Annotated in this window: 53 protein-coding genes and 1 tRNA gene (1 of these 54 running past the window's edge); 34 read left to right on the top strand and 20 right to left on the bottom strand. The window is 37.8% G+C overall.

All coding sequences use genetic code 11. From position 1 onward, the window contains the following. A protein-coding gene (locus DDF69_RS15365; protein ID WP_114821544.1) for a reprolysin-like metallopeptidase crosses the window boundary here: on the top strand, positions 1–1,217 show its 3' portion. Its footprint begins 1,786 nt before the window's first position; 1,217 of the gene's 3,003 nt are visible here — the last part of the coding sequence; its start codon lies beyond the left edge, outside the window; it ends in the stop codon at positions 1,215–1,217. Between the two features lie 102 nt (positions 1,218–1,319). Here DDF69_RS15365 and DDF69_RS15360 read toward each other — a convergent pair whose 3' ends face one another. After that, positions 1,320–2,483: an FAD-dependent oxidoreductase gene (locus DDF69_RS15360; protein ID WP_114821543.1), complete on the bottom strand. Its 1,164-nt coding sequence runs from the start codon at positions 2,481–2,483 to the stop codon at positions 1,320–1,322. Positions 2,484–2,510: 27 nt separating this feature from the next. Further along, the gene (locus DDF69_RS15355; RefSeq protein ID WP_114821542.1) at positions 2,511–3,266 is read right to left on the bottom strand and encodes a helix-turn-helix domain-containing protein; all 756 of its coding nucleotides are present in this window, start codon (positions 3,264–3,266) and stop codon (positions 2,511–2,513) included. A gap of 193 nt (positions 3,267–3,459) precedes the next feature. On the opposite strand from DDF69_RS15355, the gene DDF69_RS15350 reads away from it, so the two are divergent. From DDF69_RS15350 to DDF69_RS15335, 4 genes are all read left to right on the top strand, one after another. After that, positions 3,460–5,121 carry a DUF4041 domain-containing protein gene (locus tag DDF69_RS15350; protein ID WP_114821541.1) on the top strand — a complete coding sequence of 554 codons (1,662 nt, stop codon included), beginning with the start codon at positions 3,460–3,462 and terminating at the stop codon, positions 5,119–5,121. Between the two features lie 204 nt (positions 5,122–5,325). Then, a complete protein-coding gene (locus DDF69_RS15345) occupies positions 5,326–6,120 on the top strand; it encodes a class I SAM-dependent methyltransferase (protein WP_114821623.1) in 795 nt (264 codons plus the stop codon). A gap of 190 nt (positions 6,121–6,310) precedes the next feature. Next, on the top strand, positions 6,311–6,892 hold the full coding sequence (locus DDF69_RS15340) for a Crp/Fnr family transcriptional regulator (RefSeq protein WP_114821540.1): 582 nt from the start codon (positions 6,311–6,313) through the stop codon (positions 6,890–6,892). A 64-nt stretch (positions 6,893–6,956) separates the two neighbouring features. Beyond that, entirely contained in the window at positions 6,957–7,892 is a 936-nt protein-coding gene (locus DDF69_RS15335) for a ketopantoate reductase family protein (RefSeq protein ID WP_114821539.1), read from the top strand. 123 nt (positions 7,893–8,015) lie between these two features. Here the strand turns inward: DDF69_RS15335 and DDF69_RS15330 are convergent, their stop codons facing one another. The 6 genes from DDF69_RS15330 to DDF69_RS15305 all read right to left on the bottom strand — a co-directional run bounded on the left by DDF69_RS15330 (position 8,016) and on the right by DDF69_RS15305 (position 11,618). Further along, positions 8,016–8,366: a 4Fe-4S dicluster domain-containing protein gene (locus DDF69_RS15330; RefSeq protein WP_114821538.1), complete on the bottom strand. Its 351-nt coding sequence runs from the start codon at positions 8,364–8,366 to the stop codon at positions 8,016–8,018. A gap of 144 nt (positions 8,367–8,510) precedes the next feature. Beyond that, entirely contained in the window at positions 8,511–8,834 is a 324-nt protein-coding gene (locus tag DDF69_RS15325) for a 2Fe-2S iron-sulfur cluster-binding protein (RefSeq protein ID WP_114821537.1), read from the bottom strand. A 5-nt stretch (positions 8,835–8,839) separates the two neighbouring features. After that, positions 8,840–9,892, bottom strand: a complete 1,053-nt coding sequence (locus DDF69_RS15320) for an NAD(P)/FAD-dependent oxidoreductase (protein ID WP_114821536.1) — start codon at positions 9,890–9,892, stop codon at positions 8,840–8,842. A 1-nt stretch (position 9,893) separates the two neighbouring features. Then, a complete protein-coding gene (locus DDF69_RS15315) occupies positions 9,894–10,463 on the bottom strand; it encodes an NADPH-dependent FMN reductase (protein WP_114821535.1) in 570 nt (189 codons plus the stop codon). A 4-nt stretch (positions 10,464–10,467) separates the two neighbouring features. Further along, the gene (locus DDF69_RS15310) at positions 10,468–10,968 is read right to left on the bottom strand and encodes a DUF2480 family protein (RefSeq protein WP_114821534.1); all 501 of its coding nucleotides are present in this window, start codon (positions 10,966–10,968) and stop codon (positions 10,468–10,470) included. A 23-nt stretch (positions 10,969–10,991) separates the two neighbouring features. Further along, complete coding sequence (locus DDF69_RS15305) at positions 10,992–11,618, bottom strand: superoxide dismutase (protein WP_114821533.1); 627 nt, start codon at positions 11,616–11,618, stop codon at positions 10,992–10,994. A 195-nt stretch (positions 11,619–11,813) separates the two neighbouring features. Between DDF69_RS15305 and DDF69_RS15300 the strand changes: the two genes are divergently transcribed. Together DDF69_RS15300 and hxpB are read left to right on the top strand one after the other, a co-directional pair. Then, on the top strand, positions 11,814–12,434 hold the full coding sequence (locus DDF69_RS15300) for a helix-turn-helix transcriptional regulator (protein ID WP_114821532.1): 621 nt from the start codon (positions 11,814–11,816) through the stop codon (positions 12,432–12,434). A 21-nt stretch (positions 12,435–12,455) separates the two neighbouring features. Beyond that, on the top strand, positions 12,456–13,103 hold the full coding sequence (gene hxpB, locus DDF69_RS15295; RefSeq protein ID WP_114821531.1) for a hexitol phosphatase HxpB: 648 nt from the start codon (positions 12,456–12,458) through the stop codon (positions 13,101–13,103). Positions 13,104–13,210: 107 nt separating this feature from the next. Here hxpB and DDF69_RS15290 read toward each other — a convergent pair whose 3' ends face one another. Further along, a complete protein-coding gene (locus DDF69_RS15290) occupies positions 13,211–13,837 on the bottom strand; it encodes an RNA polymerase sigma factor (protein WP_114821530.1) in 627 nt (208 codons plus the stop codon). Positions 13,838–14,077: 240 nt separating this feature from the next. Between DDF69_RS15290 and DDF69_RS15285 the strand changes: the two genes are divergently transcribed. The 8 genes from DDF69_RS15285 (at position 14,078) to DDF69_RS15250 (ending at position 24,418) form a co-directional block, all read left to right on the top strand. Beyond that, the gene (locus DDF69_RS15285; RefSeq protein WP_228412013.1) at positions 14,078–15,034 is read left to right on the top strand and encodes a FecR family protein; all 957 of its coding nucleotides are present in this window, start codon (positions 14,078–14,080) and stop codon (positions 15,032–15,034) included. A gap of 52 nt (positions 15,035–15,086) precedes the next feature. Further along, entirely contained in the window at positions 15,087–18,389 is a 3,303-nt protein-coding gene (locus DDF69_RS15280) for a TonB-dependent receptor (RefSeq protein ID WP_114821528.1), read from the top strand. A gap of 313 nt (positions 18,390–18,702) precedes the next feature. Then, on the top strand, positions 18,703–19,995 hold the full coding sequence (locus tag DDF69_RS15275) for a hypothetical protein (protein WP_114821527.1): 1,293 nt from the start codon (positions 18,703–18,705) through the stop codon (positions 19,993–19,995). A 76-nt stretch (positions 19,996–20,071) separates the two neighbouring features. Next, positions 20,072–20,995 carry a T9SS-dependent choice-of-anchor J family protein gene (locus DDF69_RS15270; protein WP_114821526.1) on the top strand — a complete coding sequence of 308 codons (924 nt, stop codon included), beginning with the start codon at positions 20,072–20,074 and terminating at the stop codon, positions 20,993–20,995. 179 nt (positions 20,996–21,174) lie between these two features. Continuing rightward, entirely contained in the window at positions 21,175–21,918 is a 744-nt protein-coding gene (locus tag DDF69_RS15265) for a hypothetical protein (RefSeq protein ID WP_228412012.1), read from the top strand. Between the two features lie 6 nt (positions 21,919–21,924). After that, positions 21,925–23,265, top strand: a complete 1,341-nt coding sequence (locus DDF69_RS15260) for a S41 family peptidase (protein ID WP_114821525.1) — start codon at positions 21,925–21,927, stop codon at positions 23,263–23,265. Positions 23,266–23,345: 80 nt separating this feature from the next. Next, the gene (locus tag DDF69_RS15255; RefSeq protein WP_114821524.1) at positions 23,346–23,615 is read left to right on the top strand and encodes a hypothetical protein; all 270 of its coding nucleotides are present in this window, start codon (positions 23,346–23,348) and stop codon (positions 23,613–23,615) included. A 50-nt stretch (positions 23,616–23,665) separates the two neighbouring features. After that, positions 23,666–24,418: a sterol desaturase family protein gene (locus DDF69_RS15250; RefSeq protein WP_228412011.1), complete on the top strand. Its 753-nt coding sequence runs from the start codon at positions 23,666–23,668 to the stop codon at positions 24,416–24,418. 9 nt (positions 24,419–24,427) lie between these two features. Here DDF69_RS15250 and DDF69_RS15245 read toward each other — a convergent pair whose 3' ends face one another. Next, positions 24,428–24,850, bottom strand: a complete 423-nt coding sequence (locus tag DDF69_RS15245) for a MarR family winged helix-turn-helix transcriptional regulator (protein ID WP_114821523.1) — start codon at positions 24,848–24,850, stop codon at positions 24,428–24,430. Between the two features lie 51 nt (positions 24,851–24,901). Here DDF69_RS15245 and DDF69_RS15240 point away from each other — a divergent pair, with 51 nt between their 5' ends. Continuing rightward, positions 24,902–27,151 (top strand): ATP-binding cassette domain-containing protein, encoded by a 2,250-nt coding sequence (locus DDF69_RS15240; protein WP_114821522.1) that lies wholly within the window; start codon positions 24,902–24,904, stop codon positions 27,149–27,151. Positions 27,152–27,448: 297 nt separating this feature from the next. Here DDF69_RS15240 and DDF69_RS15235 read toward each other — a convergent pair whose 3' ends face one another. From DDF69_RS15235 to DDF69_RS15215, 5 genes are all read right to left on the bottom strand, one after another. After that, positions 27,449–28,489, bottom strand: a complete 1,041-nt coding sequence (locus tag DDF69_RS15235) for a phytase (protein ID WP_114821521.1) — start codon at positions 28,487–28,489, stop codon at positions 27,449–27,451. Between the two features lie 7 nt (positions 28,490–28,496). Next, entirely contained in the window at positions 28,497–31,307 is a 2,811-nt protein-coding gene (locus DDF69_RS15230; protein ID WP_114821520.1) for a TonB-dependent receptor, read from the bottom strand. Positions 31,308–31,538: 231 nt separating this feature from the next. After that, entirely contained in the window at positions 31,539–32,075 is a 537-nt protein-coding gene (locus DDF69_RS15225; RefSeq protein ID WP_114821519.1) for a TetR/AcrR family transcriptional regulator, read from the bottom strand. 56 nt (positions 32,076–32,131) lie between these two features. After that, positions 32,132–32,845: a hypothetical protein gene (locus tag DDF69_RS15220; RefSeq protein WP_114821518.1), complete on the bottom strand. Its 714-nt coding sequence runs from the start codon at positions 32,843–32,845 to the stop codon at positions 32,132–32,134. A gap of 128 nt (positions 32,846–32,973) precedes the next feature. After that, positions 32,974–33,855: a cupin-like domain-containing protein gene (locus DDF69_RS15215; protein ID WP_114821517.1), complete on the bottom strand. Its 882-nt coding sequence runs from the start codon at positions 33,853–33,855 to the stop codon at positions 32,974–32,976. A gap of 190 nt (positions 33,856–34,045) precedes the next feature. Here DDF69_RS15215 and DDF69_RS15210 point away from each other — a divergent pair, with 190 nt between their 5' ends. The 7 genes from DDF69_RS15210 to DDF69_RS15180 all read left to right on the top strand — a co-directional run bounded on the left by DDF69_RS15210 (position 34,046) and on the right by DDF69_RS15180 (position 40,072). Further along, on the top strand, positions 34,046–34,300 hold the full coding sequence (locus DDF69_RS15210; protein WP_162800944.1) for a hypothetical protein: 255 nt from the start codon (positions 34,046–34,048) through the stop codon (positions 34,298–34,300). A 208-nt stretch (positions 34,301–34,508) separates the two neighbouring features. Continuing rightward, on the top strand, positions 34,509–36,005 hold the full coding sequence (putP, locus tag DDF69_RS15205; protein ID WP_114821515.1) for a sodium/proline symporter PutP: 1,497 nt from the start codon (positions 34,509–34,511) through the stop codon (positions 36,003–36,005). Positions 36,006–36,172: 167 nt separating this feature from the next. Further along, entirely contained in the window at positions 36,173–37,084 is a 912-nt protein-coding gene (locus tag DDF69_RS15200; RefSeq protein ID WP_114821514.1) for a hypothetical protein, read from the top strand. Next, positions 37,071–37,706, top strand: a complete 636-nt coding sequence (locus tag DDF69_RS15195) for an ATP-binding cassette domain-containing protein (RefSeq protein ID WP_114821513.1) — start codon at positions 37,071–37,073, stop codon at positions 37,704–37,706. The genes DDF69_RS15200 and DDF69_RS15195 overlap by 14 nt, the downstream gene beginning before the upstream one ends. Before the next feature lie 151 nt (positions 37,707–37,857). Continuing rightward, positions 37,858–38,853 (top strand): MsnO8 family LLM class oxidoreductase, encoded by a 996-nt coding sequence (locus DDF69_RS15190; RefSeq protein ID WP_114821512.1) that lies wholly within the window; start codon positions 37,858–37,860, stop codon positions 38,851–38,853. Positions 38,854–38,914: 61 nt separating this feature from the next. Continuing rightward, complete coding sequence (locus DDF69_RS15185; protein ID WP_114821511.1) at positions 38,915–39,466, top strand: AAA family ATPase; 552 nt, start codon at positions 38,915–38,917, stop codon at positions 39,464–39,466. Positions 39,467–39,508: 42 nt separating this feature from the next. Beyond that, the gene (locus DDF69_RS15180; protein WP_114821510.1) at positions 39,509–40,072 is read left to right on the top strand and encodes a DUF6624 domain-containing protein; all 564 of its coding nucleotides are present in this window, start codon (positions 39,509–39,511) and stop codon (positions 40,070–40,072) included. Here DDF69_RS15180 and DDF69_RS15175 read toward each other — a convergent pair. Together DDF69_RS15175 and DDF69_RS15170 are read right to left on the bottom strand one after the other, a co-directional pair. Further along, the gene (locus tag DDF69_RS15175) at positions 40,069–40,407 is read right to left on the bottom strand and encodes a nuclear transport factor 2 family protein (protein ID WP_114821509.1); all 339 of its coding nucleotides are present in this window, start codon (positions 40,405–40,407) and stop codon (positions 40,069–40,071) included. The two genes, DDF69_RS15180 and DDF69_RS15175, sit on opposite strands and share 4 nt — an antisense overlap. A gap of 93 nt (positions 40,408–40,500) precedes the next feature. Continuing rightward, the gene (locus DDF69_RS15170; RefSeq protein WP_114821508.1) at positions 40,501–41,637 is read right to left on the bottom strand and encodes a tetratricopeptide repeat protein; all 1,137 of its coding nucleotides are present in this window, start codon (positions 41,635–41,637) and stop codon (positions 40,501–40,503) included. Positions 41,638–41,795: 158 nt separating this feature from the next. Here DDF69_RS15170 and DDF69_RS15165 point away from each other — a divergent pair, with 158 nt between their 5' ends. The 8 genes from DDF69_RS15165 to DDF69_RS15130 all read left to right on the top strand — a co-directional run bounded on the left by DDF69_RS15165 (position 41,796) and on the right by DDF69_RS15130 (position 54,547). Continuing rightward, complete coding sequence (locus DDF69_RS15165; protein WP_114821507.1) at positions 41,796–42,299, top strand: DinB family protein; 504 nt, start codon at positions 41,796–41,798, stop codon at positions 42,297–42,299. 75 nt (positions 42,300–42,374) lie between these two features. Then, positions 42,375–44,138 carry a S41 family peptidase gene (locus tag DDF69_RS15160; RefSeq protein WP_114821506.1) on the top strand — a complete coding sequence of 588 codons (1,764 nt, stop codon included), beginning with the start codon at positions 42,375–42,377 and terminating at the stop codon, positions 44,136–44,138. Positions 44,139–44,690: 552 nt separating this feature from the next. Beyond that, positions 44,691–46,853, top strand: coding sequence for a type VI secretion system Vgr family protein (locus DDF69_RS15155; RefSeq protein WP_114821505.1), 2,163 nt, complete (start codon positions 44,691–44,693; stop codon positions 46,851–46,853). Next, positions 46,853–48,112, top strand: a complete 1,260-nt coding sequence (locus tag DDF69_RS15150; RefSeq protein ID WP_114821504.1) for a tetratricopeptide repeat protein — start codon at positions 46,853–46,855, stop codon at positions 48,110–48,112. Before DDF69_RS15155 ends, DDF69_RS15150 begins: the two co-directional genes overlap by 1 nt. Before the next feature lie 18 nt (positions 48,113–48,130). Then, a complete protein-coding gene (locus DDF69_RS15145; RefSeq protein ID WP_228412010.1) occupies positions 48,131–52,864 on the top strand; it encodes an RHS repeat-associated core domain-containing protein in 4,734 nt (1,577 codons plus the stop codon). A gap of 10 nt (positions 52,865–52,874) precedes the next feature. Beyond that, positions 52,875–53,465: an SMI1/KNR4 family protein gene (locus tag DDF69_RS15140; protein ID WP_162800943.1), complete on the top strand. Its 591-nt coding sequence runs from the start codon at positions 52,875–52,877 to the stop codon at positions 53,463–53,465. 286 nt (positions 53,466–53,751) lie between these two features. Continuing rightward, complete coding sequence (locus tag DDF69_RS15135) at positions 53,752–54,246, top strand: hypothetical protein (RefSeq protein ID WP_114821502.1); 495 nt, start codon at positions 53,752–53,754, stop codon at positions 54,244–54,246. 216 nt (positions 54,247–54,462) lie between these two features. Then, a tRNA-Ser gene (locus DDF69_RS15130) sits at positions 54,463–54,547 on the top strand. Between the two features lie 152 nt (positions 54,548–54,699). Here the strand turns inward: DDF69_RS15130 and DDF69_RS22210 are convergent. Continuing rightward, a complete protein-coding gene (locus DDF69_RS22210) occupies positions 54,700–54,846 on the bottom strand; it encodes a bacteriocin-like protein (RefSeq protein ID WP_165835290.1) in 147 nt (48 codons plus the stop codon). A 26-nt stretch (positions 54,847–54,872) separates the two neighbouring features. Next, positions 54,873–55,016, bottom strand: coding sequence for a bacteriocin-like protein (locus tag DDF69_RS22100; protein ID WP_002980068.1), 144 nt, complete (start codon positions 55,014–55,016; stop codon positions 54,873–54,875). A gap of 273 nt (positions 55,017–55,289) precedes the next feature. Between DDF69_RS22100 and DDF69_RS15125 the strand changes: the two genes are divergently transcribed. The 3 genes from DDF69_RS15125 (at position 55,290) to DDF69_RS15115 (ending at position 57,140) form a co-directional block, all read left to right on the top strand. Further along, positions 55,290–56,150, top strand: a complete 861-nt coding sequence (locus DDF69_RS15125; RefSeq protein ID WP_114821501.1) for an alpha/beta fold hydrolase — start codon at positions 55,290–55,292, stop codon at positions 56,148–56,150. Positions 56,151–56,157: 7 nt separating this feature from the next. Then, positions 56,158–56,526 carry a VOC family protein gene (locus DDF69_RS15120; protein ID WP_114821500.1) on the top strand — a complete coding sequence of 123 codons (369 nt, stop codon included), beginning with the start codon at positions 56,158–56,160 and terminating at the stop codon, positions 56,524–56,526. 71 nt (positions 56,527–56,597) lie between these two features. Continuing rightward, a complete protein-coding gene (locus DDF69_RS15115; RefSeq protein ID WP_114821499.1) occupies positions 56,598–57,140 on the top strand; it encodes a hypothetical protein in 543 nt (180 codons plus the stop codon). 66 nt (positions 57,141–57,206) lie between these two features. Here the strand turns inward: DDF69_RS15115 and DDF69_RS15110 are convergent. After that, a partial coding sequence (locus DDF69_RS15110) for an IS3 family transposase (RefSeq protein WP_114820850.1) occupies positions 57,207–57,671 on the bottom strand: 465 nt, incomplete at its 5' end.

Genomic DNA, 57,671 nt, shown 5'->3' with positions numbered 1-57,671 from the left:
ATAACACAGCGAGTGTGAAAATAGATTATACTACAGATAATGGCACAACCTGGACCAACCTTGTTGCTGCAACACCAAATACCGGAAGCTATAGCGCACAAATGCCAGGAAATATAAATGGAGCTGTAAAACTAAGAGTTTCAGCTGTAGGAAATATCTTCTATGCTGTTTCTCCTGCTATCAACGTGGGCAGTGCACCTACATCTCCTACATCAGCACCTACAGGCATTTCTACAATAGATACTGAGATTTTCAAAACAACAGCAAGAGTATCCTGGAATAGTGTTCCGGGAGCGACTTACTCTGTTAACTACAGAAAAACAGGAACAGGAAACTGGTCTAATGCTGTAAGTCAGGCAAATTCTGTAGTTCTGAATAATTTAGAAGATGAAACGAGTTATGAAGTACAGGTAGCGGCTGTAGTTAATTCTGTTTCCGGGACTTTCTCTAATACTTATACATTCAAAACAAAAGGATTAAAGACCGGAGTTGATTACTGCCTTTTAAATTCAGGTTCACCTTATGTAGGATCCATCTTAAAAGTTACTGTTGCAAATCTTGATTATAGTGATCTTACAGCAAGGTCCTATAAAGATTTAAGCGAAGATCTTACTAAGGTTGTTAATTTGACACAAGGCAGCACCTATACACTTACGCCTAGAATAGGGAATCTTTTGCAAAACGGAATGCCGGTAAATGTATCTGCCTGGATTGATTACAATAGAAACGGAGTATTTGAAGCTACAGAAAGGGTAGGGCAGACTTCAGCGACAACAAATGCAGGTAATATAGGCTTACCAGGTTTTAACTTCACTGTTCCTGCTACCACTTACTCGGGAGATAAGGTGTTAAGAATGAGAGTGGTTGGTAAATTTGCAACGAGTGCCTTAAATAGCGTATGTGGTGAGCTGGAAAGCCAGGCCGGAGGTATTGTGGACCTTCCTGTGAAAATTACTGCGAGCACGCTTGCTGTGAGAGAAACAGTAGACACAAAATCGTCAGAGGTATCTGTTTATCCTAATCCTGCAGATACATTTGTAGAAGTGAAGAATCTTAAAGGTAAAGGGGATTACAAAATTTACAGTGCAGATGGAAGACTTGTTCAGGAAGGTAAGATTGATGGAAAAATGAATGTTGCTTCTCTGATCAAAGGAATGTATGTGATCACCATAAAAGATGAGAAAAACACTTATAACACCAAATTAATCAAAAAATAAACGGCACGAATGAATCTCCGTATCAGGATCTAAAAGCGGAGAGAAAAAGAGTTTATTAAACTTAAAAAGGCTGTCTCGGGATGAGGCAGCCTTTTGTTTTACTTATGAAGCCAGATGACCGTTAAAAAAATCAAGCATAGTGGTTAATGAGGTTTCAGAATGCATCCGTTCTCCGTTCTCAAGAGATTCCTGTGTGGCAATTGCAGCTCTTTTCTGCATTGCTGTTTCATAGCCGGAAATGGCTTCCTGTAAGGTGTTGTATTTGTCACTGGTAATATATTCACTCAGTTCCAGGGCGTCCAGCATGGCCATATTAGCACCTTCTCCCGCAAATGGCGGCATTACGTGGGCTGCATCCCCAATCAATGTGAGGTTGGGAAGAGTTTCCCATGTTTGATCTAAAGGCATAGAGTAAATCAAACGTGGAATAAAAGGAGTTGCAGCATTTTCAAACAATTCTTCCCATATAGAATCCCATTCCGGGTATTCTGTTTTGAACCATTTTAGCATCTGTGCATTATCAGAAAAATCAAGGCCGCTGGTGGCAGGCCAGTTTTCATCAGCTTTAAAGCTTGCATAGAATCCGAGATCTCCATTGCCTTTTTGTCCCAGTAAAATATTTTGAGAATTTCCGAATGCCATAATTTTTCCCCCTTTGATCAAAGCATCAATCTGAGGCGCATTTTCTTTTGAAATATTTCCTTCCAGCATAATGATTCCTGAATAAACAGGTTTATGATCAGTAAGATAAGGTCGGATTTTAGAATTGGCACCATCTGAAGCAATGACAAGATCAGCGTACACCGAATTTCCATTTTTAAAATGCAGCAGCCAGCCTTCATTCTGACGTTCCATAGAGAGAAAATGACTGTCCCAGACAACGGTTTCAGGATCTAGAGATTCCAGCAGCATATTTCTTAATGGACCACGGTCTATTTCAGGACGGAAATGTTCATGGCCGAAATCTTCTTCAGGCTTTGTTTCATGATCGTTAAAAAATATTTCTGCCTTTTCATTCATGATCAGAGTTCTGTCTGCACCCGGACGGAAAGCCTTTTTAAACTCTTCCAGAAGTTCTGCTTTGCGTATGGCAGCCAAACCTGAATCTTCATGCATATCAAGAGGAGAGCCCTGTACACGGGCATTTTTATTAAAATCTCTTTCATATACTTTTACATCTGCCCCTTTCAGTTGTAAAAGTCTTGCCAGTGTAAGTCCTGCAGGACCACCACCAACGATTGCTATTGATTTATTGTCTGTCAGCATTGTTGATTTAAATTTTACAATGCAAATTTATTTTCCTTTCAATACAGATAATAGTACAAATCGGTCGTTTTTATTTTTGGATAATTCTTTAGGAGCAACTCCTGAAAATTTCTTTACTTCTTTGATGAAATGATTCTGATCGGTATAATTGAGTTCCGGGAAAAGTCTTCCCTGGGCAATATGTTCCAATGATGCTCTGAATCGCAAAATAGTAGCGTAGGCTTTCAATGACAAACCCAGTTGTTTGGTAAAGTACCGGTTGATCTGTCTGCTGCCCCATCCTGTTTTCTCAGAAAGTTCCTGTACGCTCATTTCCCCTTTTGAAGCATACACCAATTCAAAAAGTTTGATTTTTCTTTCATCTGCTTTTTGAGGAAGCAATTCTTTTATTTTTTGAGTGGCTTTTGTACAGCAATGGCTAAAATCCTTTATATCGTCAGCTTTAAAATTCCAGAAATCAGAAGAAAGTTCTTTTGCGGTATTCAATAAATCAGCGATGGAAGTATTTAAAATATATTCCACAGCAAGAGGTTTGAAGCTAACGATAAATGCAGTGGTATGAGGATTTATATACCTTTGTTCAGGATAGGTTTCCAGTCCGAGAAGGGTAATATGGAAAGGTTCTGAAGCCGACTGTGAGAAAAATAAATCAATTCTTCCATCAGGAATGATCACTACTTCCTTAGCTTCATCTGAAAGGTTATGAAAAGTTCCCAGATTTTCAACAAAATCTGCGATTTCTTTGTCAGGTTCGATGAAGGTATAAGTGAAATCATTGTCCATAATGATGATCTGCGCAGGTTGCTTTTGAAGAAGAAAATTACAAAATTTGTGATAAATTACAAAGCTATTGATACATTCACTATAATCCGGGAATTAATATTCTTAAATATAAAAGGTGGCTTTTTTTAAGTTACGGTTTACCGTAAGTTGTAACGTTTTTTTTTATTTAATATTGCCGGATAAAATCTCAACCATGGCAATTTTATTGATTATTGTTTTGTTTATATTAATGCTCTACGCATTCAGTACATCAGGAAAGTTTAAAAAAGAATCTCTTCACAAAGATACTCAAATTACAAATCTAAAAGGAGAGAATAACCATTTGAAAATGGAGGTTTCTAAATTACAGATTGATAAAAGTAATTTAAGCAGAAAAGTAGCTGAATTATCACAACATAATGATGCATTGAGAAAGTATCAGGACATTATTGATATTAAAGTTGAATGCGATTACCTTCTTAAAAAGGCAGAAAGAGATAGCTTGAGATTAAGAGACAGGGCCGGACAAGAGCTTGCCAACGCACAGCTTGAAGCCCGTGAACTTCGTAGGAATGTAAAGGAAACTACCGAGAAAAAAAGACGAGAGATTGAATTACTGTACGAAAATGCAGTAAACGAAGCTAAGCGTATTCTTGATAATGCTGAAGCGAGGGCAGAATCAATAGGTGGGGATGCTTATCGAAGTTTAAGAGAATCAGATCAGATTGCAGATAGAATAAAAGCAATGAAAAATGTTATTGAAGGGTATGGTAATGAATATTTGGTCCCTACTTATACTTTATTGGATGAATTAGCGGAAGACTTCGGGCATAAGGAGGCTGGTGAAAATCTTAAAAAACTTCGACATAACAATAAGCTTATGATTGTTAGCAGACAAGCTGGTATTTGTAATTATATGGATGAATCAAGAAGAAATACAGCTATTGATTTTGTTATTGATGCTTACAATGGAAAGGTAGATTCTATTTTAGCATCAGTAAAGAAAGATAACTTTGGTATTCTGAAACAAAAGATGGATGATGCATTCCAGTTGGTAAACTTCAACGGACAGGCTTTTAGAAATGCCAGAATATCTGAGGTTTATCACAGTGCAAGAATTGAAGAACTAAAATGGGCAGTTGTTGCTCAGGAACTGAAATGGCAAGAACAAGAAGAGCAGAGACAAATTCGTGAGCAGATTCGAGAAGAAGAAAGAGCCCGCAAGGAATATGAAAAGGCTATTAAAGATGCTGAAAAAGAAGAACAAACCTTAAAAAGACTTATAGAGAAGGCGGAATCGCAAGTAGCAAGGGCCAATGAAGAACAAAAGATACTTTTCCAGCAACAGCTTGAAGAGCTACAACAAAAGCTTACTCAGGCAGAAGAAAAAAATCAAAGAGCGATATCTATGGCACAGCAGACCAGAACAGGGAATGTTTATATTATTTCAAACATTGGCTCATTTGGGGAGAATGTTTATAAAATTGGTATGACAAGACGTCTTGATCCTCTTGATCGTGTTCGTGAGCTGGGTGATGCAAGTGTTCCTTTTGAATTTGATGTTCATGCTATGATTTATGCTGAAGATGCTCCGGCTTTGGAGAAACAGCTTCATAAGAAGTTTTTAAGAAGCCAACTGAATAAAATTAATCCAAGAAAAGAGTTTTTTAAAGTAAATATCCACGATATCAGAAATTACATTGATTCAATGGGGATTGGCTGTAAATGGACGCTGGTAGCAGAGGCAAAACAATACCGTGAAACATTAAAGCTCGAAGAAGATATGAAAACCAATAAACAGCTTGAAGCAGAGTGGGAACAATATCAGGAGGTTACTGACCCTGTTACTTATGATGAAGTTATGTCTGAAGAATAATTGGTATTATTATCTCGGTGATGGAATAGGAAACCATTAAACTCAAAAGTTTAATGGTTTTGTTTTTTTTAATAAAAAATATTCATGGAATTTGATTTTTTTGAAAAAAATAGAGTTCTAATCTACTATTGTCATCTTTAAAGTCTCTATATTTGAATTATATAAAGCATTGTAAATAAGAGATGCAATATGAAAACGAATACTATGCAAGATAAGGAATTTAATTTTTTACAACACAATGAAGCTGCCTGGAACAAACAGGCATTAGCCCAGAATGAGTGGTCAAAAGCGGTAAGCTCAGAATTGATCAATGATGCAAAAGGAGGAAAATGGGATGTTCATCTGACCCCAAAACCACTGAATAAAGAATGGCTGGGAGAGGTTAAAGGAAAGAAAATTCTGTGTCTGGCATCGGCAGGAGGGCAGCAGGCTCCGGTTTTGGCTGCAGCAGGAGCTTCTGTTATAGTTTTTGATATTTCCGGAGAACAGTTGAAGCAGGATGAAAAGGTGGCAGAACGTGATGGATTGTCATTGCAAACAGTTCAGGGCGATATGAGAGATTTAAGTTCATTTGAAGACGAAACCTTTGATATTGTATTCCATCCGATTTCCAATCATTATGTAGAAGATGTGAATCCGGTTTGGAGAGAAGCTTATAGAGTCTTGAAAAAAGGAGGAGCATTGCTGGCAAGCTTTTTTAATCCTGTAGTGTTCGTAGCAGACCGGAATCCTCAGGATATAAAAGAGGGAATTATCAGACCGAAATATACACTTCCTTATGCTGATATAAAAGATTTGGATCAGGATCAGATCAACAGAAAACTGGAGAATAATGAAGCTTTGGTTTTCGGACATACCCTTGCAGATCTTATCGGAGGACAGTTGAAGGCAGGTTTTATGATTGCAGATTTTACTGAAGAAATGCAACCCAATCCACGTTTTTTAATTGATCAGTACCTTCCTACTTTCATAGCAACAAAAGCCGTGAAATTGAAATAAAATAAGTCATGTAAGTCTCAACGGTTTTAGGTGTACCATTTCTAATGATGAGAAAAATTCCCCTCCTTTGGAGGGGTGGCGAAAATTCAAAGAATTTTTGACGGGGTGGTTTTAAAGCATCTGATTAACCAGACTTCCACGAATTATCGCTACTTTAGATGGCTCAAAGTATATTTATGAGGACATTTTAATGGACAAATCATCACTTAATACCTATTTTCATTCCTTATTCAGTATCCAGGCTGAGGTAGTTGAAAAAATTACTGAAAAATTCAGTCATTTTAAGTTAAAAGCGAATACTGTTTTATTGGATAAGGATGCCATCAGTACCAAAACCTATTTTCTGGAAAGAGGGTATGTCCGTTCATTTATATTGAATGAAGATAATGAGGAGATCACGACCAATATTTATACAGCTCCCTGTTTTGTAAATGATTTTCTGTCCTTTTTCAGGCAGCAGCCTACCAAAGAAATATATCAGACTGTAACCGATTGTGTTTTCTGGGAAACAGGATTGGAAAATGTACAGCATAATTTCCATAACATTCCTGAGTTCAGAGAATTCAGCAGGCTTCTTTTTGTTCTTAATTATTATAATATTCATGACAGATTGATTGAAATGGCGAGTCAGAAGGCTTCCACAAGATATTTTAACCTGATGAAGAAAGATCCTGATATTTTTCAGCATGTCCCTTTGAAAGTGATTGCCTCTTATCTTGGAATTAAAGACAGTTCCCTGAGCCGGATCAGAAGAGATATTCATAAACTGTAATTTCTTTTCATTTGTCAAGTGATATTTTAGATGTCATCGCTGATCTTTGCTTAAAAATAATTTCATGAACAAAAAACATATTGTAGTAGTAGGATTGGGTGGTGTAGGCGGTTATTTTGGTTTTAAAATCAATCAGACCAATGAGACTACAGGAAAATATACCGTTTCATTTGTCGCCCGCGGAGAAACTTTTGATAAAGTAAAAGAAAACGGATTGACGTTGTTATCTCCGGAGCATTCCAATTCACAGACCCATCCTAATGATATCGTACAGAACATCAGTGAGATCAAAAATCCTGATCTGGTGTTGATCTGTGTAAAAGAATATGATCTTGAAAATGTCTGTAAACAATTACTGCCGGTTATTAATAAGGATACTGTCCTTCTTCCGATGATGAACGGAGCAGATATCTATGACAGAATACGTACTATTATTCCTGATCATACTGTTCTTCCAACCTGTGTGTATGTAGCTTCTCATATTAAGGAAAGAGGAACTGTAGAACATAAAGGTAATGCGGGGAAAATCATTGTGGGAAGAGATCCTGAGCATTTTTCTGCCCCTATAGAATGGATTACAGAGCTATTGAGTGAAAGTAAAATTGACTTTGATTTTAAAGATAATTCATTAAAAGATATCTGGACGAAATTCATATTCATAGCAAGCTTTGGATTGGTCACAGCGAAACATAACTCATCCATAGGAGCCGTATGTACCAATGAACAGCAAAAGAATGAAGCAACCGGAATTATGAAAGAAATACAACAGATTGCTGCTAAAAAAGGAATAGATCTTCAGGAAGATATTATTGATGCTACTTTTAAGAAAGCTTCCACATTTCCTTTTGAAACTCCAACTTCCTTACAACTTGATATCAATTCCGGAAAGAAGGATAACGAATTGGAATTATTTGCAGGAGCAGTGTTAAAATATGGTTCTGAAGTAGGTGTTGAAACTCCTTTTACTGAAAGAATATACACTGAGATTAAAGCAAAATAAGATTTCGGAGAAGAAAAAATATAAAAGGCGCATTAAAACCTAGTCATGGTCGGAATTTTCTTCCGACCATGACTAGATTAAAACCCGCCTTTGTTGAAATTAAATATAAAAGATAGAAGTTGACTAAGCACTGTGCATGAATTTTTGTCTGTCCAATAGTACTTCTTCCGTTTCCCTGTGATCAGGATCATCTACACAACAGTCTACAGGGCATACCGCCTTACATTGAGGCTCTTCATGAAAGCCTTTACATTCCGTACATTTTCCGGAAACGATATAATACACTTCATCTGAGACAGCCGGATGGTAAGCATCGGCATCATCTTCCGTACCGTCGGGGAATGTAATATGTCCTGAAAGTTTGGTTTTGTCTTTCCAGCGCCAGTCGATAGCGCCTTCGTAAATGGCTGAGTTGGGGCATTCAGGTTCGCAGGCTCCACAGTTGATACAGGCATCTGTTATTTTTATAGCCATATGGTTTGAATTTAAAGGGTTTAAAAAAGGGATTTCTTCAACGTTGAATAGTTGGGAAATCCCCGCTAAACTTAATTACAGCAGTTCAACACTGTTCTTTGAAAATAAGCAGCATAAAGTGTGCTAATTTTTATTTTTAACTCATTAATCTGCAGCAATTTCTACCGACAGCCCATCCATTTGAGCTGTAAGATGAATCTGGCAGGCTAATCTGCTTGTAGTCCTGGAGGTAAATAGTTCTGATAACAAGGCTTCTTCAATATCATTTTTTTCAGGAAGAGGAATGGGTTCACTTAAAACAAAGCAATGGCAGGTAGCACACATAGCCATGCCTCCACACATTGCTTCCATAGGCAATTCATAGGCTTTGCAGATATCTTTAAGGGTAAGTCCCATTTCTAAAGGGCATAGCAAAGTATGTGTAGTACCGCTTTGGTCGATAACCGTAATTGTAATTTCATTCTCCATACTACTTAGTCAATAGTTGCGACTACCTGTTTTTCTGCCTGTTTTTTTGTTCCGTCAAAACCTTCAATTCCACTTACCGTAGTATATTTTAAAACAAATTTCTTATTCGGATTAAGACGCTGATAAATACTTTGGCAGGCAATGGCTGCTTCATGGAATCCGCATAGAATCAGTTTCATTTTATAAGGATACGTATTAATATCACCTACGGCATAAACTCCTGAAATATTGGTTTGGAAATCGGTGCTGTTTTCTACTTTTATGGCATTCTTTTCCAGCTCCAGTCCCCATTCTACTAGTGGTCCCAGCTTGGGAACCAATCCGAAAAGAGGAATAAAGTAATCCGTTTCAATGGACTGAATTGTGCCTTCTTTTTCAACCAGAATTTCCTTTAAACAATCCTCACCATTTACTCCTATCACTTCTGCAGGAGTAATCAGGTTGATTTTCCCTTCCAGTTTTAATCTTTTCACCTTTTCAACAGAATCCAGTGCGCCACGGAATTCATTTCTTCTGTGAATGAGAGTAAGAGATGAAGCTATTTCAGCAAGATGAATGGTCCAGTCCAGCGCTGAATCTCCACCTCCGGCAATTACCACATGTTTTCCGGCATAGTCTTCCGGATTTTTGATGAAATAATTAATTCCACGTTCTTCAAAAGCTGAAATATTTTCAATAGGTGGTTTTTTAGGTTCAAAACTTCCCAGTCCTCCGGCAATAATCACGGCTTTCGCTCGGTGTTTGGTCCCTTTATCGGTAATGACTTCAAAAAGATTTTCTTCCAGTTTGAGAAGGTGAATGGCTGTTTCATTAAAGGTAAAGCCTGGTTCAAACTGTTTGATCTGTTCATAAAGATTATCGATGAGTTCTCCGGCAAGGACACTTGGAAATCCGGGAATGTCAAAAATGGGTTTCTTGGGATATAACTCTGATAACTGGCCTCCCATCTGTGGCAATGCATCGATAATATGGCATCGCATTTTGAGAAGGCCGGCTTCAAATACCGTAAATAACCCTGCAGGGCCGGCACCAATGATCAGTATATCTGTTTCTATCATGTTATGAATGATTTATAGTCGTTTTTTCTATTTTTTTAGAGGTGGCAATGCTGATAAGCTTATCAAACTTACCGGAATAGAGCTCTGAAATTTGCGTAGATTGTTCAGCTGCGAATAGTGACGATCTTACAATGGGAACGCTGAATGGTAATGGCCATGCACGCAATGATTTGGCAATAGAATCCATGGCGTTGATTCCCTGCATAGCCTGCAGCCCATCTGCCCAGCATACCAATCCCACAGTTTTATCCGTAAGATAAGGTTCGTATCTGTTGGCAGTTACTTCAAGCCAGTCCAGGCAGTTTTTCATCACTCCCGGAATGCTTCCGTGGTAAAGAGGAGCCAGCCAGATATGTAGATCGGCATCAGTAAACATCTGAGTCATGCGCTCTACAGCCAAAGGAGTCTTGGTAAGGGTAACATCAAATAGAGGAATACCGGAATCCGCAAGGGTAAAAATATCAGTCTGAATTCCCAGCGTTTTCAGATGTTCTGAGAAATAATCCGAAATCAGTCCGGAAGTAGATAAAGCTCTTCTTTCCCGGGATCCGTTGAATATAATTGCTTTCATTTTTTTATTGTTTAAAAATTACTTTAGGTAATCCTATCTCGCCGTACATCAGTGTTTTTACCAGAGGTTTTAATAATCCTGCTGCTAATAAATACAGAGCAGGATCATGATTTGTACTTGCCCGGACCACCACTTTCTGATTTTTATACTGTTTAAGGTCAGCGTAAATGAGACGGCGTTTCCAGAGATCGAGTAATATTGTTTCTGCGTTGTTTAAATCTACATAAGAAGCATAAGGAGACAGTTTTTCCATAATGAGCATGTAAGCCCACGGAGGAATGATGGCATCCGTAGAGCAGATAATTCCTACTGCTTTTTCATTGTATATAGAAAAATCCACCACAGCAATTGATTCCTTAAATTCTTTCTCCTTCACAATCATTCCCATAAAAAGATGATCTTTGATATCCAGTTCTACAATTTCCGTAGTGGGTTTGTATTCTGAAAGGTCAAGGGCAATAATGCCTGAAGCCTTTGCTTTATTGATAAAATTTCCCTCAGTCATAGTTTGTTTACTTTCAGTGTTATTTATCTTACTTTTGACAAAGCTTCTTCATATTTTCTTTCAACGGCAGACCAATCCAGTACAGACCAGAAAGCATCAAGGTAGTCAGCACGTTTATTCTGATAATTCAAGTAATAGGCATGTTCCCAAACATCTATTCCAAGAATCGGAAAACCTCTGTTTGTAGGAAGAATATCCATCATCGGATTGTCCTGATTAGGAGTAGAACTGATAGCCAGAGATCCGTTGAACTTTACAAATAACCATACCCATCCGGAACCGAACTGTGATAAACCTGTTTTTTTCATTTCTGCTTTTAGATTGTCAAGACTTCCGAAAGTAGCTGTGATATCATCATGAAGCATCCCCTCAGGATGAAGCTTAGGTTGAGCGGAAAGAATTTCCCAGAATAAAGAATGGTTATAGTGGCCACCACCATTATTTCTTATAGCAGGACTGTATTCACTGATTCTTTGTAATAAAGAATCCAGATCAGGATTCGTTTCGTTGGTTTGTGCCAGAGCATTATTCAGATTGTCTACATAAGCCTGATGATGCTTTTGATGGTGAATCGTCATTGTTTCTTTATCTATAAAAGGAGCCAAAGCATCATAAGCATAAGGTAACTGTGGTAATGTAAATGGGTTCATCGTATTTATTTTTTTTAATTGTTGTGTCACAAAGGTAGAAATATATTTTAATAAAACAACTTTTAGGTTGTTTTATCAATTTTGTGATTTGAATGAATAAGATATTGTAAATCTTTGTTTTAGCTCTGATTTTTTGAAATTATAGAAAATGACTATATTTGTTGTTGAAAAATAAAACAACTAAAATATTGTCAAATGAAAAAGCCGGCAGCAGATCGCATTCTGATGTTTCTCAAGATGAGAGGGGAGGCTACATCACTTCTTATTGCTGAAGAATTGTCGATCACTAAAGAAGGCGCAAGAAAACACTTGCTCAACCTTGCTCAGGAAGGATTGATCCGGTCTTCGGTGAAAAGCGAAGGAGTGGGCCGTCCTTCTACTTATTATACGCTTACAGAGAAAGGATTGTCTCAATTTCCGGATACGCATGCAGATGTCACGGTTCAGATTTTGAAATCAGTAAAAAATCTTTTGGGTGAAAATGCTTTGGAATTATTGATCAGTGACCGGGAAAAAAATACCCATGAACGGTATGAAAAAGTGCTTTCTAAGACAAAATCTCTGGAACAGCGCCTTGAATCCCTTGCAAAAGTCCGTAGTGATGAAGGTTACATGGCAGAATGGAAAAAAGAAGGGGAAGAATATTATCTGATTGAAAACCATTGTCCGATATGTGCTGCTGCTACCGAATGCCAGGGCTTCTGCCGTGCTGAATTATCCAATTTCCAATCGTTGATAGGAAAGGAGTACAACGTGGAAAGAGTAGATCACATCATTTCCGGCGGACAGCGCTGTGTGTATAAAATCAGCCAATAATTCATCATTTATCATTTAAAAATGGCTTTAAAAGCAGTAATATTTGACATGGACGGTGTTCTGATAGACTCAGAAAAATTCTGGACTCAGGCAGAACTGGATGTCTTTTCATCCTATGGCGTGCAGGTTTCGGATGACCTGGCGGCACAAACCAAATATATGACCACTCAGGAGGTCACAGAATTCTGGTATGAAAGATTTCCGTGGGAAAATTTTGATTCCTCTGATCTCGAAAATAAAGTAGTGACGAGAGTAATTGAAATGATTCAAGGCCAGGACTGTACAATGTCTGGTGTACAGGAATTTATTAAAAATCTTAAGAATAAAGAATATAAAATAGGGCTGGCTACCAATGCTCCTTTGCGTGTAGCTCATGTGGTTCTTGAAAAACTTCAGGTTCGTGATCTGTTTGATACCATTCACTCATCAGAGTTTGAAACTCAGGGAAAACCTCATCCGGCCGTGTATCTTACTTCTGCAAAAAATCTGGGAGTCTCTCCGGAGCACTGTATTGCCATTGAAGACAGTCAGTCAGGGCTTAAGGCAGCAAAAGAAGCAGGAATGCAGACTATCATTTTTACCAATAATGATGAAAGCATTCATTCAAACCTTGCCGATTTTAAAATCCTGGACTTTAATACTGGTTTTCTACCGATCTTTAGTGAATAGTGAAAGGTGAATCCGCTGCGCTGTGAATTTTGATAATAGGCGCAAAAAATTGACGATTGACGAAACTCCGTATCTCGAAACCCGTATCCCGTACCCGTACCTCACACTCAATACCTCGTCAAAACCTCCATCAACAACAGAATAGAAACCAGCTTTTTAGAAGACTTATACTCCGGATTCAGCTGTTCACGGATTTCTCCCAAAGCTTTGCTTAGTTTATTGCTCACGGTTTTGTTGCTGATTCCCAGTGCTTCTGCGGTTTCATTCACAGACATATTTTTTCTGATTCTCATATCGTAGACCTGCTGCTCTGTTGAGGGAAGTTGGGCAACCACCTCATCAATCATGGATAACAAAGCAGAAATTTCATTTTCCTCAAGAATTTCAAAATAATCTGAATCTGCCATTTCAATTTCATTCGGAATATCAAACTCATCAATACTCAGCGTAGGAGGAGCTTTTTTATAGCTGTTATAAAAATCAATAATCCGGTAATGAAGATGGCGGAGGAGGTAGCCTTTGGCGCTTTCCGTTTCATCGGTTTGTATCACGTCTGTATTTTCAAGAATCTTCATCCATAGATTCTGAAGAATTTCCTCAGAGACTTCTTTATCCCGTGTCCGTACAAAAACAAAGCGATATAGACTATCCCAGTATCGGTCATACAGCAGCATAAATGCAGGACGGTCGCCTGATTTTATTTTCTTTAATAATGTATAGTCTGTTGGGCTCATATTGTGATACAAAATTACCTAAAGGAAAATTAACTTTTTGTGAACTTTGGGTATGATAAGATTAAATATTTCTGAAAAACAGGGCTCAAATGTGACGTTAATGTTGAGTAAATGTGAAAAAGGATGAAAATTATTAACAATTTGGTTGTAATGTGAATATAACGTTAAGGATGCCCTGGGGAAGTTTTTCATTTTCACTGTCTTATAGATAGAAGTATCTGTGAATACATGAAAGACCTTATGAAAAAACGTTTACCATATAAAAATATTGAAGCCTTTGTTTTCAGACTTTGGGAACGGGAAGTTTCGGAAGACTCAATCTCTGAAAAAGAAAATGAACTTTTAAAGCAATGGAGAACTCAGACAGAAAAAAATCTGGATGCTACTCATATGAAAGAATCCAAAGAAAGAATATTGTCCGGACTGGAGTATTATTTTCCTCAAACAGAAAGTATTTCTATTTCATCTGTAAAAAGCTTTACAACGCATCTCTATAAAATGGCTGCAGTTATTATTCTGCTGTTGTCATTGGGTGGAATATTTACCTACACCATGTTCATTAAGCCTGATGTATATCTTGCAAAATCCGGGAACCGTATTGTTCAGCTTGAAGACGGATCTGTAGTTACTCTTTTACCAGGCGCTGTACTGACTGTAGAAAAATCTTTTCCTGCGTCTACCAGAGTAGTGGATTTAAAAGGAGATGCCATATTCTCTGTCGCAAAATCTAAAACACATCCTTTTATCGTTCGTGCAGATGGCTTCAGTACCAAAGTATTGGGAACGGTATTTAAGATTTCACAGTCAGGCAAGAAAAAAGCTGTTGATCTTTATGAAGGGAAGGTTGCTGTTTCTTCTCCTGGCGTTCCGGTTTCTTTCCTTGCGCCGAATCAGAAATGGACCAACTTTGGAATTGCGCATACTACAGCCATTATTGCATTGAAACCTGTGAAAAACTCAGCAAAAACAGTTCCTGCGATATTGTCTTTGAGCTTTAACGATGTTCCTTTAAAAGAAGTAGTAGCAGTCCTGGAAAGCAATTACAGTACAACGGTTATGTATCCTAAAGAATCTGAAAATAAAAAGATTACTGCCGATTTCACAGGCGGTACCGTTGGCGAAAATATTGAATCCCTGGCCTTCATTCTGGGGTTGGAAGTACAGAAAAAAGAAAACACCTATATCCTTAAGAAATAAATCATTATTCAAAAAAAATTAAATAATCATAATCAAGAGAACACTATTAAGTATGAAAAGTTTGAAATGTGGGATTACCATAGCAGCCTTATTTTTTACTGTAGCCGCAGAAGCTCAGGAGCTGGTTCAGAAAGTGACATTTTCTGTACCTGCCAACAGACCGTTGATTGAAGTTTTGGAAGAATTTGCCGGAAAAACGGGAATGAGACTGGCGTATTCCAAGGTAGACATTAAAGAGCTGAAGGTAAAAGGAGTGAAATGCGAAAATACTTCTGTCAACAACTGTCTGAAGGATATTACGAACGGACTTCCTATTATTTACCGACTGCATGGTGATCTTATTTCGATAAAATATGAAAGCTCTGCTATTTCCGCATTGGGAAACGGACGAATTTCCGGTAAAATAGTGGATGAAGTAGGAAATCCCATTACCGTAGCAGAAGTTACTGTAGCTCAGAAAACAGTGGTCACTGATAATAACGGTGACTTTACGATAGATCTTCCCTCGGGAACTTATAATCTGACCATAAAAGCACCTAAATATAATACGCTGAGAGTTGAAAAATTATCTGTTACGAATAAAGAAACCAATGCTGTTTCATTTGCTTTAAACAAGGCCTCAGATAAAATTACAGACATCAAAGAAGTGGTCATTACGGCAGCCCGTAAAGCAGATACTCAGGCAGGACTTCTTGCCCAGCAGAAGAAAGCAGCGCAGATGAGTGATGGTATTTCTGCAGAACAAATTTCCAAAACACCGGACAGCGATGTAGGAGGAACTTTGAAAAGAGTAACAGGAATCACTACTATTGATAATAAATATGTGGTAGTACGATCGATGGGAGAACGCTGGAACACTGCTGCCATGGACGGAATCAACCTGCCAAGTACGGAAGCTTATAACCAGAACTTTTCATTTGATATCATTCCTACGGCAATGGTAGAAAGTGTGGTGGTAAGCAAATCGGCCACCCCGGATATGAATGCCAGTTTTGCAGGAGGTTATGTAGAAGTGCGAACAAAAGATATTCCCAATGAAAATTTTACAACCGTAACGTTGGGAACTTCGTATAATGATCAGTCGGCCTTCAAAGAATTTCTGACCCGTAAGCGTGGAAAGTATGATTATTTCGGATATGATGACGGGACAAGAGATTTTCCCAAAGGACTGGAGCCGATGAACTGGACAGATCCAAGGTTTTTTGAACAATCCAGGCAGTTTACCAATGACAATTTCAGCACCTATAAAACCAGAGGTGACATGGGATCTAATATACAGCTGGCACTGGGAAGAACCTACGCGCTAAAAAACAATAATAAATGGGGATTTGCCGGAGCATTTGTCATCAGAAATGAGCAGAATAAACTGGATATTGACCATACAGGAAGAGGAAACTGGCTGGATACCACAGGACCTTATGTCGCCGATTGGGAAACAAAGGGAGTCGCTCCGATACCATTTTATAATTTCAAAAATAAAGGAGCTTCCTATAATTACAACTCTACGGTAGCGGGGATGCTTAATTTTGGGCTTCAGCTAGGGAAAAACAGAATCTCATTCCGTAATTCATATACTCATATTTTTGATAATACACTGACAAGAGTTACCGGATGGAATGAATATACCACTGGTAGTTCCATGGCTTCCAACGCGGAATTAGCCTATAATTATTTTTATAACGGTATCATCCCCAATAATGATCCTGCTCAGATTAAAAACTTAGACAGGCCTTATACTGATAACACCAATTACCCTATTTTTCAGATGCTTCTACAAAATAAACTGGAAGGAAATCATAAAATAGGAAATGCAGAAGTCAACTGGTTTGCAGCAAGAACAGGGATAACATCTGATACGAAAGATTATACACAATATCTGACACTTTATGATTTTATCGGGAGTGAAATTCTGACCTATCATAAAATTTATAATACCGGAGGAAATTTTTACAGAGGATATATCGCCAATAAAGAAACAGATTACAATTATGGAGCTTCGGTTAAATGGGATCTGGATCTGGGAAATTTAAAAAATACGGTTAAGACAGGATATGCAGGTACATTGAAGAATAATACCAATCAACAACAGAAGTTCTTTCTGCGAGTGGATGAGAACAGAAATGTTCCGAATAGTGAGAAAAATTATTTGACGATGTATGGAGCTCTGGCAGATTGGTTCAATGGATCTCAATATGTACCGGGAGGTATCGGATGGGAAACCAAAGCATTGTATAAAAATGACAAGTATGAAGGAGAGGTGAGTCAGCATGCGGTTTTTGTGATGTTTGATAACCGTTGGAAGAAATTAAGGTTAGTTTGGGGACTTCGTGCAGAATACTTTAAATATGATCTTATCTCACAGCAATTAGACCCAAGTGATACAAAGAATGTAGAAAGAGCGGCTATTGAGGATAAGCCATGGCAATGGATGCCCTCTGCAAACTTTACCTACAGCCCTACCAATAAAATTAATCTAAGGCTTGCTTACAACAGATCTGTGATCCGTCCTCAGTTCAATGAAAGAACAGGACTTCCTTATTTCGATCCGATAGCTAATGGTTTAATCTATAATACCGAAATGACATCTTCTGTCATTAATAATTATGATTTCAAATTTGAATGGTTTCCCGGATTGGGAGAAATATTTTCTGCAGGGCTCTATTATAAAAATATAGACCGGCCGATAGAACGTGAGGGGCATATTTCCAGCGAAGGAAATTTATATCTCTATAATGGTAATTCGAAAAATGCAAAATTATTGGGAGTGGAAGCTGAAGTAAGAAAGAATTTAGGATTTATTGCAGACGGAACCTTTCTGGAAAAGCTTTTCATCAGTGGAAACTTTACCTATAATCATACGAAAGTGGTAGCTTTTAAAGACCTTTATAAAACAGGTGACAATGATGACACCTATGAAGTAAAACGTCCGCTCTATGGACAGACTCCTTATGCCTATAATCTTGGATTGACATATGATGGTGATCGTTTGGGACTGAGCTTTTTATACAATGCTAAAGGAGATCAGTATATCACTGTCGGATATGCTTACAAAGGTGAAGAAATACAGCGCCCTTACGCTGTGGCAGACGCGCAGATCTCCTATAAATTTCTTCGGAATAAAAACCTTGAATTAAAATTAAATGCCAGAAACTTATTCAACAGGGTGAAGGAATACTATAATAATTATAATTCCTATGCGATACCTCTGGGATTGGGGAGTGCCATCGGAACTGAGCGGGAAGCCTGGGGACTTTTACCCGGTGCAACAGACAGATATGATAAAAATATTGATAAGATTATGTTTCGGGCCTACAGCGGAAGAATGTTCAGCCTAAGTGTGAACTATATGTTCTAAAACACGAATATCAAAAACAACAATAGAGAAAGATATCTTAAATATAGCAGCGTACAGGTTTCGGGAACCTGATCAAAACTGAAAATTACTGATGATGCGCACAGCAGTACAGTTCTGAAAAAACCGGACGTTAACAGCTTTTCCCAGGCATTAACGATTCTTATGGGAACGCCCGCAATGCAGTTCCTCCTGCAGCGATGGGATGAACACCAAAAAAACAAATCGAAGGAATAGAGAGGAAGATATTCCTGAATATTAAAAAACTGATCTGGTATAAAAATAACACAGCCGGATTGTACTAAAAATTATAACAATGAAAAGACTAACTCTAATTGCAGTGGCAGCATTATCTCTTACAGCTTGTCAAAATGATCAACTGGCAGATTCATCTTCTCCATTCGAAATGAAATCTACTTCTGCTGAGTACCTTACAGCTTCTGCGCTGCCGGTAACCAGTGTAAGTGGTGATATTACTTCAAATACTACATGGAGTGGTGTAGTTGAACTAAATGGAATTGTAACTGTAAAAAATGGGGCTACATTGACAATCCAGCCGGGTACATTCATTAAGGCTAAACCAAACACAAACAATACAGCTACAGGAGTTTTGGTAATTTCTAAAACAGGAAAAATCAACGCAGCAGGTACTGAAGCTCAGCCAATCATTTTCACAAGCTACAAATTGTTAGATGGAAACGAAGATACAACTGCCGCTCCTGGTGACTTCGGAGGGGTTATTATCTTAGGAGATGCTCCTACAAACACGCCTTTCACAAAAACAATTGAAGGATTATCTGGTCCTGATTTCTATTATGGAGGTACTAATGCTTCTCATAATGGGGGAACATTGAAGTATGTACGTATCGAATTTGCAGGATATGATCTTTTAGCGCCAAACTCAGGAAACGAAATCAACGGTCTTACTTTAGGAGGGGTTGGAAACGGAACTACTTTGGATCATATTCAGGTATCTTTCGGAAAAGATGACTCTTTCGAATTCTTCGGTGGTACTGTAAACGCTTCAAACCTTGTTTCTTTTGCTGCAGATGATGATAACTTCGATTTCGATAACGGATATACAGGAACTATTACTTGTGCATTAGCTTTGGCAGATTACAACTCTACACACAGTCTTAGCGGATCAAGCCCTGATTCTAACGGTATCGAGCTTGATAACAACGCAGAAGGTTCTTCTACAACATTGTTAACTCACCCGGTGATCAACAACCTTACTATCGTTGGTTCTAAGAACTCTACTAAAGGTGCTTTGTATGAAAACGGTATCCACATCAGAAGACATGGAAGATTAACATTAAATAACGCTGTCGTTACAGGATATCCTGTTGGAATCAAAGTAGAAGGTACAGGTTCTGAACTTTCTTCAGCTTCAGCTTACAGCACAATCCAGGTTCACGGATTTACTACTTCCGTTACAGGTACAGGAACAGCGGGAATCCCTGCAGCCAATCTGTTAACTGGAACTCCTGCATCTCTATGGGGTATGAGCCAGCCGTTCTTCAACGAAGGTGGTTGGAATGTATCTCCAAGAAACTGTGGAAACTTCCAGGGACTTTGGACAAAATACAATTTCTCTGTTGTAGAATAATAAAAAACTTTAAAAAGCAGGGAACAGCTTATGCTGCTTCCTTGCTTTTACTTCAAAAACATTAATCATCAGCATTATGAAAAAAATAATTTTATCATCTGCTCTGTTTTTATCCCACCTGGCTGCAGCACAGTCTCTGGTATGGGGAAATTCTTTTGATACTCCTGCCGATCTTCAGGGCTGGACATTTCATGACCTGAACAGCAATGGCAACGGTTGGGTACAGGGGGAAAACATCTATCACAACGGAACTACCTTGGCCTATGGAACTGCAGGTGTTCTCCGCCATTCTATCAATTTGGTTCCAAATGGAAATGCTAACGGATTTACCACAGAAAATGACTGGATTATTTCTCCTCAGATTGATCTTACCAATATTGCAGGAACCATTACGCTGGCCGCTTATATCGGGAGACAGAGATCTACTCATACGATTGTTGCCAGAGAACTTTTTATCTATGTAAGCACACCGCAGAAAGAAGTTCCTACGTTGTCGGACTTTCAGGCGATGACAGTAGATGCAGGTGGAAATGATGTTCAGAGTATTTATAAAATACAGGTAGGTGACTCAGCCAATCCTTTTCCGGCTGATCTTACCCAGTTTGTAGAATCCCTTGTAGATCTTTCTGCTTTTGCAGGAAAAAAGATCTATATCGGAATGTGGTCAAACAGAAAAACAAGCGGAAATAATGTACAGAACATTAATATTGATGAAATAGGAATTTTTAATACTCCATTTTTGGGAACTAAGGATGTAAAAGGAAACAAAACACTTACACAAATAGCAGAAAATCCGGTAAGAGAATCTTTACAGCTGCAGCTTAACCCGGCATTGAAAGAAAACACAACTGTAGTCAATATTTACAATGCAGCAGGACAAAAAGTATTAACCACTCCATATGCTAAAACGATAAATATGTCTGGTATTATAGCAGGAGCGTATATCGCTGAAATTACGGATGGAAAAACTACGGAAAGACTGAAGTTTATTAAAAAATAATCATTCTATCCCCTGGAATCTGATTTTTAGCAGCACTATGAAATTTTATATAAAATAATGGGTAGCCTTCGCAAAAAGGTTATCCAGAACATATCCAACTAGTTTTTTTATAATTATATATTGCCCGGCTCATGGGCCGGGCAATATTTTTTAAGTTTTACAAGAAATAATTGAAAAAGATGAATAAAATCTTTGCATTACTACTGTTTTTTACTGCACTTTTTTCATGTACAGACAGCAATACGATGGAGCTGTATGATAAAGTACAGAAACCCGGAGAGGTTAATATCAAAGGATTTTCCAAACCTGATGTTCTTCAGTTGAGGTTGAACGGACAGCCTGTATCCATTGACGGAAAAACGTCCTATACAAATAAAATTGAAACCCAGCTTCAGTTTGTTCTGGATCAGGAAGAAACTAATAAATTGTCTGTCTACAATAATGAAACAGGCGCTGAAATTGCAAAATACAATATTACATATGACAATATAAATGATTATAAAGACCTCTATTTCTTTAATCTTCCCGGAATTTATCTGCAGACCTATGCGGTAAAACCTCAGGTGAATCTTGGAAAAGTAGGTTTTGAATTTATTTTTCCCAATCTGGGAGAATTTTCCGGAAGCTCTTTGAAAGAGGTGAAAGGAATTTTGAAAAGAGAAAACGGAGTCGTGCTTGCCGAGTTTGATAATATAGGAAAAGACAACTTTACCGCAGTGAAAATCTATAGCTTCTTCAGCTCGACAGCTCCCATATATCTGGAATTGTACAAACCGGGAACTACAGAGCCTTACGCAGGATCTAAAATGATTCAGGTGAAATTAAAACAACACACGGGCGCCAATATGATTGTCCTTCAGGAAAAAATGGAAAATGGAGAATGGGTGGTAAAAGGAGATATTGACGTAGCAGAATATCTGTAATTGTATATGAAAAACTTTTTAAAACTTCAATATATTGCCATCGCAGTCTTTCTCATTTCGTGTACCAATAATAATGACGAAAGCGCATCCGTTTTTCCTGAGGGAAGTACAGAATCTGTGAATCTGTGGGTTCAGGACAGTATGAAACGGTATTATTATTGGGCAGATGAGATGCCTGCAAAGCCGGATTATCAGCTTCCTGTAAAAGATTTTTTCAAAAGTCTGCTGTCTTCCAAAGATCGGTTTTCCTTCATGGTGAATACCGAAGATTCCTCTTCGTATCCACGTTCTATAAGAAATATGTACGGCTTTGATTATACCATTGTTCAGCTTGCCAGTAATCAGGTGGTTACAGTCGTTAAGCTGGTGCTCCAAAATTCGCCTGCGTTCAATGCAGGACTGGAAAGAGGAATGATCATTACCAAAGTGAATGGAAAAGTAATGACTGCTGCGAATGCCGAAGCAATGGCTTCATCCATTAAAGACCAGACGGTTGTAGAGCTTACCGTTGGGAAATGGCAAAACGGAGGTGTTACGGATGAAAAAAACATCACCGTGTACTATGGCTTCTCTTTTGAACAGCCTGTTTTATCCAAAGTTTTTGAGAAAAACGGTAAAAAAGTAGGTTATCTGTACATCTATGATTTCCCTGACGGAATGACTCAAACGCTATATCAAAAGTTTGGGGAATTAAAAGCCGCCGGAGTGAAGGAATTAATTCTGGATCTTCGATATAATTATGGAGGTTCGGTATCATCTGCCGCAGCACTTTGTTCCCTGATTCCTTCAGGATTATCATCCGGTTCACCGTTCATCATTTTTAAAGGAAATAAAAACGGAGGTGAAGTCAAAAGAACATTTGCCCAACAGATTGCTTATGATCCCAAAGCTTTGGACTTTACAACTTTGCGTGCGAATGCATTGGGATTGCAGAAAGTTTTTATCCTCACATCCAATAGTACAGCTTCTGCGGCCGAAATTGTGGTGAATAACCTGAAACCTTATATGCAGGTCGTTCAGCTGGGAGATACTACGCTGGGGAAAGATATGGCAGGATTTGTCGTGGAAGACAAGCGTAAACCAAGAAAAATTTCCTTGCAGATTCACCCGGTGATCTATAAAGTATTTAATGCCAACGGAGGGGGAGAATACAGCAATGGAATTTCACCACAAGTGATCGTCAATGAATTTGCAGGACTTTCATTATTACCTTTGGGTGATCCTGATGAAACCCTTATTTCTTCTGCTCTTAACGGTGGTTATTTCAAATCAGCAGCTCACGAAAAGAATGGAAATATCAAAATTTTATTTCAGAGTGACGTACCTCCGGTTATGATGGAGAAATAAGCTGGATCCAAAAACAAAAAATAATATAAAAAATATCTTTATCCTTTACCAATTCACAAAATAACTAAAATGATAAAATCATGCAGGGAATAGAACCAAAACTTCACATGAACCTGACCAGCCGTATTGAATATTACCGTCTGCTGATAGAAGCTGCGGAAGATCCCGAAAGCCAGCCTTCAGAGGTTATTACTCAGATTTCAGAACTGGGTCATTTGTATGAGGAGTATCTGCTCAACAAGAAAAATCTGGAGAACAGTATTAAAAACTACCGGGAATATCATAACAATTTAAGAAAGAAACTGACATCAAGACTGCGGGAGTTGAGAAGAAAAGCAAGACAGAAATAAGATCTGAAATATACTTTATCAGTTGATTTTGCGGTGAAATTCATACCTTTATGACAATCAAGCTGAAGGATGAAAAACTTATGAATTTTAACCCAACAGAACTTTCCGGTTATTTACAGATATTTTGGCAGTTTTCCTGGCCACAATGGATTATATTCAGTCTGATCACTAATATTTTCCTATATCTGTTTTCTATAGGTTTATATATTTTTATCGAAAAGACCTGCCGTAAAAGTCAGTTACAGGAAAAAAATCATCCTGTTACCAGATCCGACTTTTATCTTAGTCTGCTTACCATAGTCTGTAACAGCTTTGTAATGCTTCTGGGAGCCTTTTTATGGAAAAACGGATGGATCATGTTGGGACAAACAGAATCTGTAATTGGAATAATAGCGGAAGTAGCTGCTTTACTTCTCTTAATGGATTTTCTGATGTATTTATTTCATTGTGCAGCACATTTACCTTTTATCTATAAAGTTTTGCATGGAAAACACCATGAACATGTCAGTACCAATTTTTTGAGCCTTTTTGTTCTGCATCCTTTGGAAACCATAGGATTCGGGCTGATGATGCTGGTTTTACTTATAGGCTATGATTTTTCTGTGATCTCCATTTCAGTTTATCTCTTACTTAATCTTATCTGGGGAACGATAGGGCATTTGAACAGAGAGTTTTTTCCTGCTTCTTTTGACCGTTTCTTTGTGGGAACAACAAGGTTTCACAATCAGCACCATTTGGATGAAAGCAAGAATTTCGGATTTTATACTTCGGTCTGGGACAGAGTATTCGGAACCTATAGGTAAATCTTGGTATTAAAGTTTCAAATGATTCAGTACTTTGTCCAGCAGATAATTAAAGTTTTTTAATTCTTCAGAGGTAAGTATAGAAGCCGTCTGATGTGTCATAGCCTTACGGAAAGTTTCAGAATTATCTACAATGAACCTTCCTTTATCCGTTACTGAAAGATTGAATTTCCTGTGGTCTGCTTTCTCCTGTTCCCGGACAATCAAATCTTGACCAATCAGAAATTTCAGCTGTTTTGAAATGGCTGCCTGGCTTATGTTAAAGGCCAGTGATATTTCCCTTCCTGTTGTTGTTCCTTTCCTCATAATAAATTCAATAATATTATAATGAGCAGCAGTTACTCCGTTAATGTTGCCCCGGTTCATATGAGCCAGAATAAGGCATTGGAAATCAGTAAATGTGTTAAAAAATTCTTTTTCAATGGGTTTCATGAGAATTATACTTAACTTAGTTAATTATTAACAAAGTTAAACATTTTGATCATGGAAAATATAGAAATTACCAATGCCCGGCAGAATAATCTCAAAAATATTTCCATAAAAATTCCAAAGTACAGGATTGTGGTTTTTACGGGAATATCAGGATCCGGAAAATCATCTTTGGTTTTTGAAACCATTGGGGCAGAAGCACAAAGACAGATTAATGAAACCCAGAACAGTTTTATCAGAAACCGCCTGCAGCATTATGGGGTGCCTGATGTAGATAAAATTGAAAATTTGAATGTTCCAATCATTATCAATCAAAAACGGTTGGGTGGAAATGCCAGATCTACGGTGGGGACAGCAGCAGATGTGTCTGCATCGCTGAGGCTGCTGTTTTCGAGAATGGGAGAGCCGTTTGTAGGATATTCCAATGTATTTTCATTTAATCATCCACAGGGAATGTGCCCTGAATGTGAAGGATTAGGTTTTGTTCAGACATTAAATGTCAATGTTTTAATTGATCGTGATAAATCTTTACACGAAGGTGCAGTCCGTTTCCCGACTTTTCAGCCTGGAGGATGGCGTTTAACAAGATATACCTTGTCGGGTTATTTCGATAATGATAAAAAACTAAAGAATTTCACCGATAAAGAATGGGAAACCCTGCTGTATGCGCCGGAACACAAACCTAAGCATCCTCATAAAGAATGGGGAAAAACGGTAAAATATGAAGGAATTGTTCCAAGGATTGAAAAAGCATTTCTGAAAAAAGATTCAAAAGAAAACATTACAAGAAAAGACGCCCTGAACCATGTTGTTATTACCAAAACATGTCCGTTATGCAACGGAAAACGGTTGAATGAAAAAATACTGTCCTGTAAAATCGAAGGTAAAAGTATTGCAGATTGTATGGCCCTTTCAGTGGATGAACTGCTTGAGTTTATTACCTCACTGGATTCAAAAGCATATGAAGTCGTCATCAAAGAGCTTTCCGCAAAGCTGCAGAATATCATTACGATCGGATTGCAGTATCTGACTCTGGACAGAAGTACCAATACGCTTTCCGGAGGAGAATCTCAGCGTATAAAAATGGTTAGGAGCCTGGGAAACAGCCTGATAGATCTGTTGTATATTTTTGATGAACCCAGTATTGGACTTCATCCGAAGGATCTGCAGAATATCATCACTATTATTCAGCAGATCAGAGACAAAGGAAACTCTGTTTTAATCGTAGAACATGATCCGGATCTCATAAAAATGGCAGACCGTGTGATTGATATAGGCCCGGGTTCAGGAAGGAATGGAGGAGAAGTGGTGTATAACGGAACATTTAAAAATCTAAAAAATTCGGCAGGTAAAACAGGTTCTTATTTCGCAACGAAACCTTCCATCAAACAAGAATTCAGAAAACCTGATGGCTATCTTGAAATTAAAAATGCCAACAGGTATAATCTTAAAAACGTAACCGTACAGATTCCAACGGGAGTAATGACAGTGGTAACAGGAGTGGCGGGATCTGGAAAAAGTACTCTGATTAATCGTATTCTGCCGGAAATTTATCCGGAGGTGACCATTATTGATCAATCGCTCTTTGCAGCAAGCGCCCGTTCCAATTTGCTTACTTATCTCGGAATATCAGATATTGTACGTAAGCTTTTTGCACAATCCAACCATGTTTCAGATAAACTCTTCAGCAGGAATAGTGACGGAGCCTGCAAAAACTGTAAAGGATTGGGAATAGAAAAAATTGACCTTGCTTTTATGGATGATATTGAGCAGCCCTGTGAAGTTTGTGGAGGATCTGGATTTGATCCGGATGTATTGCAATATACCTATAACGGAAAAACAATTGTGGAAGTGATGAACATGACGGTTTCTGAGGCTGCTGATTTTTTTAAGGAAGAATTTGTTCTTAAAAATTTTGATCTGCTGATACAATTAGGTCTTGATTATCTTACATTAGGACAAAGGCTGGACAGCTTTTCCGGAGGCGAAAGACAGCGTCTGAAACTCACAAGAGAACTGAAAAACACCAATCAGATCATTATTCTTGATGAACCGAGTACCGGACTGCATCCAAGTGATACCCAAAAGCTGCTTACGTTCTTTAACGGGCTTGTAGACCAGAATAATACATTGATTGTTATAGAACACAATCTTGATATTATTTCGAAAGCAGACTGGATTATTGATATGGGGCCTGGTGCAGGGAAACTTGGTGGTAAAGTATTGTTTGAAGGAACTCCACCGGAGCTATTGAAAAATAAAATATCATATACCGCGGAGTTTCTGAGAAAACATGTGGAATAGAAAAGTAGTGTTAAAAACGCAAAATAAAGCTGCAGAGCTGCTTACGACGCTTAAGAATAAAACTTTTGCTTCATCAGTCGATTGAAAATCGACTCTTTCTTTGCACCCTTAAAATATTAGATCATTTAAAATAACCTTTGCGTTGAAAAACTTTAAGATCATAAACCATTAAGAAGAATGAAAAAATGAAGAGTATTAAGATGAGCAACCTGTCATTGCGAACCAAAGGTGAAGCAATCTCATTAATGTCACTCAACTTAATACTCTTAAAACCTTATCAACCTTAATGGTTAAAGATTATTTTTTATTACCATTTTTTCTAGCTGACTTTATTGCTTTTTCAACCATTCTCCAGTCGTAAAGGTGGAATATCCTACCATTACTCATGGCAACAAAAACGCCTTTAGGGAATTTCGGACCTAAGTTAACGTTTGTCACTTCAGATCCATCACTTTCCAGTGTAGAAACCGGAATTTCTGCTATTCTTCCTTTTGATTGGTCTTCTCTTAAATACACATTGAAGGTGTCATTCTGCTGATTTGAAACCAGAATATATCCTTTCCCTTTAGCAGTAGGATAGATCGAAATTCCTTCCACATCAGATTTAAAATCTCCTTTCCCGAATACCGATAACTCTTCATTGCCTTTTCCAGGATCAGCATAATATTTATGAACCCCAAACTGCTCATCAGAATAATAGATATAGCCCATTTCGTCGTCTACAGCGATGCTTTCAATCTCTTTCAAACCGCTGTATTTCCCAAACTTACGGACAACTTCTCCTGTGACAGATCCGTTTTTCTCCATTAGTTTATACTGCCAAAGGTAGCCGTCAGCCGGACCGGATTTTCTTCCTGCAATCACAAATATATCCCCGGTTTCCGGATTTTTATACATTGAAACTCCCATCGGACCACGTTCTGTTTCTCCTTCAAATACAGAGATTTCTCCCACTTCTTTTAGTTCAGGAAGCGAGTATAATTTTACTTTGTTGGTTTCCCTTTCAGTTACCGCTGCGATATCTGTTTTTTGTCCATTTAAAATAAAACCATATTCAAGATCAACATTGTTGGGACGCTTCAATCCTAACACTTTATTGATGATTTTCCCGTTAAGATCAAAAGCATATAATCCGCCATCAGTATCTTTATCTGTTCCGATGATAATACTTTTGGAAGCATCCTGAGGATTAATCCATATGGCAGGATCGTCCGTATCATGAACCACTGTTTCTGTAATAACGGTAGGTTTTAATTTTTCTATAACTTCTTTCTGCCCTGTACAGTTGATCACAAAAGGAAGAACTGAAAGAGCCAGTAGATAATGTATGTTTTTCATGTGTATTTTAAAAATCAAATTTCACTCCCATCGTAAACCTCGGTCTGTAATATTCAGCCTGAGCGGTTCTGCTCTGGATTCCCTGGTAGTATCTTAACGGCTGGTTCGTCAGATTATTGGCTTCTGCAAAAATTCTCAGCTGGCTGGTAATCTTGTAAGAAGCATTGGCATCAAGGAAGAACTGTTTATCGTAATAACGGTCATCAAATGCTTTGCCGCCAAGCTCGTCAATATAATGAGAAGCATAGTTCATGGAAACTCTCGCCGAAAAACGTTTGTTTTCCCATGAAAGAGATCCGTTGAACATGTGAGGAGCAGCTCCCGGAAGTCCTACATCCGTTCTTTCCACCCCATCTTCATTGGTAATTCCCTTTGCCTTAGATTTGGTGTACGTATAGTTCACATAGACTCCAAGTCCCTTCCAGAAAGCTCCGGGAATGAAATCAAGCTGTCTTTGTAAAGCGACTTCAAAACCATAAATATCTACATTGTCACCGTTACGCTGCTGGGTAAATTTCCAGTTATTTTCTCCGGCAGGAATAGGGTTGGTTTGTCCTGCAAAATCATTCGCGAAGTCATTCGCAGTATAATTTCTCTTTGAATAAGTATAAATAAAGTCGTTCAGGTTTTTATAAAAAACACCTCCTGAAAGAATTCCGACAGATTTGAAGTATTTTTCTGCCATGAAATCAAAATTGTAGGCATAGGTTGCTTTCAGATTCGGATTTCCTGCTGCAACAATTTCATCTTCTGAAATAACATTCAGGTAAGGAACCAGCGAGTAGTAATTCGGGCGGGCAAGAGCCGTAGTAAATGCTGCACGAAGGACAAGATCCTGCATCGGAACATATTTAAAGGAGATATTCGGAAGTACGTTGGTGTAGGTGTTGGTATTATTGATTTGTCCTACCAGATCCTTCTCATTCATCACATAATTTCCGGTGTAATCAATCTGGGTTGTTTCAATACGTGCTCCAACGATCATCGATAGTTTATCATTAAAATCCTGATCCCATCGGATATAGCCTGCATAAATCTGCTCCTTTGCATTGTAATTGCTGGAAAGATATTTTTCAGGTTTAAGTTTGCCGTTAAATAAAGTTGGATTGAACAAATCCAGCCCTCCAAGGAAAGATGGATCAACAAAAGTTCCCGGAACATAATTTCCAGGCTGGAAGTTCTCACCATTAAGATTGATGGTGGGTACAGATAAGAGGCTTCCCATACTGTTGACCGGAGTAAAAGCGTAGAAATCATTCTCTCTTTCCTTTTTCTTCAAACGCATACGGAAACCGGTACGAAGACGTCCTTTCTGTCCGTCAATCACGGAAAACGGAAAACGTATATTCACTTTTGCGCCCAATTCTTTTTCCTGGGTAAAGTTATTGGCATCCGAAAGATCACTCAGTTTATAGCTGCCCAGATTGTCTGCTGCCAGAAGATTGAACATTGGTTTTTCAGGATTGCTAAGATCCGGAGAAAAGTTCATCTTGCTGTTTTCAAATTCTATATAACGCTGATGAGGTTTGTCTTCACTGGCGATGGCATAGTTTACAGACCAGTCAAGATCCACTTTAGATCCTAATAAATGTTCCCCTCTTAAGGCATAGTTCTGCACTTTCTGCTTTTCCAGACGGGTGTTGTCATTATCGGCATCACCTCCTTTATTCTGTCTGGTGATACTTCCTTTCCAGTCTGTAATCTCAGTTTCATCGGCATTGTAAACAGGCTTTATTTTATATCCTAATGCCATTCTGGTTTCCTTATCATTCCGGAAGTTGTACATCGCAGAAGCGTAGATCTTGTTTTTGGAATTGAATTCATAATCCATATTAAGATCAAAACTATGTCTGATACGATGTTCATTATAATAACGTACTCCCATTTTGCTTACATAAACCGTTTGGGCAAGATCATTAGCCTGGCTCCATACAGGTTCTATATTATCAGAACCAAAATTGTTGTTGTTATAGGAAAAGCTGAATACAGCGCCTAGTTTTTTATCCAAAAACCTGTTTCCATAGACAAATCCGGCGGTATAATTTCCTTTTTCACGGATGGGGTTGTATCCTCCGGCAACGGTGGCAGAGATTCTCTGACCATTCGGGGAAGCTCTGGTGATAAGGTTTACAGAACCTCCGATGGCATCGGCATCCATATCCGGAGTTAAAGTCTTATTAACTTCGATGGTGGAAATCATATCAGACGGAATCAAATCCATCTGGACATTACGGTTGTCTCCTTCAGCAGATGGAATTCGGTCTCCATTCAGGGTAACTGAGTTAAGATTGGGAGCAAGTCCTCTGATGATAAGGTTTCTGGCTTCACCCTGATCATTCTGTATGGTGATTCCCGGAACACGCTTCAAAGCGTCCCCAATATTGGCATCAGGAAAACGCCCGATCTGATCGGAAGAAATCACATTGGTTATATTGGCATTGTTTTTCTGTTTGTTTAAGGCTCTTGCCTGATTTTTCAGAGTTGCTCCTGAAACGACAATGGCAGCAATGGAGGTTTCTTTTTTGTCGAAAATAATATTCTGACGGGTGTTTTTCTCAGCTTCTACCGTTACAGTATACTCATGCACACCATAACCAAGGTAATCAATCTTCATGGTATAACTTCCCGGAGGAACATTGAGAAATACAAAGTTTCCATGTTCATCAGAGGTAGTATATATATTTCCCGGGCTTAGAGAAATCTTGGCCCCAGGCAGGGCTATCTTTGAGTCATCATTGATGTTTCCGGACAAAGAACCGGTTTGTGCATAGAAAAAAATAGAGGCACAAAATAAAACAGACGTAAAAATTTTCTTCACTTTTAATATTTTAGATAAAAATCAAAACAAAATTAAACGTCTGTTTGGAAAAGGAGTTGAAGAGAAAATTAAGGTTTTCTTAAGAATTGTTAATATGGAAAGATAAAAGATAAAAGATAAAAGATAAAAGATAAAAGATCTTGTTGTTAAAATTCAATAGGGGTGGGCTTTAGCCCGCCTTACAAATTGTAAATAATTCTATTGGCTTTAGCCCAAACATAGAATTTTCGTTTAGTGAGAAGTACTCAATAGATCCTGTACGATTATTTTAGATTTTTCTATCAGTTCATTGGACCTGTAAAGCTGGCTGGTGAGGATAGAGCTTTCAAAAAGAAGATAGATGTGTGCTGAAACCATATCGTTTTGAATGTCTTCATTGAAACATGCTCTCAATTTATTTTTATGATGACGGATTACGTTGTGAATTTCTTCTTTATCTGCAGGAATTTCCGACAAAATATTCAGAAAACTGCATCCTCTGAAATCTTCTCTTTCATTCATATCAATCAGAAAATCAAAGGATTTCTGAAACTTTTCCTGCAATGTTTCCGCCTTCGATGTAAATTTTTCAAGTTCGGATACCCAGTAATCATACCTTTTATTGAGAAATTCAATACAAAGGTCATCTTTAGATTTAAAATGCTGGTAAAAACTTGCTTTGGATACATCAGCTTCATCAATGATCTGATTGATGCCCGTATTGTTGTAACCCTGTCTATGGAAGAGAACCATAGCAGTGCTTATTATTCTTTCGCGGGGTTTGGGCATAATGTAAAATTTTTACAAATGTAATTAAAATATGAACAGACCGGTACGTGTGGTTTCTAAATAAAACCTCTGGCATAATAGAGCTGAATAACGAAGAAAAGTACGGTGAAAAACCATACGATGTAAGGATGATAGCTGAAGTTATTTTTCAGAATATAATGCAACGCTTTGAAAAGCTTGAAAATTCCGATAATTCCAATGATAATAAAAACCAGAAAGACCAGAAGGAATATATATTCTCTTGTACCATAGTTGCTTATCTTGCCCAGGCTTTCTATATAAGCATCTACATTCATAGTTTGTCCCAGAAACATAGCCGAGCTGATTAATATAAAAAAAGGAGTTGAGGTGTATACGGTTGTATAAATAAAAGAAAATAATAAGGTCCGGAAGGTGACGGTATTTACTTTTTCTTTTTTGTACCATAACAAAGCAACAGTGAATATGACTGCAGTAATATTATTCATCAAAAAAATAAAGAGCGCTTTTTCTACCATGCTTAGCCCCTTGATCTTCGAAATAATATTGTGCTCACCACCATAATCCATTAAAATTACGGAGATAATCACAGAGGTGTACACAGACAATTTGATAGGGGAGAGGTAGTCGTGAAAACGTTCAGCCTCTTCTTTTTCCATCTCATGAACAGACAGGTCATAACATCGGCGCGGGTCCTGAAATAACTTGAAGATAGTTACCGGAACCAATAATATTTCAATAATAATCTGCAGGCACAGCTTCTCAAAGCTATCGATTAATTTTTCAAACATATATGTGTATTTGTATTAGGGGGAACGTTTTGCAATTTAATTATTTTTTGCCACACATCTCAAAAGTGAATAAAAAAGAATGGATGATTCTGAGTGAATCATCCATTTTTTTATCTAAAAGGAATATTTTATTTCGGAAGCCCTTTTTTTAATGCAATATGGGCTCTTTCTACCGCTTTTCTTTCTTTCCAGTCCATATACCTTTTTTTGTATCTGGCTTTCATAAAGTTATCGAAATTACGCTGAACAGCAAGATTCCAGAGAGAATGTGCTTTTACAGCCCAGCTTTTATCCCATGCACGCAGTGAAATAGAGAAAGACCCATCCAGATATTTCATCCAGTGCCACCAGCCTGTAGGCATGAATAATGTATCTCCGTGTTCCAGGAAACACTCAATTCCTTCAATACCATCCAATGCCGGGAATTTTTCAAAATCAGGATTGGCAATATCATAATCTTCCAGTGCATAAGTGGCATACGGAAGTTTATACAGACGTGTTTTCCACTTGTATTCAAACAGAAGAACATGCTTTCTTCCATTGAAGTGAGTATGGAAAATATGCGGCATGTCGATATCGTAATGAAGGAAAGTCACAGAACCTTTACCTCCGAAAAACATACTTGGATATTTATCTAAAAATCCACCCATCAGATTCTTTGGCGGAACATAGTCGTCCAATAGTTTAGGCGCAAATTTTATAGGGTCAAAGAAGAAAATCCTCAGATCAGTAGGCTCTCTCTGAATAAGATCCACATAATCGCGAAAAGGCATTTTCGTAGTCGGACTATTGATAGGAGCTGCAGGATCTGCTTTGGAACTGTCATAAAGGGGAACTTCAACGTCACCTACCACTTCCTTCATGTAATCCATCGTCCATTTTTGATAGGCGGGCCACTTTCTTGCCATATTTCTGATTACCACTGGCTTACATGGCTTTAGATACTTTTCACGGAAATCTTCTTGCGAAATGTCATCTACAATATCAATTGGTTTAAGGATTATTCCCATTCGTTCAAATTATTAAGCTAAAGTATTAAATATTTGCGACAATGAAATGGAAAGAATTAAAATTATTTGGAATTAATATAAATAAATAATAAAGTACCTGTTTCGGCTTTGTTTTTTTGGAGTTATTACGATGTAATTTCATCTTCTGTTCTTTTAAAATTTCTAGTGTTTATACGGTAAAAAGACCGTTGTGAAATACAATAATGGTATGTGTTATTGCTATATTAAAAATGACCATGAAACGTTTTACTACTATTATTCTTTCACTGGTTTTTCACAGAAACCGACCATGATTTTTACTTCAGATATTGTTAATTTTTGGACGGCTTATGACAGCATCCAAAAAACAAATGATTATTCAGGAAAGCTGGATCTTATCAAAAAATTATATACTGATAAAGCTACAAAAGGCTTAAAAGATTTTATGAATGGCAGAAAAGTCTAAAACCGGCTATAAATCGCCTTTTCATAAATAGATGATTAATAAGAAAGATCTGAAAATGAATTTCTTTTATCCTTGAATATATTATTGGTTGTGTGTTAAAATTTTATTGATTTTCTGATTTTTTAGCCTTTTCATAAGATTCTATGGATGGAAGAAGATTTAACCTTTTTCAAAAAAAGGTTATATTCGGCTTCATAAAAATATTGATATGCAAGTATATGAAGGGATTTCTGTGGGGTTGTATCTGTTATTAATGATAGGTATAGGCATATATTCTTATAGAAAATCAACAAGTAATTCAGAAGAATTTTTAATTGGCGGCCGAAAAATGGGGGCTGCCGTAACAGCATTGTCTGCAGGAGCAGCCGATATGAGCGGATGGCTTTTGATGGGCGTTCCGGGAGCAATGTATCTGTCCGGAATTTCAAGCGCCTGGATTGCGATAGGGCTGACCATTGGAGCTTATCTCAATTATATTATTGTAGCCCCAAGGCTCAGAATTTATACAGAAGTGGCGCAGAATGCCATTACGTTACCTGTATTTTTTGAAAACAGATTTAAAAATAAAAATCAGCTTCTGAAAATTACATCCTCTGTTTTCATTCTGGTATTTTTTACCCTGTACACGTCTGCAGGAATGGTATCCGGCGGAAAATTATTCGAATCAGCTTTCGGGATGGATTACACGGTAGGCTTGCTCCTGACAAGTCTGGTAGTCGTGCTGTATACTTTTTTAGGTGGGTTTCTGGCAGTAAGTCTTACTGATTTTGTGCAAGGCACCATTATGGTATTGGCATTGGTGATTGTTCCTATTGTAGCGATTACCCAAATCGGAAGTGTGGGAGAGACTTTTTCTCTGATTGAAGCAAAAAATCCAAAATATCTGGATCTGTTCCGAGGTACCACCACTGTAAGTATTCTGTCTTTACTGGCATGGGGATTAGGATATTGCGGTCAGCCCCATATTCTGGTACGTTTTATGGCCATTGATAAACCGAAGGATCTGATCAAAGCAAGACGCATCGGGATTACATGGATGATCTTTACTGTTGCCGGAGCCTTAGCCATAGGATTGGTAGGAATTGCTTATCTGCAAAAGTTCGATCTGAATACCATGATAAAGTTTGACGGATCAAAGACGGAAGCAGAAACTATTTTCATCTATTTCTCCCGTATATTATTCCATCCGTTTATTGCAGGGTTTCTACTTACAGCCATTCTGGCAGCGGTAATGAGTACAATTTCTTCCCAGCTATTGGTGACTTCAAGCTCATTAACAGAAGATATTTACAAAGCATTTCTGAATAAAAAAGCAACTTCCAGACAATTATTAATAGCAAGCAGGCTTTCTGTTTTGCTCGTAGCTGTCATTGCAGTTCTTTTATCCCTGGATCCTAAGGATAGTATTCTTAATCTGGTAGGAAATGCATGGGCCGGTTTTGGTTCTGCATTCGGACCGTTGATCCTGCTTTCTCTCTTATGGAAAAAGGCAACATGGCAGGGAGGCTTTGCCGGGATGATGGTAGGAGGAATTACTGTTTTAGCATGGGTTTATCTGCAACACCCACTGAAAGACTGGTACGAAATCATTCCTGGGTTTACGCTTTCTCTGTTGACCAACGTGATTGTTTCATTATCAACCTATAAGCCTGATCCTATTATTGAAAACGAATTCAATGAAGTTCAAAAAATCATGCAGGAGTAACCTCCAAAACTTATATGTTACATTTTATTAGATAGAATCTCCCCTTGCATAGACAAGGGGTTTTTTTTGTGAATTTCAGGTATCCTGATGAAAAATATTTATCTTTAGCGTTCGCAATCTGTCATCTTCAGATGAAAATATTATAAAAAGAGAATCTTTAATCCCCATTGAAAAAACTTTTACACCATTTAAAATTCAGATTTCATCAAAGTTTCAGACTGTTAAATCTGAATCCCAGAGCAAGTATTCCTGTTATGATCATGCTTGGCGCTTTGATTGTAGTGAAGCTGCCTGAAGTCTGTTATTATCCACCTTTGTTTTTTATACTGGCATTGCTGTTTCATTATGAAAGAAAAGATATTCCTTTTTTGAAAAAAGTTTTTGTCACCAGCTGGCGATGGGTTATTATGTTGGAAGCAGTATTTATTTACAGTGTTCTGCTTTGTGGAAACATCCATTACAAACTGGAGAGAACAGCATTATTTTCACTACCGGCCTTTGTCGTGCTGGCTTTTATCACACCAAGAACAAGACCCTGGCTGGCGTTACAATGGAATTCTATTCCGGACGATTTATTTGAATGGAAAAGTTTTCTGAGAAAAAATACCTGGCTGGCAATTTTCGGCCTTATCGTAATCTGGGGTTCGGCTTATCATCCTGTAACGTTGATTCTGGCAGGAGTATTCGCACTGGATTATGTCTCACATATTTACGAGCTCAATGAAAGCAAAGAAATGCTGGAAATGTATTTCAGGAAATATACTTTAAAAGAGAAACTCAGGAAAAACTCACTGTTTTTTAATATTTTACTGTTGCCAGTATATGGTTTGTTTCTCGTTCTGCATTCTGCCGAGGCCTTGTACATACTTTATTATTTTGTCTTTATGAATCTGTATTTCTTACTGATTCTCACCAGAAAATACAAACAGTATCATTACAAAGAGAGAGGAAATCATTTTAATATGGGAGTTTTTATTGAATATACAATATGTAGTTTGACCATCATTCCGGCACTATTTGTATGGAAAAAAAATATAAAAGAAGCTTCCCACAATATCAAAACTTATGTTGGAGATTAAAAACGTACAGGTCCATTTTAAAAATCAGAAAGTTTTAAACGATCTGAATCTAACCATAGAAGAAGGCTGCATTGTAGGACTGCTTGGAAAAAACGGAGCCGGAAAGACCACTTTGTTTGAATCTCTGTACCAGAGTACTCCGTTTTCCGGAGAGATCACATGGAAGAACGAACAGTTGAAACGCGAAATGATCTCCTATCTTGAAACTGAAAACTACTTTTATCCTTACATTACTGGAGAAGAATATCTGGCCTATTTCACTTCAAAAAAAGAAGCGGAGGTTAAAGATATTATTGAAAAATTTAATCTTCCTTTAAAAAAATATGTACAGTATTACTCCAGCGGAATGAAGAAAAAACTGGCTCTCACCGGAATGCTGATGCTGGATAAATCTATTAATATTCTGGATGAACCTTTCAATGGAGTGGATTTTGAAGGTGTTCATATTCTTTATGATATTATCAGACAGTTGAAATCCCAAAATAAAGTAGTAATGGTGAGTTCCCATATTATTGAAACCCTTTTTCATACCTGTGATAAGATTGCACTGCTCCAGGATGGGAAAATTGAAAAAATCTACGGAAAGGAAGATTTTGATCATCTGAATGCTCTAAAGTTTTAGAATAGGAAAATCAGTTACTATTTAACACTGTGTGAAACTGCGGCGGTGGAGGCTGTGGAACCCGTTTATGTGCATAATCACTTTTTATAAAGAAACCTTCCGATAAGCGGAAGGTTTTTTCATAACTTCACCATAAAATAGATTCAAGAATATGAAGCTGAAGTTAGGGATATTAGATCAGTCACCCACCACAACGGGAGGAAGTGCTGCAACTGCATTGACAAACAGTATTAACCTTGCTCTATTAGCGGAAGAAACAGGATTTCACAGCATTATGTATTCTGAACATCATGGCGTAGAAGCATATGCCAGTTCAAGTCCTGAACTTTTAGCTGCCATTGCCCTCAGTAAAACAAACCGGATCAAAGTAGGAACGGCAGGGATTATGATGAGAAACTATTCTGCCTATAAAATTGCAGAATGGACCAAAATGCTGTCTACCTTGTATCCTGAACGGTTTATTCTCGGACTGGGAAAAGCACCGGGCGGATTAAAAGATGCTGTAATGGCACTCAACAATCATAAACCAGTCATTTTATCCAATATGGAAACAAAACTGGAAGAGATCATTCAATTCATAAAAGATGAAGAAGGAGTTTATAATGGACTTATCGCGCAGCCGACTCATGTACAGCATATTCCGGAAATTATGTGGCTCGGTTCAGGAATGACTTCTGCCAGAGAAGCAGCCAAACACGGGATCGGATATTCATTCGCCGCTTTTATGAATAGTGCAAATGGAAAAGAAAATACAGATATTTATCTCAAAGAATTTGATAGCACACAATATTTTCCTCAGCCTTCATTACAGGTTGCGGTAGCGGTATCAGTAGCAGATAAAATTGAAGATGCCAGACGGAATGCCTATGGAATGGCCTATCAGTTTTTGCAATCCAGGCAATTGGTAAGTCCCAATGCGGTTCTTTCTCCGGAAGCGGTAGAACAGAAAGTTTTGGGAACAAAGGATGAGGAAGAATTCTTTGCTGTTTTAAACAGAATTATTATAGAAACACCACAGTCCGTTCATCAGAAATTAAATGAGATCGCCCAGAAATACAATACAGATGATCTTCTGATCTTGTGTAATATGTACCGGGAAGAAGATCGTATCAACACCTATAAAAGTATCATTAAAAATAACAGATAAACTCCACAGTATGAAATTTCTGTGGTGCGATGCAGCTGTATTTATCCTTTAATTCAAATCCATGAAACAGAAGATATCAACATTATATATCATTACAGGAGGTCCTGGGGCAGGAAAAACAACGTTGCTGGATGAATTACACCGGCATGAATGGATAACTGTGCCTGAAGAAGGAAGAAAAATCATTAAAGAACAGATGGATTCCGGTGGTGAAGGGCTTCCCTGGCTTAACAAAGAACTTTTTGCAGAACTGATGTTTAAAGAATCTGTAAAAACCTACCTGGAAATAAGCAAAATACCTCATAAGAAGCCTGTTTTCTTTGACCGTGGGATATTGGATACGTTGGGCTATATGAAACTTGAACATATTTCAATTCCGGTGTCTATGGAAGCACAAGCGAGAGAAATGGTTTATCATCATAATGTTTTCATTCTTCCCCCGTGGAAAGAAATCTATGAAAACGATCCTGAAAGAAAACAAACCTTTGAAAAAGCAGTGGAAACCTTTGAGTGTATGAAAGAAATTTATCAGGAATATGGTTATACTGTTATCGAAGTTCCTAAAGTTTCAATAGAAAGAAGAGCCCGTTTTATTCTTGATCGAATCACATAGAAAAAGCCCCTCATTCATCAATCATCATTTATCAACTATTATATGAACAATCTTCCTTTTGAAAAAGAACTGATCGAAATGGCTGACCAGGATCTGTCCGTCAGAGAAAAACTATTGCTGGCTGGTGAATTATCCGGAGGATATCATCCTGAAATGGAAAATATTCATAGAGCCAATGCCAGACGGCTGCGGGAAATTATAGCAAAAATTGGTTATCCCACCATCTCAAAAGTCGGCGAGAAAGCTAATGATGCAGCCTGGCTGATTATCCAGCATGCTATCGGTGAACCTGAATTTATGAAAACATGTTATGCTACGATGGAAGAACATTCCAATGATATTAATCCTTTGCATAAAGCCTATTTATATGACAGAATTCAGGTTTTTCAGAGTAAACCTCAAAAGTATGGGACACAGTTGACCTCTGAAGGAAAAATTTACCCAGTAGAAAACAAAGAAAACTTAAATGCAGAGCGTGAAAAGGTAAATCTACGGGTTCTGCCTGAATCAGATATCAGCAAAATTCCGGAACCTGAAGCTATTCCGGAAATTGATAGCAAAGACGTTGAATATACAGCTTGGAGAAAAAAAACAGGCTGGATTTAAGACTCTTTTAATAAAGGTCTCGGATCAAACAGAACTTTTAAAATACGGATCTTTCCATCTTTTATATGATACCATCCCGAAGATTCTATTGTTTTTTCTCCCATATCAATATTGTACCAGAAACATACATCTTCACCGGAAGTAAAAGTCCTGATAATTTCATACTTAAATTTCATCTTCTGCATATCTTTCATATAAACAGAAGCTCCTTCTCTCTTACCCAATACTCCTATAAATTTAAAGTCAGGATCGAGACAGCTTTCCGCCTTGTCAAAATCTTCTTCATTTAAATAGTGAATAAACTGTTCTGCTACGTTTCGAGTTGTATCGTCCATAAATATTGTTTTTATTGTTGAATACAAAATTAAAGGTTCACTGAACATTCCCTTGTGACTATAATCACAAAATGCTTTTATCTCTTTTTGAATTTATTTTAAAACAGGAATTCTTCCTTTTGCATAGGCAATCTGTTCTTTTTCTTTGTTCTGATCCGGATTGTTTTTAAGATACAGCTGATAGTAGGTTGCTGCATTCTTAGGTTGTTTCAGGTTGAGATCATAAAGAAGTCCCAAACGGTAATAAATAATATTGCTGGTCCCAAAAGTCAGTCCTCTTTTGTAAGCGGTCACCGCCTCGTTATACTGATTTTGAGCTTCATAAATGCCTGCCAGTGCCGCATAGTAAAGGCTGGTGTGGTCTGAAATAGCTTCATCAATAGTCTTTTGAGTATAGATGGCCGCATTCTTATAATCTTTCAGTTCACGATAGCTCAATGCCATAAAATATAATGTGCCTTCATTTTGCACTCCCATATCTTCCAGCATTTTGTAAAGTATAATACATTTCTGATAATCCTTTACATAAAAATAAGCCTGTCCCACATCGTTCATTACATTCACATCAGCATGATTTTTCAGAAGCTTTTCACCAATTTCAATCACTTCCGGATATTGGGTGAGCTGATTGGCCACAGGCAGTAGGGCTTGTTGTAAAGTAAAGTTTTCGGTATCAGCAGCGATCGCTGTTTTCAATACATCATAAGCGGGTTGATATTGCTTAAGACCGCTGTAGGTTAGGGAAAGATCATAAGCCACATCAGGATCGGCAGCATTCAGGGTACTGGCTTTTTTAAGATAATGAAGTCTGGATTCAGGTGTTTCTGCATAAGCAGCAAGTTGTTTGTAAGCACTAAAATTAAGGCTGTCAAGCTGAATGATCTGTTGAAGATAGGTTTTGGCATTAGAAACATTTCCACGTCTCGAATTGATACTTGCCAGGCTGAATAAAGTAGGTACGTTGTTGGGTTGAATGGTATTGATTTTCAGATAATTTTTTTCTGCGTCCGGAAGTTTTCCCGCCATCATATTACAATAAGCAATTTGTGAAAGGGCTTTTATATCCTGTGTATCTCCGGGATATATGCTCTGAAGATAAGTAGCAGCATTAGCATAACGTTGTGTTTCGTAAAATTCAAGAAGTTTTTCAGTATCAATTTTTGCAGACTGGGCAGTAAGATTTTTAAAACTTAATAGAATAATACACAGGCAGATTCCTCTTTTCATCATGGTTATTTTTTAACTAAAATATTGGTTATTTATTGAGCTTCCAAATTTTAGACTCACTTATTGGGGATTATTTTAATGTTATGGCTGATTTAAAATAAAACCCTAACCCCAATATCATTAGATTTCTTATATTCACTTTACGGAAAAAAGCAAAAGATATGGAAATAAAAACTGTGCAGTCATTCCTTGAGTATTATGAAAAAATAAGAGAAAGAACCAACCGTATTATTAAAGTTGTTCCTCCTGAACATATTGATTTTTCCTATAAACCCGGCAAATTTACCATTGGTGATCAGATAAGGCACATTGCTGCCATTGAACGGTATATGTATGGAGAAACCATTACAGGAAGAAAAAGTGCTTATCCCGGATGTGGTAAAGACCTTGCCGACGGCTATGAAAATACAGTTCAGTTTTTCAACGAAATGCACAGGCAGACTCTTCACATCATTGAAGGACTATCAGACGAAGATCTTACCAGAAAATGTCTTACCCCAGCCAATAGTGAAATTTCTGTATGGAAATGGCTTCGTGCCATGATAGAACATGAAATCCATCACAGGGCAGAATTGTATATCTATCTGAATCTTCTGGACGTAAAAACACCTCAGATTTATGGGCTTTCTGCAGAAGAAGTACAGGAGAAAAGTGTGAAATTATAATGTTCAAGGGGAATAGCTGAAGAATGCTCAATCGGTTGAGGTTAATTTGTATATTAGCCCATTCAAAAAATAATAATGACCAGACCTCTTATCATTCCACTTTTGTTATTCGTCAACATTGTCTATGCGCAGACCCAGCTGGAGCTTAAACCGGGAGACACCCTGAAATATTTGCCACATTCTCATAAACCATCGTGGATCTCCGTACAGTCTGCTGATGCTAATCTGGGAATCGCTTTGTTCACAGATGGAAAAAAAATGAGAGAGCAGGATGATTCCAGAGGAATAAAAAGTGTGGAGCGTTTGTATTTTACCCCTGAAAAAGGAAAAAAATATGAAGTAAAAATCTGGGCCAAATCTTATCTTGAAAAAAGTAAAATCGCAAAAGTATCTATTGCAGAATCCAAAAACGTACCTGTTTTGAACGGCCAGTTCAGTTCAGATCAGTTTGTAGAAGACCTTAAAACCTTCCGGTCCATCAGGGAAAAAGCAAATTCTGGACTTTATGTATACAGAAGCAAAAAACAGATGGACAGCATCTACCAGCAGGCGGAACAAGAAGCCAGAAACAGTAAAAATATTTTTGAGTTCTATAAAGTCATTGCCAAACTTACCGGATTTGAAGGAAGCTGTCATAATTATACAGATCTACCCAATCATGCTTCGTATTATCTCACCCAGAAACCTGAATATTTACCCATCACTCTGAAGAATATTGACGGACGCCTGCTTCAGGATTCAAAAGAGGCAGCAATACCTCTTGGTGCTGAAATACTCGCCATCAACGGAGTTTCCGCAAAAGAAATGATCAGCCGCTTTTCTCAATACTATTTTTCTGACGGATATTCCATGCCTTACAAAGAAACAACAGGTTTTGAAAGAGGAATGCTGGATAAATTTTATATGGAATTTGGCAGCCATAAAAATTATGTGATTCAATATAAATGGAATGACACTGTAAAAGAAATTGCTCTGCCGGGAATACCGCTGGAAAATTTTAAAAAACTTCAGGAATCCAGATATTCGCTTGCCTTTGACAAAAAATTGCTGTCTGAAAAATATAGCTTCAGCAAAGAGGGAGAAAATATTTACAGATTATCTTTGAGAGGATTTGATTTTGCAACCGGAAAAGAAGATCCCGCCTATAAAAAATTCAGTGCTTTTCTTGAGCAGATGATGGATACTCTGGAAAAGGAGAATATACAGAATCTGATGATTGATCTTAGAGGAAATACAGGAGGCACAGGAGCACTTTATGAAAAAGTATTCTCTTATCTTACGCAAAGACCATTTCGTGATAGTCACTATGCTTATACCCAGTTCAATGAAGTTCCTTTGGAAGAAAAACTGGTTATCACACCTCTTTTTCTTTCTAACGGAGTACAGGATAAGCATGGACTGAATGCCTATCTGAAGCAGCTTTATCCTAAAAGTGTTCAGGGAAAATATTATTGGGCAGATGACAAAAATCCTTCCATTATGCCTAATGAAAGAACTTTTAAAGGACAGCTTTACCTTATCGTAGACCAGAGGGTAGCTTCTGCAGCTTCACATTTGGCTTCTCTCATTAAATCCTATACCAATGCCATTGTGATTGGAAAAGAAACTGTTGGTGGATACTATGAACATAATGGCCATCTTCCATTAGTGTATGAACTACCAAATACAGGAATTCAGACCGGATTTTCTATTGTTCATGTCATTCAGGATGCTCAAAACCTTCCTGATCAGAAAAGAGGACAGGGAATTATTCCTCACATTACCATACAGCAGACCGATCAGGAATTTTTGGATCAGACCGATGTTTATCTGAAAAAAGTATCAGAAATCAGAAAATAATAAAGAAACTCAATCATATCTATAAAGCAGCTTTACATTAAAAGTGTACAGCTGTTTTTTTATTTCAATCAGCAAAAATATTTTAAATTATTTCTATTTTAAGTGATAAATTAGTGTTCTTCAATTATTAAAAATTGTTAAATATTTGTTTGATATATAGATGTTTATTTCTTTTTTTTAATCATTTACTTTAGAATTATTTATAAAAAGTCGTAGAACTACGACAAAATTTCAGATTACCTGATGAAAATTTTCTGAATAGCAATTACCGTTTTATCTTTGTACTACCACCAATCCAATTATAAAAAATTAATAATGATTAAAATCTGCATATTACAACCATAAAATCAAGAGAAATCTTGAAATTCAACAGGGTTATGAAGTAAACTTACTCTTACACTTTTCCTTTTAAATACCCTGTTTTGATCTCAATATCCGGATTCATTTTTACAAATGAAGTATGGATAAAGAAAATTGTATCTGAATTTTGTTGCTCAGATCAATTTCAGGCTTAAAAAAATCTGACACTCAATCAATCAAAATATTACCATTATGTTTCAGGACGATCATTCACCCAAAATGCCTGTTTCCCAAGATAAAATTTCAGCTGTAAAGAATATTAAAGAAACATTGACAGATCAGGCTGTCAGCAAAGCTGCTCAGGAAGTACAGGAAAAATCGAGCGGAACCATTAAGAAAACTACAGAAAAAATGGCTCAGGCTCAGGCGTATACAGGCCTGGTTCAAAACGGTTCTCAAATGTTTATGAATCAGGTTAAACAACCGAACCCTCCTACACTGGTAGAAGATAAGGTATGGACTAAACAGCCAACTTCAGGGATTTATAATGCCAGTACAATACCCGGAAACCAGGTCGCCGGGATCAATCGTGTGGTAAAACTTGAAATCGTAATTGATGGAAAAGTGATAAAACATTTCAAGCATTTTCAGTTAAAACAAAGTGCGGTAAAACATCATGAATTCGATCTGATGCTGGCTCACGATACCTTAGGAAGTTCAGAAAACCACAATCTGGAAGAAGCTCAGAACTTTCTTGGAAAAAGAATTACTGTAATTTTCAGATATAAAGACGTTGAAGACGGCCCGGAAAGAAACTTTGTAGGAGTGATCACAGAAGTAGGTTTCAGCCAGGAAAAAGGAAGCCTGGGAAATATTGTTCTTACAGGATCCAGCCCTACGGTTCTTTTGGATGCAGCTCCTCATATTCAAAGTTTTGGCGGAGCACAGGAAATCAGTCTCAACAGTATTGCAGATCAGGTAATCAAAGAAGGACTGGGGCAAAGCAGTTTTGATTTCAGAGTAGATGCAGCCCATGGAAATGTTTCTTACAGCTCACAATATGAAGAGACTCACTATAACTATCTGGCCAGGATTGCAGAAGCTTACGGTGAACAGTTCTATTATGATGGTGAAGTGCTGCATTTCGGAAAGCTTCCGCCTCAGGAAAAACCTGTGAAGCTTACGTATGGTAGCAGCGTGAGCGATGTTAAGATAAAAATGAAAGCTCAGCACGTTAATCCTTCATTTTATGGTTATAACAGCAGTAAAAATGAAAAATTAACAGCAGGAAATTCAAAAATTAACCATACCTCTGATATCGCCAAAAGAGCGTATGAAATTTCAGAAAAAACTTTTACAACACCATCGTTGAGAGTTGCTCCCATAAAAGCAGTGTCTTTCATGGATGTGGAAACTTCCCAGAAAGGAACTGCCGGAAGTAAGGCCGCTGAAGTATTTGTGATTTCAGGAATCACCACAGTGCCATTTCTTTATCCAGGCTGTATCGCAGATATAGAAATGAGAAAAGCTGAAAGTAGTGAAACAACCTATTTTACCAAACTGATGATTACGGATATGTATCATGAGGTAGATGCAAGAGGATATTATACCGGAACATTTGAGGCTATAGCTTCGGATACCGGATTTATTCCCCGTCCGGAGTTTCATACCCCGAAAGCAGATGCTCAATTTGCCAAAGTAATTTCCAATGTAGATCCTTTAAACCAGGGTAGAGTTAAAGTACAATTCGACTGGCAGAATGGTTCTACTACGACAGAATATATCAGGGTAATGACTCCCGATGGAGGAGGCAGCGAAAAAGTGAGCAAAAATCGTGGGTTCATGGCGATTCCGGAAGAAGGAGATCAGGTAGTGGTCAATTTCGCACACCAGCATCCTGACCGTCCGTTTGTAATGGGAGGAATGTTTCATGGAGGCGTTGGCGGTGGCGGAGGCGCCGGAAATAATATTAAAAGCTTAAGCAGTAAAAGCGGGCATACAATGAGTCTGGATGATGCCGGCGGAATTACCGTAAAAGATAAAGATCAGAATTCTGTTTTTCTGGATGGAGCCGGAAATATAAGCATAGACAGTAAAATTTCTATTACGCTGAATTGTGGAAGCAGTTCAATTTATATGGATAAAGAGGGAAATATTCAGATTAAAGGAAAAGAAATATTCGTACAGGGAGTCAATATTGGTGTTGGTGGAACAACGAGTATCGGAGTTGGAGTAGGACCAGAAGACGGTGAACCTACTTCCGGTGTCGGAATTAAATCTGATACGCTCGATATCGGAACCAATACGCTTTCTATGAGAGGGGATACTGAAGCCAATTTGAGTAGTGGAGGAAAAATCAACGTAGGAGGTGGAAGTGAGACGAATATTGTAAGTGGAACTGTAAAACTGAATTAATGAATCCGGTAGATTTGGAGCTGGTTAAATTAAAAAGACAATGGCAGAAAGTCGTTTCAAAAAATAAAGAAAAACCTATGCTGATCTGTATAGGAGAAAAACATGAAACCGATCTTTTTGACGGATTTATCAAGTCGAAGCTTTCTGAAGATGAAGAAGGAGATGATGTCTTTTTACTCCATTATCAGGAATTTAACGGAATGAACTCCTTCGGACAAACCTTATTGGATGAATGGACTGAGTTCTATGAGATGCTGAAAAAAAGCGAAGAAAATATACCCCAATGGCATTTGAAAAACCCGGAAGAAAACTTTAAAACAGATGCATATAAGGCATTTTATCCTTTAATGGAATTAAAGAAAAACTTCCCCAATATCAAAGAGTCTAAAATCTACATCTACATTGCTCCGCTCAGGATCAGCGATACCGAAGAACTTTCTTTGTGGGTGAAAGAGTGGTGCAGGATCTGTGAAACATCAGAAAATAAAGATATTAAACTGGTTTGGGCAGAACATCACACCTACAGAACATTGCCGGAAATCTCTTCAGCACACAGGTTCAGAATAGAGGTCGACATTCATCAGTTGATGCAGAATACAGCTGCTCATACCAACCGTAAGAAGAACAGCCCGGATACGGATTTTCAACAGCAGATTCTTATCGCAAGTAATCATTTAAGCAAAGAAAGATTCAAAGAAGCTGAACATGCATTGAAAACAGCCGTAAAACTTGCCCGGGAACAAAAGAACAAACAGGGAGAGATTTCTGCCTATTTTATGCTTACCCAGGCTTATACCGCGGATAGAAAAAAAGAAAAAGCAGAAGATACCTATCAGACGATATTGAAAGAAGTGGAGCAGGATACACCCCTTGAAATTCAGATGTATATGAATTATGGTAGCTATCTGTTAGGGAACTCCAAAAAGGCTAAAGCAGAAAAAATATTTGAAAAAGCTGCAGAAACTGCTCAGAAAATAGGAGAATATGCAATGGCGATTGAGTGTTACAGAATCATCGCTACATTGAATGATACGGTTCTTACAAAAGATAAAATGATCAGATATTTTGAAAAATGTCTGGATATAGCAAAATTGATGGATTCTTCAGCAAGAGAACAGAGCAGCCTGAGGTTTGTAGCCTCCATGCTTATTCTCAAATATGAAGGCGACACCGATAAAAAAACAATACTGGACAATGAAATGAAGACTTATTTTGGTGATGACTGGAAGGTGAGTGTAGAAAAACCAAAAGCAGGGTAATCTCAAATTAAAAGAATCATGGCAGATCTGAATAAAAAAACAGTAAAACCGATCAAGGTAGCAAAGCCGGACATGAACCCGGACCGCTCCTGGAAGGTAAACGCAGACGTTACTTCGGTAAGTTGGGATAAAACCACACAAGGCTGGAAAAACGGAATGAAAAATAATTTTGATTCCCTGAATCCTGTTTCTATGGCTAAATCCATAGTAGGAGCAGATGCCGGACAGCCGGAAGAAAGCAGTGGAGGCGGAGGCGGCGACAGTGCTGTGACAACAGAAAGAGCAGCTCCGGAAAGCAAAGTAAAACTGATTAAGGTCAATAATCCTGCAATGCCTTCCACAGCCATTCAGCATACAAGTAAGCATTTTGATATTGTGCTCGCCATTGATATCCACTGGACGCTCATTCCACCGCCACCTTCCTTCATGTTTATTCCTTTGCCCTTGCCTCATCCGTTTATTGGGATTGTTTTTGATATTATGGATTATATCACCATTAAAATTACAATTCCACAATTTGCACGAAACCTGATGCCCTCTCTTCCTGAAAATATTCCGCTGGGGGGCTCAATATATGTTCACGGAAGGCATAAAGCTACCACTACAACCAGTGTGATGGGAGTGGTTATTCCGTTCAGACATGTTACATCGCTTATTCCGGTGTATATCATTCCTTTTCCTCAGGAAGCTCCACATGAAGGAGAAGTGTATTACGGTTCACAGACCGTTCTGGCGCAGGGAAGTAAAATGAGCGGTAACCAGCCTCAGCAGGTATTAACCTGTATGGGATTTCCTTTTGGAATGACAATGCTGCCCGCAATGCCGGATAAGCCGAAAAAAAATCCACTGGCCTATTTTGCTTTTTACAATAACTTTTCAAGCATGTATATTCAGATCAATACGGGTGGACCGGTATTGGTAGGAGGCGCTTTTGTACCCCATGTTTATACCGCCGGAGAAATGGTGATGCGTCTTGCCGGAATGTTTTTAATGAGAAGTTTAACCAAGAAATTAGGAAAACTTGGTGCTAGCGGTTTAAAAAAGCTGAACAACAGTGTTCTTAAAAAAGCTCCTTTTAATAAATTCAAATTAGCCAATGCCTTATCCAAAAAATTATGTCATTACGGTCTTGAACCTGTGAATTTTGCAACTGGTGCCATGGTTTTTGAATGGGATGATTTTATTATTCAGGGTAGTACACCTTTAACCTGGAAAAATATCTGGCACAGCGACCGGCCTTATGATTTCGGACCTCTTGGAAATGGAGTTTTCAATAATCATGATCTGTTTATCCTTCCTGATGAAGATAATAAGTTTGCAGGCTGGATGCATCCGGACGAAAATATGGCAATGCTGATTTCTGCACCTGAGATCGGAGAAGAAATGACTTATTTCAGAGATCAAAAGATATGGCAGTACAGACCCAATAGCAGTATTTGGATTGTTCGTAAAGGAACTGATATCTACACTTATACCCGTTTTCATCATGTTACAGAAGGAGTGATATATAAAGTTGCAAAGATCGAATATGGTGACGGAACTGTTCGCGAATATGAGTATGAAGCCCGGAATATTGTACTGAAAAGTATAAAAGATGTTAAAAGTGGCTGCAGTATAGAAACTGTGATTCACCCGGAACACAAAAAAGTAACAGAAGTTTATTATTGTTATAAAAAACAGAGAGATCTTCAGGTCAGGTATGATTACGATGAGCGTGGCAACCTTACCCATGTCTGGGATATTCATAAAAAAGCCATTGTGTTTGATTATGATGGAGAAAACCATGTGGTGAGAAGAACCAACCGTAACGGAATGAGCTATCAGTGGAAATATGACAAAAACGGAAGAGTAGTTCATACCAAAGGTACGGATGGATATATGGAAGGAAGACTTCATTACCATGATGAGGAAGGTTACACAGAAGTTATCTATCCAAAGCAAAGCAATAAAACCGAGGAATATCATTATGATGAAAACTTTCTGGTTTACAAAAAAGTAGATGGAGAAGGTGGAGAAACCTGGTACGATTATACAGCCCACAACGAGTTGAAAATGATAGGGTCCCCGGAAGGAAGAGTTCAGGGATATACCTATGATGAAATGGGAAATATTAAAGTTTTCCATACCCCGGATGGCGAAGAATACCATTATCAGTACAATGAATTCGGACAGGTAATTGCCCGTTTCTCTCCTTCTGGAGCTTCGGAAACATGGAGCTATGATGAAGAGGGAAAACTGATCAGCTATACCGACCCTGCCGAAGAAACTGTATACTATGAATATGCAGACGGTGAAAAAATTCCTGAAAGCAGCAGCAGAGAAGAGATTGTTACTTATTATAAATATAACCAAAGAGGTCAGCTTACTCAGCTCACCAACACCGCCGGAGCCGAGCAGTACTGGAAATATGATGAGTATGGAAGGCTGACGGTGTTCAGCCCGGGCTCTTTAAACAGAACCCTCTGGAACAGGGATAAAATGGGAAGAGTGGTTGAAGTGAACGAACAGGGGCAATTCCCGTTAAAACTCCGTTACGATGCCTATGATCTTCCTGTGTATGCCACAGATGGTCGTGCAGAATGGCTCATGAGTTATACGCCGATGGGAAGCCTTAAACGTCAGGTCCGTAGAAATGCTTTGTCCCATAAAAAAGAAGAAACGTTGGTTTTCGGATATGATGCTTATGAAAACCTGATGAGCATTACCAATGAGAAAGGAGAAATTTACCGGTTTGAAAGAAACTATAATGACGAAGTCACCGGGGAGATAGGTTTTGACGGCCAGAAAAAGTTCTTTATAAGAGATAAAGACGGAATGGTTACCAAAACCAGGACTCCTCAGGGAAAAGATATTTTTCATGAATATGATCTGGGCGGAAGATTAACACAGACCCATTATCCCGACGGAACCTGGGAAGCCTATCAGTATGACACTTCAGGATTATTGGTTAAAGCAGATAATGAAAACAGCAGTGTCGCTTTTCAGAGAAATAAATTAGGACAGGTCACCAGTGAAAAACAGGGTGAGCATACGATTCAATATGAATATGACAGTCAGGCAAATCTGATTGGTCTAAAAAGCAGCCTGGGAGCCGAAGTAGACTATTCTTATAATGATCTGGGACAGCTTACATCGGTAACTGCCGCTACTCCGGAAGTGCATGCACCCTGGCAGATGAATCTTGAGATCAGCCGGAACGGGCAGATGCATTCCCGTGAAATGACCGGCGGGGTGGAAAGCACTTTTGAATTTGACCATATCGGAATGCCGGTAAGTCAGAAAGTAATAGTAAATAAAACCAATACTACCTTCCATAAAGATTACAACTGGGGAGCAGGAAGCAGGTTGCTGCATATGCTGGACAGGGTGACGGGCGGAAGAACAAGATTTGATTACGATGCTTTCGGAAGCCTTGTTGCTGCAGAATATTCAAGCGGAGAGGTACAGTACAAAAATCCGGATGCTACGGGATGTTTATATGAAAGTGCCCGGCAGACTGACCGCGTCTACGACAAAGGAGGAAAGCTGATGCGTGATAAAAACTGGTTCTATCATTACGATACAGAAGGGAATTTATTGTTAAAAAGTAAACGGCCAATCAACGATGCCAGACCTGAGCATAAAGAAGAACAGGAGAATACGCATCCTTATTATAAAACCATTGCTTCAGATTGGCTGAACAGCCCGAAACTGCCGGATGGAGCTGATTTACCCAATGTAGCGGAAAACTCTCCAACAGAAATTCAAAGCACGGAATGGTCCGCCGGAGACTGGGCATATTCCTGGAATGCCAACGGAATGCTGGCCAAAGTAAAACGCCCCGACGGCAAAGAAGTAAGCTTTGAGTATGACGCCCTCGGCAGAAGAACCTCAAAAATTGGTCTGAAGAAAATAACTCGTTATATTTGGGATGGTAATGTTCTTCTGCATGAATGGAGCTATGATGCAGAAGAAGTTCCTGTAACGGTTGTAGATGATGACGGGAATGTCAGCGTTGGAAAAGAACCTGTGGAGAATGTGGTGACCTGGGTGTATGAGCGAAATTCATATATACCATGTGCCAAAATTATCAATGGAGAAAGTTACTGCATTGTTTCTGACTATATAGGCAGACCTGTTCAGGCTTTTGATGAAGGAGGGCAAACCATATGGAGTACAGAATATGATGCCTATGGAAACCTTAAAAACTTAAAAGGAAATAGATATTTTATTCCTTTCAGACAGCTTGGGCAGTATGAAGATGTAGAAATAGATGGGCTTTATTATAATCGTTTTAGATACTATGATATTCAAAGCGGAAATTATATAAGTAAAGATCCAATAGGTCTTTTAGGAAATAATCCTACATTATATGGATATGTGAAAGATACAAATGCCTGGATTGATGTTTTTGGTTTACATGAAGTAATAGGTTCCCTTGATGGAGTTCCTGTAACAACTCCTAAAGGTGGTTATTCATGGTATAGTACTCCGGGGTCATCAAAAGCCCCTTTTAATGGATTTGGAGCTAGAGGACATAGTGAAGCAAAATTATTAGAACATTTGGAAAGCACTAAAGGAGGGAATTTAAAAGGAACCAATTTGGAAATTATATCAATGGGACAAATGACAAAAGGAGGAAAAGGACAGCTATCTACTTTGCCTCCCTGCGATAGATGTTTGAAGGGACTTGAAGCTTTCGCAAATAAACATGAAATGGATATATCTTATAAATGGGAAGGTGGTGAAGTTACATTTAAAGGATATAAATAAATACTATATAATGAACATAAATTACATAAAAGAAAAATTAAATTTTCTTAAAGCTAATCCAGGGAAATTGAATACAATCATACAAAAAGAGTTTTTTCTTAATCCTGTTATCCCTGAATCAGAAGTTTTTTCTATTGAAAACAACAATAAAATTAAGTTTCCTGAAGATTACAGAGATTTTATTACGAAAATAGGGAATGGTTGCATTGGACCTGATTATGGTCTTTTATCATTACAGGAATCAATGATTGACTTTAAGCTCAGAACAAAACCTGCCATTAATTTATCAATACCTTTTCCTTATTCTGAAAGCTGGAATGAAGATTGGATTTTTGATATTGATTGGGATGGTGGAGAGCGGCCAGATGAAGACCAATTAAATCCATATATGGATACTAGCCATATAAATGGATGTTTACAGATTGGTCATATTGGGCATGGATGTACATATCTTTTGGTTGTAAACGGAAGTGAACGTGGAAAAATTTGGACTGATGACAGAGCTGATTATGGAGGCATAAATCCTTTACTGGATGATAATGGCCTGGCAATATCTTTTGAACGTTGGTATCTTGATTGGCTTGAGGAAGTTATTGATTAAAGTGGTAAATTTTGTAGAATATTCTCAAATAAGAACTGTCGCAAAAAATCTGGTTTTAAACATAGATGAAGATTGACATACGTTACAATGCTTTTGACGTTGTCAAGAAAATTTGTGACATAGATGAAAGAAATGAAATACTAAAGAAGTTACTTAATGATACGGATTTTCAGAAATATGCTCGGAGAGTTCTTAGTTTTTGAGGCAAGTATTGTAAAGTTTATTAAATCATTAGAATAAAAAATACTGTATAAAATATGTAATCCAAATCCAATTCAAATATATTATGAAAAAAATATTCTCAGAACTTAAAGGTTTCGTGGTGTTTAGTCCACAGCTTTTAGCAAAATATCTGGAAGAAAATCACCTTTCCGGTAATAATATTTTAAAATATTTTGTAGAAAACGAACATGGGGATGAAATAACAAAATCAGGAATTGCTATTCCAATTATAGGGGTAGAGGAAGACTATTACACATTCCGTGTTTCTGTAAATGAGGAAAAAATTCTGAATGATGATGAAGTAGAGGTAGAATCAAGAGGCTGGGTATTTCAGACCGCCAATAATGAAGTGAAAATTGTAGGAATTGGCTATTTAAAAGATATTACTACCATTAATGAGGAAAACAGTATTACGCTATCATTAGAAAACGGATGGCATTCTTTAAAGATTCGGGGAGGAAGTAAAAACGGCGAAAGATTATTTGAGTTGCATATGGAGAAACAGGATGCATACCCGGCTTTCAGCGGAGATGTTACTACCGAATATTATTACGGATAAAAAATATGTAAAAAAAAAGATCCAAGTAGAAATGTTTTATTTCTGAGTTTAAATAGCTGATGTTGAGATTGTAGTACCTATATTTTCTTAGGCTGAGAACACGGCTATCCCTTTAAAACTCCAGAAAATGCGAATTTTCTTGAAAAAATATTTTGTCAGTATTAAAAAACTTTCTATATTTGCACCACTGAAAACAACGGTACTACCGGAGTTAAAGGAGAGTTGGCAGAGTGGTCGATTGCGGCAGTCTTGAAAACTGTTGACTGTAACAGGTCCGGGGGTTCGAATCCCTCACTCTCCGCAAAGAAAACCTTAAATCAATTGATTTAAGGTTTTTTTATTTTAGAGTAATCTTAGATTGGCATCAGTATAATAAGAATACCCTATATAGCTTAAAAATAAAAAGCCCCGCAATTCAAAATCGCAGGGTTTATTGTTGAGAATAAAGTCTTTTTAACTTAAAATCTCACATGGTGCTATACAGATCACCCACGGACATCTTTTAATTCCCGGAGGTGGACAGCATGCTTCGGAACAGCTTACTGCTCCGCCATTAATACTTTTCAACTGATCTCTTGAAATTTTTTTAGAATTTTTCATAGTCAAGTAATTGCATTAAACGTAAATTAAGGCTGGTTTCCACCACCACATCCGTCGTAAGGCATACATTGCCACTTACCACCGATTAAACATAGCTGACCACCTCTGCAGTCAATTCCACCCTTAATTGTTTTCAATTCCTGTCTTTCGATTTTCTTTAAATTTTTCATAATAATTTTTACGTTTAGTTCAATTCGAAATTAATCAAATTTTATCAACTATTGTAGAATTATTGTAAAAATATTTATTTTTTAATTGTTTAATTGTAGTATATTTTATGTTTATTTCATGGAATTAAGTAAAATGATTTGCTGAGACTGGTTTTAAAACCAGTATTGAAAGAGTTTATCTTGTTTCAATAAAATCTTGTCCTGTGACAAGTCCGTTTTCAGATTGACTTGGTAATTTTGATTAAGAGTTTAATTCACCAAATTTATAATATTATGAAAAGTTTATTCAAATTCTCTGCATTATTGGTCCTAACGGTTTTTCTGACAGCATCGAAGGTATATGGACAAAAAACAAAACCCTCTGAAAGTGGCTATGCGCCTGCCAACGGAATTAAAGTGTATTATGAAGTCTATGGTAAAGGAAAGCCTGTCGTGCTGTTACATGGTGCGTTTATGACGATTGATCTGAATTGGGGTGAGCTGATCCCGGAATTGTCTAAAAACAGAAAGGTAATAGCAATTGAATTACAGGGACATGGGCATACTCCCTTTTCGGAAAGGAAATTATCACACGCTACTTTGGCCAGTGATATTACAAAGGTAATGGATTATCTGAAAATTGATAAAGCTGATGTTGCAGGATACAGTTTTGGTGGGGAAGTGGCCTATCAACTAGCGATACAAAGTCCGGAAAGACTGAACAAACTGGTTATTATTTCTTCAACATATAAAACTAACGGCTGGCTGCCTGAAGTCAATAAGGCACTGGAAGGAATGAAACCCGACCTCTTTACCAACAGTCCTATGCATACCGCCTATAATGCTGTAGCACCAGATAAAACAAAATGGACACCATTTCTGGAGCAGATGATGGCGTCTGCCGGACAGCCTTTTGACCTTGGTGATACTAATATTTCTAAAATTCCGGTACCGGTTTTAATCATAGCTGGTGATAATGATGGACTGGACAAAACAGAACTCTCAAAAACGTATAAACTATTGGGAGGTGATGTTTTTGCGGACATGGGAGAAATGCCCAAATCTCAGTTAGCTATTGCTCCGGGGCAAACCCACGTGAGTCTGATGATGCAGACGGCAATGATTCTGAACTATCTGAATAATTTTTTAAAATAGCTTGAGGATGAATCCAAAATTTGAAGCAGGAATTAATATCGCTATAAAAATTCCCAAAAATAAATATGAAAAAACAGTTGCTTTCTACAGAGAAATTTTGAAATTAGAAGTGGAGGAAAGACCCATTAATAATCCTACGGTTTCCAGAACTCACGAGGTAAAATTCGGAAATAATATTATTTGGCTGGATTGTGTCGACAATTATACCCATTCCGAAACCTGGCTGCAGCTCACGGTTCCAGATGTAGAAGCGGCCACAGAATACTTATGGTCAAACGGTGTGGAAACCTGTGACGAGATTGAAGAACTTCCTGACAACATGCACTGGATTACTGATCCTGCAGGTACTGTGTTCAATGTACAGGAAAGAAAATAATAAAAGACAGAATAATGCAGAAAATTTTAATAACTTTAACCATCAAACCATTAAAATTTTAAAACATTCTCATGCAGACGAAACCATTCAATTTCATTGTAACCCTCTTTTTTCTGGCATTAAGTGTGACTGTATTTTCACAGAAAACAGCAGCTTTGAATTCTTTACTGGACAAAAATTCAGAATTTATATTTCCACAGACACCTGATAAAATATCAAAAGCACTGAATGTAAAAACCGTTTTTTATGAAGATGCCAATGAAGAAAAATATGCAAAATGGACCATGAAAACAGGGCTGCAGCTTTATTGTGGTCTTGGGAAAAATAACGCTGTCAATGAGATGTTTTTCGAAACTTCAGACAATACATCTTTAGTAGTGGAAGGGCTTCCTTTTGGCCTTGTCCTGAATAAAAGTACATTACAGGATAGTAAAACCAGGTTCACTCAATACAATACTAAAACACAAAAATTAGGAGCTGACAGTGAATTCCCAGGTGGATCAAAACTGACTTTTAAAAAAGGAAAACATTATGCAACATTGTTTTTTGACAGTAAAAACCGGTTGAAATCATTAGGTTTAACACCAACGCTTGCTGATCCGGCAGCCAATTAAGTACTGGAAAATTAAAATAATAATAACATCCGTCATTATAGACTGCACCCAAAAGTTTAGACAAAATTAAACAATATTATTATATGAAAGAGTTCGGTACTGTACCGGACTCTTTCCTTTTAGATTAAGTCTTATCCTGTCGTTATTGTAATACTTGATATACTTCTTTATTTCTTTTTTGAGCTCATCAATGGTTTTAAATTTCTTAGTATAGAACATTTCAGATTTTAAAGTTCCAAAGAAGTTTTCTATTACTGCATTATCCAGACAGTTTCCTTTGCGGGACATACTTTGGATAATGCCTTTTTCTTTTAACAGGTGCTGATAGGCTTTCATCTGATATTGCCAGCCTTGATCAGAGTGGATAATGAGGTTTTCAGTATTTTTAATTTTTCTGAATCCTTTTTTGAGCATATTCACAACCTGCGCAAAGGCAGGCCTTTCTGAGAGATCGTAACTGATAATCTCGCCATTGTAAAGGTCAATTATCGGCGAAAGATACAATTTACTGCCCGAAACGTTAAATTCTGT

It is taken from the genome of Chryseobacterium sp. KLBC 52 (assembly GCF_003347605.1).
Lineage (GTDB): Bacteria > Bacteroidota > Bacteroidia > Flavobacteriales > Weeksellaceae > Chryseobacterium.
The sequence above is the reverse complement of the archived record's forward strand: the minus strand, read 5'-3'. Positions and strand labels throughout refer to the sequence as shown.

What these genes read in the sequence shown, in the direction of transcription:
- DDF69_RS15345 (WP_114821623.1), top strand. Translation starts at nt 5,326, where the DNA reads ATGCAAGATAAGGAATTTAATTTTTTACAACACAATGAAGCTGCCTGG.
- DDF69_RS15330 (WP_114821538.1), bottom strand. Translation starts at nt 8,366, where the DNA reads ATGGCTATAAAAATAACAGATGCCTGTATCAACTGTGGAGCCTGCGAA.
- DDF69_RS15120 (WP_114821500.1), top strand. Translation starts at nt 56,158, where the DNA reads ATGAATCCAAAATTTGAAGCAGGAATTAATATCGCTATAAAAATTCCC.
- DDF69_RS15305 (WP_114821533.1), bottom strand. Translation starts at nt 11,618, where the DNA reads ATGAACCCATTTACATTACCACAGTTACCTTATGCTTATGATGCTTTG.
- DDF69_RS15150 (WP_114821504.1), top strand. Translation starts at nt 46,853, where the DNA reads ATGAATCCGGTAGATTTGGAGCTGGTTAAATTAAAAAGACAATGGCAG.
- DDF69_RS15125 (WP_114821501.1), top strand. Translation starts at nt 55,290, where the DNA reads ATGAAAAGTTTATTCAAATTCTCTGCATTATTGGTCCTAACGGTTTTT.
- DDF69_RS15285 (WP_228412013.1), top strand. Translation starts at nt 14,078, where the DNA reads ATGAAAAAACGTTTACCATATAAAAATATTGAAGCCTTTGTTTTCAGA.
- DDF69_RS22100 (WP_002980068.1), bottom strand. Translation starts at nt 55,016, where the DNA reads ATGAAAAATTTAAAGAAAATCGAAAGACAGGAATTGAAAACAATTAAG.
- DDF69_RS15185 (WP_114821511.1), top strand. Translation starts at nt 38,915, where the DNA reads ATGAAACAGAAGATATCAACATTATATATCATTACAGGAGGTCCTGGG.
- DDF69_RS15255 (WP_114821524.1), top strand. Translation starts at nt 23,346, where the DNA reads ATGCAGGGAATAGAACCAAAACTTCACATGAACCTGACCAGCCGTATT.
- DDF69_RS15175 (WP_114821509.1), bottom strand. Translation starts at nt 40,407, where the DNA reads ATGGACGATACAACTCGAAACGTAGCAGAACAGTTTATTCACTATTTA.
- DDF69_RS15145 (WP_228412010.1), top strand. Translation starts at nt 48,131, where the DNA reads ATGGCAGATCTGAATAAAAAAACAGTAAAACCGATCAAGGTAGCAAAG.
- DDF69_RS15290 (WP_114821530.1), bottom strand. Translation starts at nt 13,837, where the DNA reads ATGAGCCCAACAGACTATACATTATTAAAGAAAATAAAATCAGGCGAC.
- DDF69_RS15240 (WP_114821522.1), top strand. Translation starts at nt 24,902, where the DNA reads ATGGAAAATATAGAAATTACCAATGCCCGGCAGAATAATCTCAAAAAT.
- DDF69_RS15275 (WP_114821527.1), top strand. Translation starts at nt 18,703, where the DNA reads ATGAAAAGACTAACTCTAATTGCAGTGGCAGCATTATCTCTTACAGCT.
- DDF69_RS15215 (WP_114821517.1), bottom strand. Translation starts at nt 33,855, where the DNA reads ATGGGAATAATCCTTAAACCAATTGATATTGTAGATGACATTTCGCAA.
- DDF69_RS15245 (WP_114821523.1), bottom strand. Translation starts at nt 24,850, where the DNA reads ATGAAACCCATTGAAAAAGAATTTTTTAACACATTTACTGATTTCCAA.
- DDF69_RS15315 (WP_114821535.1), bottom strand. Translation starts at nt 10,463, where the DNA reads ATGAAAGCAATTATATTCAACGGATCCCGGGAAAGAAGAGCTTTATCT.
- DDF69_RS15170 (WP_114821508.1), bottom strand. Translation starts at nt 41,637, where the DNA reads ATGATGAAAAGAGGAATCTGCCTGTGTATTATTCTATTAAGTTTTAAA.
- DDF69_RS15160 (WP_114821506.1), top strand. Translation starts at nt 42,375, where the DNA reads ATGACCAGACCTCTTATCATTCCACTTTTGTTATTCGTCAACATTGTC.
- DDF69_RS15165 (WP_114821507.1), top strand. Translation starts at nt 41,796, where the DNA reads ATGGAAATAAAAACTGTGCAGTCATTCCTTGAGTATTATGAAAAAATA.
- DDF69_RS15320 (WP_114821536.1), bottom strand. Translation starts at nt 9,892, where the DNA reads ATGATAGAAACAGATATACTGATCATTGGTGCCGGCCCTGCAGGGTTA.
- DDF69_RS15265 (WP_228412012.1), top strand. Translation starts at nt 21,175, where the DNA reads ATGAATAAAATCTTTGCATTACTACTGTTTTTTACTGCACTTTTTTCA.
- DDF69_RS15310 (WP_114821534.1), bottom strand. Translation starts at nt 10,968, where the DNA reads ATGACTGAGGGAAATTTTATCAATAAAGCAAAGGCTTCAGGCATTATT.
- hxpB (WP_114821531.1), top strand. Translation starts at nt 12,456, where the DNA reads ATGGCTTTAAAAGCAGTAATATTTGACATGGACGGTGTTCTGATAGAC.
- DDF69_RS15270 (WP_114821526.1), top strand. Translation starts at nt 20,072, where the DNA reads ATGAAAAAAATAATTTTATCATCTGCTCTGTTTTTATCCCACCTGGCT.
- DDF69_RS15280 (WP_114821528.1), top strand. Translation starts at nt 15,087, where the DNA reads ATGAAAAGTTTGAAATGTGGGATTACCATAGCAGCCTTATTTTTTACT.
- DDF69_RS15260 (WP_114821525.1), top strand. Translation starts at nt 21,925, where the DNA reads ATGAAAAACTTTTTAAAACTTCAATATATTGCCATCGCAGTCTTTCTC.
- DDF69_RS15190 (WP_114821512.1), top strand. Translation starts at nt 37,858, where the DNA reads ATGAAGCTGAAGTTAGGGATATTAGATCAGTCACCCACCACAACGGGA.
- DDF69_RS22210 (WP_165835290.1), bottom strand. Translation starts at nt 54,846, where the DNA reads ATGAAAAATTCTAAAAAAATTTCAAGAGATCAGTTGAAAAGTATTAAT.
- DDF69_RS15135 (WP_114821502.1), top strand. Translation starts at nt 53,752, where the DNA reads ATGAAAAAAATATTCTCAGAACTTAAAGGTTTCGTGGTGTTTAGTCCA.
- DDF69_RS15300 (WP_114821532.1), top strand. Translation starts at nt 11,814, where the DNA reads ATGAAAAAGCCGGCAGCAGATCGCATTCTGATGTTTCTCAAGATGAGA.
- DDF69_RS15360 (WP_114821543.1), bottom strand. Translation starts at nt 2,483, where the DNA reads ATGCTGACAGACAATAAATCAATAGCAATCGTTGGTGGTGGTCCTGCA.
- DDF69_RS15350 (WP_114821541.1), top strand. Translation starts at nt 3,460, where the DNA reads ATGGCAATTTTATTGATTATTGTTTTGTTTATATTAATGCTCTACGCA.
- DDF69_RS15235 (WP_114821521.1), bottom strand. Translation starts at nt 28,489, where the DNA reads ATGAAAAACATACATTATCTACTGGCTCTTTCAGTTCTTCCTTTTGTG.
- DDF69_RS15225 (WP_114821519.1), bottom strand. Translation starts at nt 32,075, where the DNA reads ATGCCCAAACCCCGCGAAAGAATAATAAGCACTGCTATGGTTCTCTTC.
- DDF69_RS15195 (WP_114821513.1), top strand. Translation starts at nt 37,071, where the DNA reads ATGTTGGAGATTAAAAACGTACAGGTCCATTTTAAAAATCAGAAAGTT.
- putP (WP_114821515.1), top strand. Translation starts at nt 34,509, where the DNA reads ATGCAAGTATATGAAGGGATTTCTGTGGGGTTGTATCTGTTATTAATG.
- DDF69_RS15325 (WP_114821537.1), bottom strand. Translation starts at nt 8,834, where the DNA reads ATGGAGAATGAAATTACAATTACGGTTATCGACCAAAGCGGTACTACA.
- DDF69_RS15140 (WP_162800943.1), top strand. Translation starts at nt 52,875, where the DNA reads ATGAACATAAATTACATAAAAGAAAAATTAAATTTTCTTAAAGCTAAT.
- DDF69_RS15220 (WP_114821518.1), bottom strand. Translation starts at nt 32,845, where the DNA reads ATGTTTGAAAAATTAATCGATAGCTTTGAGAAGCTGTGCCTGCAGATT.
- DDF69_RS15180 (WP_114821510.1), top strand. Translation starts at nt 39,509, where the DNA reads ATGAACAATCTTCCTTTTGAAAAAGAACTGATCGAAATGGCTGACCAG.
- DDF69_RS15335 (WP_114821539.1), top strand. Translation starts at nt 6,957, where the DNA reads ATGAACAAAAAACATATTGTAGTAGTAGGATTGGGTGGTGTAGGCGGT.
- DDF69_RS15250 (WP_228412011.1), top strand. Translation starts at nt 23,666, where the DNA reads ATGACAATCAAGCTGAAGGATGAAAAACTTATGAATTTTAACCCAACA.
- DDF69_RS15115 (WP_114821499.1), top strand. Translation starts at nt 56,598, where the DNA reads ATGCAGACGAAACCATTCAATTTCATTGTAACCCTCTTTTTTCTGGCA.
- DDF69_RS15355 (WP_114821542.1), bottom strand. Translation starts at nt 3,266, where the DNA reads ATGGACAATGATTTCACTTATACCTTCATCGAACCTGACAAAGAAATC.
- DDF69_RS15340 (WP_114821540.1), top strand. Translation starts at nt 6,311, where the DNA reads ATGGACAAATCATCACTTAATACCTATTTTCATTCCTTATTCAGTATC.
- DDF69_RS15155 (WP_114821505.1), top strand. Translation starts at nt 44,691, where the DNA reads ATGTTTCAGGACGATCATTCACCCAAAATGCCTGTTTCCCAAGATAAA.